The sequence below is a fragment of the Pseudomonas sp. genome (assembly GCF_048265905.1).
Classification (GTDB): domain Bacteria; phylum Pseudomonadota; class Gammaproteobacteria; order Pseudomonadales; family Pseudomonadaceae; genus Aquipseudomonas.
In genome coordinates, this window is sequence record NZ_JBLXAP010000015.1 from 1 (window position 1) to 57671 (window position 57671).

At 54.1% G+C, this 57671-nt stretch carries 51 protein-coding genes and 4 tRNA genes (1 of these 55 running past the window's edge); 16 read left to right on the forward strand and 39 right to left on the reverse strand.

The annotated features are described in order from the left end of the window. The 6 genes from ACN0UH_RS16970 to ACN0UH_RS16995 all read right to left on the reverse strand — a co-directional run. A partial coding sequence (locus ACN0UH_RS16970; RefSeq protein ID WP_417663165.1) for a flagellar hook assembly protein FlgD occupies positions 1–201 on the reverse strand: 201 nt, incomplete at its 3' end. 21 nt (positions 202–222) lie between these two features. Continuing rightward, complete coding sequence (gene flgC, locus ACN0UH_RS16975; protein ID WP_087517571.1) at positions 223–666, reverse strand: flagellar basal body rod protein FlgC; 444 nt, start codon at positions 664–666, stop codon at positions 223–225. A gap of 14 nt (positions 667–680) precedes the next feature. Beyond that, on the reverse strand, positions 681–1088 hold the full coding sequence (gene flgB / locus ACN0UH_RS16980; protein WP_417663166.1) for a flagellar basal body rod protein FlgB: 408 nt from the start codon (positions 1086–1088) through the stop codon (positions 681–683). Between the two features lie 305 nt (positions 1089–1393). Further along, positions 1394–1858 carry a bacteriohemerythrin gene (locus ACN0UH_RS16985; RefSeq protein ID WP_417663167.1) on the reverse strand — a complete coding sequence of 155 codons (465 nt, stop codon included), beginning with the start codon at positions 1856–1858 and terminating at the stop codon, positions 1394–1396. 205 nt (positions 1859–2063) lie between these two features. After that, the gene (gene cheR / locus ACN0UH_RS16990; protein WP_417663168.1) at positions 2064–2897 is read right to left on the reverse strand and encodes a protein-glutamate O-methyltransferase CheR; all 834 of its coding nucleotides are present in this window, start codon (positions 2895–2897) and stop codon (positions 2064–2066) included. A 142-nt stretch (positions 2898–3039) separates the two neighbouring features. Continuing rightward, entirely contained in the window at positions 3040–3975 is a 936-nt protein-coding gene (locus ACN0UH_RS16995; RefSeq protein WP_417663169.1) for a chemotaxis protein CheV, read from the reverse strand. 72 nt (positions 3976–4047) lie between these two features. On the opposite strand from ACN0UH_RS16995, the gene flgA reads away from it, so the two are divergent. The 4 genes from flgA to ACN0UH_RS17015 all read left to right on the forward strand — a co-directional run bounded on the left by flgA (position 4048) and on the right by ACN0UH_RS17015 (position 6782). After that, the gene (gene flgA, locus ACN0UH_RS17000; protein ID WP_417663170.1) at positions 4048–4806 is read left to right on the forward strand and encodes a flagellar basal body P-ring formation chaperone FlgA; all 759 of its coding nucleotides are present in this window, start codon (positions 4048–4050) and stop codon (positions 4804–4806) included. Between the two features lie 257 nt (positions 4807–5063). After that, entirely contained in the window at positions 5064–5405 is a 342-nt protein-coding gene (flgM, locus tag ACN0UH_RS17005) for a flagellar biosynthesis anti-sigma factor FlgM (RefSeq protein ID WP_417663171.1), read from the forward strand. A gap of 72 nt (positions 5406–5477) precedes the next feature. Further along, positions 5478–5945 (forward strand): flagella synthesis protein FlgN, encoded by a 468-nt coding sequence (locus ACN0UH_RS17010; protein ID WP_417663172.1) that lies wholly within the window; start codon positions 5478–5480, stop codon positions 5943–5945. Positions 5946–6032: 87 nt separating this feature from the next. Continuing rightward, the gene (locus ACN0UH_RS17015) at positions 6033–6782 is read left to right on the forward strand and encodes a flagellar brake protein (RefSeq protein WP_417663173.1); all 750 of its coding nucleotides are present in this window, start codon (positions 6033–6035) and stop codon (positions 6780–6782) included. 77 nt (positions 6783–6859) lie between these two features. Here the strand turns inward: ACN0UH_RS17015 and ACN0UH_RS17020 are convergent, their stop codons facing one another. The 4 genes from ACN0UH_RS17020 to ACN0UH_RS17035 all read right to left on the reverse strand — a co-directional run bounded on the left by ACN0UH_RS17020 (position 6860) and on the right by ACN0UH_RS17035 (position 11301). After that, positions 6860–7474, reverse strand: coding sequence for a TIGR04282 family arsenosugar biosynthesis glycosyltransferase (locus ACN0UH_RS17020; protein WP_417663174.1), 615 nt, complete (start codon positions 7472–7474; stop codon positions 6860–6862). Continuing rightward, entirely contained in the window at positions 7471–8163 is a 693-nt protein-coding gene (locus tag ACN0UH_RS17025; RefSeq protein ID WP_417663175.1) for a TIGR04283 family arsenosugar biosynthesis glycosyltransferase, read from the reverse strand. Before ACN0UH_RS17025 ends, ACN0UH_RS17020 begins: the two co-directional genes overlap by 4 nt. Beyond that, positions 8160–9710 (reverse strand): MFS transporter, encoded by a 1551-nt coding sequence (locus ACN0UH_RS17030; protein ID WP_417663176.1) that lies wholly within the window; start codon positions 9708–9710, stop codon positions 8160–8162. Before ACN0UH_RS17030 ends, ACN0UH_RS17025 begins: the two co-directional genes overlap by 4 nt. A gap of 349 nt (positions 9711–10059) precedes the next feature. Beyond that, positions 10060–11301: a glutamine synthetase family protein gene (locus tag ACN0UH_RS17035; protein WP_417663227.1), complete on the reverse strand. Its 1242-nt coding sequence runs from the start codon at positions 11299–11301 to the stop codon at positions 10060–10062. 442 nt (positions 11302–11743) lie between these two features. Between ACN0UH_RS17035 and ACN0UH_RS17040 the strand changes: the two genes are divergently transcribed. Next, positions 11744–12319: a phage infection protein gene (locus tag ACN0UH_RS17040; protein WP_417663177.1), complete on the forward strand. Its 576-nt coding sequence runs from the start codon at positions 11744–11746 to the stop codon at positions 12317–12319. A 71-nt stretch (positions 12320–12390) separates the two neighbouring features. Here ACN0UH_RS17040 and ACN0UH_RS17045 read toward each other — a convergent pair whose 3' ends face one another. Then, positions 12391–13056 carry a YceH family protein gene (locus tag ACN0UH_RS17045; RefSeq protein ID WP_417663178.1) on the reverse strand — a complete coding sequence of 222 codons (666 nt, stop codon included), beginning with the start codon at positions 13054–13056 and terminating at the stop codon, positions 12391–12393. Between the two features lie 315 nt (positions 13057–13371). Here ACN0UH_RS17045 and sstT point away from each other — a divergent pair, with 315 nt between their 5' ends. Further along, a complete protein-coding gene (sstT, locus tag ACN0UH_RS17050) occupies positions 13372–14598 on the forward strand; it encodes a serine/threonine transporter SstT (protein WP_417663179.1) in 1227 nt (408 codons plus the stop codon). 52 nt (positions 14599–14650) lie between these two features. On the opposite strand, the gene ACN0UH_RS17055 is transcribed toward sstT, so the two are convergent. The 3 genes from ACN0UH_RS17055 to ACN0UH_RS17065 all read right to left on the reverse strand — a co-directional run bounded on the left by ACN0UH_RS17055 (position 14651) and on the right by ACN0UH_RS17065 (position 19465). After that, a tRNA-Arg gene (locus ACN0UH_RS17055) sits at positions 14651–14725 on the reverse strand. Between the two features lie 141 nt (positions 14726–14866). After that, on the reverse strand, positions 14867–15922 hold the full coding sequence (locus ACN0UH_RS17060; RefSeq protein ID WP_417663180.1) for a Glu/Leu/Phe/Val dehydrogenase dimerization domain-containing protein: 1056 nt from the start codon (positions 15920–15922) through the stop codon (positions 14867–14869). Positions 15923–15997: 75 nt separating this feature from the next. Then, the gene (locus ACN0UH_RS17065) at positions 15998–19465 is read right to left on the reverse strand and encodes an indolepyruvate ferredoxin oxidoreductase family protein (protein ID WP_417663181.1); all 3468 of its coding nucleotides are present in this window, start codon (positions 19463–19465) and stop codon (positions 15998–16000) included. A 197-nt stretch (positions 19466–19662) separates the two neighbouring features. Between ACN0UH_RS17065 and ACN0UH_RS17070 the strand changes: the two genes are divergently transcribed. Then, the gene (locus tag ACN0UH_RS17070; RefSeq protein WP_087517588.1) at positions 19663–20130 is read left to right on the forward strand and encodes an Lrp/AsnC family transcriptional regulator; all 468 of its coding nucleotides are present in this window, start codon (positions 19663–19665) and stop codon (positions 20128–20130) included. A 7-nt stretch (positions 20131–20137) separates the two neighbouring features. Here ACN0UH_RS17070 and phnN read toward each other — a convergent pair whose 3' ends face one another. Further along, complete coding sequence (phnN, locus tag ACN0UH_RS17075) at positions 20138–20704, reverse strand: phosphonate metabolism protein/1,5-bisphosphokinase (PRPP-forming) PhnN (protein ID WP_417663182.1); 567 nt, start codon at positions 20702–20704, stop codon at positions 20138–20140. A 126-nt stretch (positions 20705–20830) separates the two neighbouring features. Further along, complete coding sequence (gene phnH, locus ACN0UH_RS17080; protein ID WP_417663183.1) at positions 20831–21475, reverse strand: phosphonate C-P lyase system protein PhnH; 645 nt, start codon at positions 21473–21475, stop codon at positions 20831–20833. Positions 21476–21982: 507 nt separating this feature from the next. Between phnH and ACN0UH_RS17085 the strand changes: the two genes are divergently transcribed. Then, positions 21983–22309, forward strand: coding sequence for an Arc family DNA-binding protein (locus ACN0UH_RS17085; protein WP_087517591.1), 327 nt, complete (start codon positions 21983–21985; stop codon positions 22307–22309). 94 nt (positions 22310–22403) lie between these two features. Here ACN0UH_RS17085 and ACN0UH_RS17090 read toward each other — a convergent pair whose 3' ends face one another. The 4 genes from ACN0UH_RS17090 to mgtE all read right to left on the reverse strand — a co-directional run bounded on the left by ACN0UH_RS17090 (position 22404) and on the right by mgtE (position 27303). Further along, a complete protein-coding gene (locus ACN0UH_RS17090; protein ID WP_417663184.1) occupies positions 22404–23540 on the reverse strand; it encodes a sodium ion-translocating decarboxylase subunit beta in 1137 nt (378 codons plus the stop codon). 9 nt (positions 23541–23549) lie between these two features. Continuing rightward, on the reverse strand, positions 23550–25334 hold the full coding sequence (gene oadA, locus ACN0UH_RS17095) for a sodium-extruding oxaloacetate decarboxylase subunit alpha (protein WP_417663185.1): 1785 nt from the start codon (positions 25332–25334) through the stop codon (positions 23550–23552). A 24-nt stretch (positions 25335–25358) separates the two neighbouring features. Continuing rightward, positions 25359–25613, reverse strand: coding sequence for an OadG family protein (locus tag ACN0UH_RS17100; protein WP_417663186.1), 255 nt, complete (start codon positions 25611–25613; stop codon positions 25359–25361). A 247-nt stretch (positions 25614–25860) separates the two neighbouring features. Continuing rightward, positions 25861–27303, reverse strand: a complete 1443-nt coding sequence (gene mgtE / locus ACN0UH_RS17105) for a magnesium transporter (protein ID WP_417663187.1) — start codon at positions 27301–27303, stop codon at positions 25861–25863. Positions 27304–27760: 457 nt separating this feature from the next. Here mgtE and bamE point away from each other — a divergent pair, with 457 nt between their 5' ends. Next, positions 27761–28240, forward strand: a complete 480-nt coding sequence (bamE, locus tag ACN0UH_RS17110; RefSeq protein ID WP_417663188.1) for an outer membrane protein assembly factor BamE domain-containing protein — start codon at positions 27761–27763, stop codon at positions 28238–28240. A gap of 81 nt (positions 28241–28321) precedes the next feature. Here bamE and ACN0UH_RS17115 read toward each other — a convergent pair. The 16 genes from ACN0UH_RS17115 to ACN0UH_RS17190 form a co-directional block, all read right to left on the reverse strand. Beyond that, positions 28322–28398, reverse strand: a tRNA-Arg gene (locus ACN0UH_RS17115). Positions 28399–28469: 71 nt separating this feature from the next. Next, a tRNA-Arg gene (locus ACN0UH_RS17120) sits at positions 28470–28546 on the reverse strand. Positions 28547–28653: 107 nt separating this feature from the next. Beyond that, positions 28654–28744 (reverse strand) — tRNA-Ser (locus ACN0UH_RS17125). A gap of 61 nt (positions 28745–28805) precedes the next feature. Beyond that, complete coding sequence (gene csrA, locus ACN0UH_RS17130; RefSeq protein WP_010490393.1) at positions 28806–28991, reverse strand: carbon storage regulator CsrA; 186 nt, start codon at positions 28989–28991, stop codon at positions 28806–28808. A gap of 186 nt (positions 28992–29177) precedes the next feature. Beyond that, the gene (locus ACN0UH_RS17135; protein WP_417663189.1) at positions 29178–30413 is read right to left on the reverse strand and encodes an aspartate kinase; all 1236 of its coding nucleotides are present in this window, start codon (positions 30411–30413) and stop codon (positions 29178–29180) included. 82 nt (positions 30414–30495) lie between these two features. Beyond that, positions 30496–33120: an alanine--tRNA ligase gene (alaS, locus tag ACN0UH_RS17140; RefSeq protein WP_417663190.1), complete on the reverse strand. Its 2625-nt coding sequence runs from the start codon at positions 33118–33120 to the stop codon at positions 30496–30498. Positions 33121–33346: 226 nt separating this feature from the next. Further along, entirely contained in the window at positions 33347–34351 is a 1005-nt protein-coding gene (gene ltaE, locus ACN0UH_RS17145; protein WP_417663191.1) for a low-specificity L-threonine aldolase, read from the reverse strand. 150 nt (positions 34352–34501) lie between these two features. Continuing rightward, positions 34502–35509, reverse strand: coding sequence for a succinylglutamate desuccinylase (gene astE / locus ACN0UH_RS17150; protein ID WP_417663192.1), 1008 nt, complete (start codon positions 35507–35509; stop codon positions 34502–34504). A 104-nt stretch (positions 35510–35613) separates the two neighbouring features. Then, positions 35614–35901 carry a topoisomerase II gene (locus tag ACN0UH_RS17155; RefSeq protein WP_089359228.1) on the reverse strand — a complete coding sequence of 96 codons (288 nt, stop codon included), beginning with the start codon at positions 35899–35901 and terminating at the stop codon, positions 35614–35616. Between the two features lie 14 nt (positions 35902–35915). Further along, complete coding sequence (gene astB, locus ACN0UH_RS17160) at positions 35916–37265, reverse strand: N-succinylarginine dihydrolase (protein WP_417663193.1); 1350 nt, start codon at positions 37263–37265, stop codon at positions 35916–35918. Next, positions 37262–38725 carry a succinylglutamate-semialdehyde dehydrogenase gene (astD, locus tag ACN0UH_RS17165; protein WP_417663194.1) on the reverse strand — a complete coding sequence of 488 codons (1464 nt, stop codon included), beginning with the start codon at positions 38723–38725 and terminating at the stop codon, positions 37262–37264. The genes astB and astD overlap by 4 nt, the downstream gene beginning before the upstream one ends. A 72-nt stretch (positions 38726–38797) precedes the next feature. After that, entirely contained in the window at positions 38798–39814 is a 1017-nt protein-coding gene (gene astA / locus ACN0UH_RS17170; RefSeq protein ID WP_417663195.1) for an arginine N-succinyltransferase, read from the reverse strand. Between the two features lie 9 nt (positions 39815–39823). Continuing rightward, entirely contained in the window at positions 39824–40843 is a 1020-nt protein-coding gene (aruF, locus tag ACN0UH_RS17175) for an arginine/ornithine succinyltransferase subunit alpha (protein WP_417663196.1), read from the reverse strand. Between the two features lie 188 nt (positions 40844–41031). After that, entirely contained in the window at positions 41032–42252 is a 1221-nt protein-coding gene (locus tag ACN0UH_RS17180; protein WP_417663197.1) for an aspartate aminotransferase family protein, read from the reverse strand. Between the two features lie 237 nt (positions 42253–42489). Further along, complete coding sequence (locus ACN0UH_RS17185; protein ID WP_417663198.1) at positions 42490–43698, reverse strand: patatin-like phospholipase family protein; 1209 nt, start codon at positions 43696–43698, stop codon at positions 42490–42492. Between the two features lie 58 nt (positions 43699–43756). Then, entirely contained in the window at positions 43757–44695 is a 939-nt protein-coding gene (locus ACN0UH_RS17190; RefSeq protein WP_417663199.1) for a lipid A biosynthesis lauroyl acyltransferase, read from the reverse strand. A 313-nt stretch (positions 44696–45008) separates the two neighbouring features. On the opposite strand from ACN0UH_RS17190, the gene minC reads away from it, so the two are divergent. From minC to ACN0UH_RS17210, 4 genes are all read left to right on the forward strand, one after another. Then, complete coding sequence (gene minC, locus ACN0UH_RS17195; protein ID WP_417663200.1) at positions 45009–45755, forward strand: septum site-determining protein MinC; 747 nt, start codon at positions 45009–45011, stop codon at positions 45753–45755. Positions 45756–45856: 101 nt separating this feature from the next. Then, the gene (minD, locus tag ACN0UH_RS17200; protein ID WP_010490370.1) at positions 45857–46672 is read left to right on the forward strand and encodes a septum site-determining protein MinD; all 816 of its coding nucleotides are present in this window, start codon (positions 45857–45859) and stop codon (positions 46670–46672) included. After that, complete coding sequence (gene minE, locus ACN0UH_RS17205; protein ID WP_339514221.1) at positions 46669–46923, forward strand: cell division topological specificity factor MinE; 255 nt, start codon at positions 46669–46671, stop codon at positions 46921–46923. The genes minD and minE overlap by 4 nt, the downstream gene beginning before the upstream one ends. Positions 46924–47013: 90 nt before the next feature. Further along, positions 47014–47691: an RluA family pseudouridine synthase gene (locus ACN0UH_RS17210; protein ID WP_417663228.1), complete on the forward strand. Its 678-nt coding sequence runs from the start codon at positions 47014–47016 to the stop codon at positions 47689–47691. Positions 47692–47900: 209 nt separating this feature from the next. Here ACN0UH_RS17210 and ACN0UH_RS17215 read toward each other — a convergent pair whose 3' ends face one another. Beyond that, the gene (locus ACN0UH_RS17215; protein WP_417663201.1) at positions 47901–49505 is read right to left on the reverse strand and encodes an ATP-binding protein; all 1605 of its coding nucleotides are present in this window, start codon (positions 49503–49505) and stop codon (positions 47901–47903) included. Then, positions 49502–50221, reverse strand: coding sequence for a winged helix-turn-helix domain-containing protein (locus ACN0UH_RS17220; protein ID WP_417663202.1), 720 nt, complete (start codon positions 50219–50221; stop codon positions 49502–49504). Before ACN0UH_RS17220 ends, ACN0UH_RS17215 begins: the two co-directional genes overlap by 4 nt. 841 nt (positions 50222–51062) lie before the next feature. Between ACN0UH_RS17220 and ACN0UH_RS17225 the strand changes: the two genes are divergently transcribed. The 3 genes from ACN0UH_RS17225 (at position 51063) to ACN0UH_RS17235 (ending at position 57417) form a co-directional block, all read left to right on the forward strand. After that, positions 51063–53972, forward strand: a complete 2910-nt coding sequence (locus tag ACN0UH_RS17225; protein WP_417663203.1) for a ribonucleoside-diphosphate reductase subunit alpha — start codon at positions 51063–51065, stop codon at positions 53970–53972. A gap of 372 nt (positions 53973–54344) precedes the next feature. Next, a complete protein-coding gene (locus ACN0UH_RS17230; protein ID WP_417663204.1) occupies positions 54345–55598 on the forward strand; it encodes a ribonucleotide-diphosphate reductase subunit beta in 1254 nt (417 codons plus the stop codon). A gap of 562 nt (positions 55599–56160) precedes the next feature. Next, positions 56161–57417 (forward strand): OprD family porin, encoded by a 1257-nt coding sequence (locus ACN0UH_RS17235; RefSeq protein ID WP_417663205.1) that lies wholly within the window; start codon positions 56161–56163, stop codon positions 57415–57417. A gap of 86 nt (positions 57418–57503) precedes the next feature. Here the strand turns inward: ACN0UH_RS17235 and ACN0UH_RS17240 are convergent, their stop codons facing one another. After that, positions 57504–57671, reverse strand: the end of a protein-coding gene (locus tag ACN0UH_RS17240) for a class I SAM-dependent DNA methyltransferase (protein WP_417663206.1). 576 nt of this gene lie beyond the right edge of the window; 168 of the gene's 744 nt are visible here — the last part of the coding sequence; its start codon lies off the right edge, out of view; it ends in the stop codon at positions 57504–57506.

Genomic DNA, 57671 nt, shown 5'->3' on the forward strand with positions numbered 1-57671 from the left:
TACCTGACTGAACTGTGCCAATTGCGCGATGAACTCGCCGTTACCTTGCGGCTCCAGTGGATTCTGGTTATTCAATTGGGCAACCAACAGGTTCAAGAACTCGTCTTTACCAAGCTCTTTATCTGTACCGGTACTGGACGATTTAATTTGCAGCTGATCAAGGACCGAACTGCCAACGCCACTGGTGCTATCAACGCTCATTTAGCGTTCCTCATTGATGGCTTACTGACCCAGGGTCAGCACCTTCTGCAACATTTGTTTAGCGGTATTCATCATTTCAACGTTGGTCTGGAAAGCCCGGCTGGCAGAGATCATGTCAGCCATTTCTTCAACCACATTGACGTTGGGGTAGTACACATAACCGCTCTCGTCAGCAGCCGGATGGTTAGGCTCGTAACGTGGCATCAGCGAACTTTGATCCTCAACAATGCCGAGCACCTGAACACCGCTGCCAGCTGCATCTTGCTCAGCAAACAAGGAGCCGCCATCAGAACCTTGGGCTTGATTGAACACGGTGGCGAAAACCGGGTGGCGAGCGCGGTAAGTCTGGTCAATGTTGGAAGACACGGACTCGGCGTTGGCGATGTTGCTGGAGATGGTGTTGAGACGCGTGCTTTGCGCGCTCATGCCGGACCCGGCAATATTGAATACACTGGTTAGTGACATGGCATCAGTCTCCGTTAGTCGCCGCGCAGGGCGCTGACCAGCCCTTTGAATTTGCTATTGAGTAAAGTGAAGCTGGCCTGAAAGTCGACGGCGTTTTGCGCGTAATTCGACTGTTCAAGCTGGGTATCGACTGTGTTCTGATCAAGCGAAGGGCTCATCGGAGTGCGATACTTAAGCTCAGCCTCAGCACTGGCCAGACCTTCAGCACTGATGTGATGTGCATTGGTGCGGTTCAGGCTAAAGGTGCCGCCCTGAGTCTTGGCATTTTGCTCGGCAAGCACTGAGGCGAAATCCAGATCACGCGCTTTGTAGTTAGGCGTGTCCGCGTTAGCCATGTTATTGGCCAACACTTCTGCACGCTGAGCGCGAAAGCCCAGTGCTTGTTGGTGAATGCCGAGTGCGCTTGCGAAGCTGATACTCATGGTTTGTACCTTTGCCGTTTGCCGAAGCAGTTTTCCGTGCAAGCAACAAAGCAAACCCTGTGCCAATATATTTATATGTTTAAATACAATGACTTACGACAAAACCTATTGAATCAAAAGGCTAAAGCGGCAATGGATTTCCGCTTGCGGCAATGCCTCTGCCTATTTATCCGCCCCGCACTTGCCGCTCAAACTGGAGGCAGATAAATGCCTGGCGCTCTCACACCATCATGAAAGGCCAAACAATTATCTGTGGTTAGACGTTGAGCGCAATTGGCTCACAAGAAGATGCTGCGCTGCTGACATTAGCCAAAAAACTTGCGCATTGAACGCGCCAACCAGCCCGCAGGTTGCGTGTCCTGAGTAATTCGGTTCATGTTGTCGATAACCACCTTGGCATAAGCTGCGTCGTCATTGCGGATGTGGTTGAACAGCCAGCGTGACAACAACCCAATCAGCTCAGCGGTTATATCCTCGCCTGCCTTGAAGCGCATGTTGTACTCATTAACCTTGCCAATAAACACCTCATGCACACGCTTGTGCGGACGGGTAAAACTGTAGCCGGACTCTTCCAGCAACGACTCTTCAAAGGCAAAGTGCGAGAGTGTGTAATCGACCAGATCATTAAGTACGGCACCGACTTCGCTGCGGCTATGCCCCTGCTTTTGCGCCAAGATCAGCAAGTTGATCATGTCGACAATCCGTCGATGCTGATTGTCGATAACCTCAATTCCGGTGTTGAGGTCACTCTGCCAAACAAGTAATTCCATTAACCCAGTCCTTAAGCGTTCACTCGAGTAGGTTCGAGCGCCGGGCAACTTTATCGGCAGTAGGTGCGCTAGGGACTGACTTGAGTCAAGCCAGTTACCATTATTCAGGCACCACATGACCCGGGCACCAAGGAACAGGCCGCCTCCAGAATCCTATGCAAACAACAGGCATTGTGCCTGTCGCTTGCAGTGATCCGCCTAAGGCTTATTTGACTTTATAAATGATGCCCGGGCTGCACTGCACCATTTGGTACAGCTCCGGCAGTGCATTGAGCGCCTCGGAAGCACCCAAGAACAAATATCCGCCCGGCTTCAGGGTCGCGTGGATACGCGTGAGAATGTCTTTCTTCACTTCGGCCGAAAAATAGATCAGCACATTGCGACAGAACACGACATCAAACTTTCCCAGGCTGGCATAGCTTTCAAGCAGGTTTAATGGGCGAAATTCGACGCGGCTTTTGATCGGCGCCTTGACCACCCAGCGTCCTGGCGCCTTCGGCTCAAAGTAGCGCTGCAAGCGTTCCTGTGAAAGACCACGGCCGATAGCCAGACTGTCGTACTCACCTGATTTGCAGTTTGCCAGCATCGTCGGCGACAAGTCTGTGGCGACGATTTGCGCACCACCGCGCAACTGCCCGATATTGCTCTTCTCGAACTCATCAATTGTCATCGACAGCGAATAAGGCTCTTGCCCCGACGAACAAGCTGCCGACCAGATACGCAAACGCTGCCCCGCGTTGGCCTTGAGCAATTCAGGCAACACACGCTTTTTCATCACTTCAAAGGGATAGGTATCACGAAACCACAGGGTTTCGTTGGTGGTCATGGCATCGACCACTTGTTCACGCAAACCACTGCGCGGCATGGCTTGCATACGCTGCACCAACTCACCGAGTGTCTTGATACTGTTCTGTTCCATCAACTTATTAAGCCGACTGGAAACCAGATACTGCTTATTAGTGCCTAGCAATATCCCGCAGGCTTTTTCGAGGAAGCTCCGGAACTGTTCGAAATCCAAATTTCCTGACGTCACTCGCATTGCCCCGCAAAATAATAGTGTCGGCCTATGAGACACCCGCCCAATACAAACATTCTAGGCAGCATCTGATGCACCATCACAACTTAAAGACACAGCTAAACCCCTTAGTTATCCAGCCATTTGTCGCATTGGATGCCGCAGCTTACTCGCCGCGATCAACCGCATTGATTCGCTCAACCACTCTTGAGGCTAAATCATCGGGACGGAATTTGGCGAGAAAATCATCCGCACCTACCTTTTTGACCATCGCCTGGTTGAATACACCCGAGAGCGAGGTATGTAACAACAGGTGCAATCCCTCCATCCGCGCATCGCTGCGAATGGCCGTGGTCAATGTATAGCCATCCATTTCTGGCATTTCAATGTCTGAAATGATCATCAGCAACTCATCGGCCGGGCGGCGTCCTTCATCTGCCATCTTGCGCAAATAATCCAGCGCTTCACGCCCGTCATTCAGGGTCGTCACTTCCACACCAATGGTTTGCAAGCAACGTAATACCTGCTTACGCGCCACTGATGAGTCATCAACAATCAGCACATGCTGCTTAACCGCCTTACCATGAGTAGCCGCATCCACCACACCCTCAGATATCGCTTCAGAGGTGGGAGACACTTCAGCCAGAACCTTTTCTACATCGATGATCTCAACCATCTGCTGATCAAGATAGGTCACCGCCGTCAGATAATGATCACGCCCCGTACCCTTTGGCGGCGGCAGGATCTCTTCCCAGTTCATGTTAACAATGCGCTCAACTGCGCTCACCAAAAAACCCTGAGTCTTGGTGTTGTACTCAGTGATGATCACAAAGCTATTTTGCAAATCAGCCAGTGGCTTGCAGCCCGTCGCGAGGGACAAATCAATAATCGGAATGGTCCCGCCGCGGATATTGGCGACCCCACGCACCACAGAACTGGATTTGGGCATTACGGTCAGGCGCGGGCACTGCAGGACCTCTTTGACCTTGAATACGTTAATCCCATACAACTGTTTGCCATCAAGACGAAACAACAGCAGCTCTAAACGGTTTTGTCCGACCAACTGAGTGCGTTGATTCACCGAGTCCATGACACCAACCATGCCCATACTCCTTATTTAAGCGCCCGTAAAACTGAAGTTAGCAGGCGGCACGGGCCTTGCACGCTAATATATATGACCGTAGAAACGACGTTTTATCGACATATGTGGGCAAAAAGCCATCAACTGATTCTGGCTTTATTAATACCTGCAGCCGCCTGCTTCAGCTCAACTGCTGTGGCAACTTCAACCCTGCCTGACCAGCTTATCGGCGCCGCCCACACTTTTCTTGAGGTTACTGTGGTCGACTATTTACAACGAAGCGATATCAGCGGCCGGCATGAGATTGAAATCAACCGCCTTGACCCACGGTTACGACTGCCGCTGTGCGACAGAGATTTGACGACCACTCTAGAAAGTCCAGCAGAACCCATTGGCCGCGTCACGTTAAAGGTTCGCTGCGACGGCTCTTCACCCTGGACTATTTTTGTCCCGGCGCAGGTTCGTCTTTATCGTGAAGTGGTGACGGCAACACGCCCACTCAAGCGTGCCAGCGTAATTAGCGAATTCGACGTAACATTGGCGGAGCGTGATGTCGGGCAGCTTAATCACGGATATCTGACCTCAGTTCAGCAGGCAATCGGCAAAAAGCTGACGCGCCCTGTTCGCCCTGACCAAGAGTTAACCCCGGTCTATGTCGAGCTAGCTGAAGTTATTCGACGTGGCGACCAGGTAGTAATCAGCGCAAAAACCGGCACGATTAATGTGAGAATGCCGGGCGAAGCCCTGTCCGACGGGGCTTTAGGCAGACAAATTAATGTTCGCAACCAGCGCTCACAGCGTATTATCAAGGCGCGGGTAACCGGTCCTGGACAAGTCGAAGTGGCAATGTAGGCATGAATCTTGATTGTGGTCTTGATTGTGTTAGCGAAGACGTTTTCTTAGACTGCGGCATACAGATTAAAAGGTTCAGAACTTATTGCAGCGTTTATGGCTCAAAGAAATGCTCTGAAATAGATCGCCAGCGACGGTTTGGCTGAACATTTTCAGTACTGACTCAGCAATGTAATATTTTTCAGAAAGTCGCTAAAGTTTTATCGCGCACGGCCGACAGACAGGTAAGCGTCCAAACAAATCAGAGGTTTACGATCATGGTCATCGACTTCAATCGACCAGGCAACGCACCTACCCCGGCTAACTCCGGGCGGACCAGCGGTGCCCAGTCAGGTGTTCGCAGCACAGGAGCGGATGAAAAAGCATCCAACCCGGCAAGCGTAACCAATACCCCTGCCGAGTCGAGCAAGAGCGGTGAGTCCGTGCACCTCAGCCAAGAAGCTCAGCAACTGCAGAGCATTGGCGACAAACTTAATGAGCTGCCAACCGTGGATAAAGAACGCGTTGCCCAGATCAAGCAGGCCATTGCTGACGGCACCTATAAAGTGGATGCCCAGCGTACAGCCAGCAAGCTGCTCAATTTCGAGTCCCAGCGCTGAATCTAACGCCTGTTTCATCAGGCTTTAGCTGCCGCACTGGAATGTTGGACGCCTAACTTCCAAGAGCCTACGATGCACGACTCAACCATGCTTCAGCTGTTCAAAGACGATATCGGCATCAGCGAGCAATTGCTTGAACTGATCGACAGCGAGCATCAGGCGTTGGGCGAGCGTGACCTCGACAGCCTGCAGCATATTCTTAATGCCAAGCAACCCCTTCTCAGCCAGCTCGCACAGCACGCCCAGAGCCGCGCGCAACTCCTGCAAGGCTTGCAGCTAAGCGCTGACCTTGAAGGCTTGCAAGCACTTGCCGCGCGCAGCCCACTGGGCACCGAATTGCTCGCCAAAAGCGATTCTCTGGCCCAGTTGCTAGAACTCTGCCAAACCGGCAATCTGCGTAATGGCCGCTTGATTCGCTCGAGCCAGACGTCTACCCGCAGTATGCTCAGCATTCTCAGCGGCAATGAAACACCAAGCCTCTACGACAGCAGCGGCAGCGCATCGCGCGGCGTTAACCAGCGACCTCTGAGCCAAGCTTAATTTCTCCGCACTTTGCGTACCCATAATGTCATTTTGACAGTATGCTAGCGCCATAATAATTAGTTTGGATTTGGAGTAGACAGTACCGTGTCCAACCCATTTGCCGAGGAAGACGGCCCTCAACCTCCTAAAGTGCTGAAAGCACCCATGGAAATCGCAGCCACCCTGCGTCAACTCGAACAGAACCATGATCCGTTGGTCATTAGTTTCCATGAAAGAAACCAACGCTTTCAAAGCTTCTTGATTGAGGTTGATCCAGATAAAGGCCGGCTGATTTTTGACGAATTAGTGCCGAATGATGGTGAGCGCTTCCTGAAAAATGCTGAGCCATTCAGCGTTGAGTCATCCCGTGATGGCGTGCGCGTCGCCTGGAAGTGTGAAGACTCTGCACAAATTAGCGAACACAAGGGTTTGCGCTGCTATTTCTGCGCGACGCCTTCAGAGGTTATCTATCACCAGCGTCGCAGCGCCTTCCGCGCGGAACTCAAGCGCAGTGAACTGGTAGCAATCACGCTCATGGGTGAGCAGTTAGAACAGCCGTTAAGCGGCCACATGCTGGATATCTCGGCAACCGGTTGCAAAATCCGCATTGCGGGCGATGTGAGTCAGCGCCTCAAGCCGGGCATGGTCTATGAAGAGTTGGTGGCTCAATTGCCCTTTGGCGCAATGACTGCACCGATAGAGCTCCGCCATGTGCACTATAACGACAAGCTCGATATCAGCATGCTCGGCGTGCGGTTCTATCAAATGAGTGGGTTGGTGCAACGTCAGGTCGAGCGCTTCGTCTATCAATTGCAGCGTGAAGCCAAACGTCTCGAAAGCGACACCTTCCTCTAACGACTATGCGCACCGTTAACGACTATGCGCACAGCGCGCCTGGGAGAGTCGCTTTCAGAGCAGCGCGCAGAGACGCCTTAACCAACCTGAATACCTAAACCCGCCAAGCGCGGCAGGTCTTCAGGACGGTCAACATCCCAAAGCTCTGGCAACAACGCATAACGCCACTCCATCTCGGCTAAACGCGCTTGCGTGAGACGCAGTACTTCGCCAGTTCCCCAAGGTATGTTGCTGAACAAGCGTGAATCGTTCTGCCGCAACCCCAGCAGCACATAGCCTCCGTCCTCGGCTGGCCCCAGCACTGCTGGCGTATCAACCAAGGCGGCTCGCGCTTGCATCAGGTAATCGGCACTCAGTGCCGGGCAATCATTGCCAATCAACATAACCGCATCGCTTTCAACCAAGCCCAATGCAGTGATACAACGCATGCGCTCACCAAGATCGCCCGCTGGCTGCTCTACGACCGTCCAGCCATGCTGCTCCGCCAGCGCTTGCAGCGCAGTATCGGGACCATCATCGAGCCACAAAAAGCGCTGGGAAAAACCATCACCTAAACTGCTCAATGCGCGCTCGACCAAGCGTCGCTGCAAATCGCAGGCACCTTCAGGCCCAAGCGCCGGGATTAATCTGGTTTTGACCTGACCGGGGCGCGGCGCACGCGCCAACATATGTAAAGAAACAGCTAAGTTCATGACCGTGGCCCTCGGTGATACTGGCGCGCCAATGACTCAGGACTCGCGCCAAAATAATACCCAAGCCGTATGCGCCACATTAATACGACTGTGCGCAAGATGCCATTCTGCTCCCAACGTCGGCTAGATGTCAGTAAAGCCGGTCGCAAACATCTTGGCCGAACAAGTACCTTGAGCCGACGGCAAAGCTCAACGTCCTCCATCAGCGGAATACTGGCGTAACCGTTCAGCGACTCAAAGGTTTTGCGCGCAACAAAAATCCCTTGATCACCTGTAGCAATCGCACTCACTCGCGAGCGAAGGTTAATCATCGAGCCAATTAACCGCAGCAGCATGCCCTTCCCTGACAAACGCACATCAAAGCGCCCCCAAAGGGGCTGCTCCAGCAAAGTATCAAGCAAGCTTTGGATTGATCCTGGGTCAATCCGCGTATCAGCATGGACAAACCACAGGTAATCGCCATGCGCAGCCGCAGCACCTGTGTTCATCTGCAGCGCTCGCCCTGGCTTGCTCGACAGCAGTTGATCGACCAATGGAGCGGCAATTGCGCAAGTCGCATCTTCACTGCCGCCGTCTACCAAGATTATCTCAGCACCTGCCGTGCGCAGCGCAGCTAAGTCACGCAACAGCAAAGGCAAGGTTTGGGCCTCGTTACGAGCCGGAATGATGACGCTAAGCAGCGGCCTCACGCATTACCATCCTTGGACGAGTCAGGCTGTTCAGGATCCTGGCTCGAAGATTCTTGTGTATCACTATCGACCGAAGCGACAACAGTTTCCTCAGTCGAAACCGGCTCCGCTCCATCGGTGTACGCAGCGGTATCCACATCGGCATCCGCTGCCACAGCCGCTGCCGCGACGGCTGAAGCTGTAACCACCGCAGCTGCAATGGTCGCCAGCTCAACCTCCGCAGCACTTGCGCTTGCGTCGGCCTCAGCCTGGGCTGCGCGCAACTCTTCCTCACAGTCAGCATCATGCTCATCGCACATTTGCTCTTGCACATACTGTTCTTCGTTACGCGGATCAAGCGCGGCAACCAGCGGTGAGCTGGCCATACCTTCAGGCATGGCAATGTGATGCAGCGGCGCCTCATCAACCTGATGCACGTGCGTGACCTTGGCTGTACGCACAAAACCAACCAGCACCAAACCACTTAACGCCGTAAACGCATAGAGCATATTGGCGCCGAGAAAGCGCATTAAAAAACCGACCAACATCGGCCCAACCGCCGCTCCCACACCAAATACCACCAACAACATCACCGTCAACGATACCCGGCGCTCGCTCTCAACGTGGTCATTGGCAAAAGCCACGGCCAGAGGATAAAGACTGAACAACATGATGCTTACCGCAAAACCGCACGCAAATAGCAGCTCGACGGGCGCGTCCTGCAACACGGCAAGCGGCAGTGCAGTCACACTCAACAACCCCGCACAGCCTCGAATCAGTTTGACCCGGTCGGCGCGGTCAGATAGCCAACCTAGCGGTACCTGCGCCAGCAAGCCAGCGAGAATGCAACAGCCCATGAACAGACCAACCTGCTCGGTGCTCAAGCCCATACGTGAACCGTACAAAGGACCCAAGCCATAGAAGGAACCGATCAGCAGGCCTGCAACACCGATGGTCAGCAACGACAACGGAACACGTTTGAGGAAAAAACGCATTTCCAACGGTGCAGGATGCAATGGTGCCGGGTGCAACTTGCGAGTCAGTGCAACAGGCACCAGACATAAAGCAAAACACAGGGCCACCATCATCAACAGCTCGAGACTAAGCTCAGGATGCACGACCAGAACAAGCTGACCCAAAATCAAGCCGAGATAAGAAGCGCCCATGTAACCCGCGAACACCTTGCCGCGCTGACTTGGTCCTGCCTGCTCGTTCAACCAGCTCTCGATCACCATGTATTGGCACATCATGCATAAGCCGACGACCAGTCGCAGCACCAACCAAACAGGCAGCAAAGCAGTCATGCCGTGGCCAAGCACCGCAGCCGTGACGATACCGGCACAGGCAACATAGGCTCGAATATGGCCAACCCTGGCAATCAGCCGGTGCCCCAGCTTGCCGCCGAGTACCAAGCCCAGATAGTTCGCGGTCATCAACGCACCCACCCAAAGACCATCAGCGGTCTCAGCAAGGCGCAAGCCTAGATAAGTACTCAGCAAACCCGAACCGAGGAGCATCAACAACGTGGCAAAATACAACGAACTAAATGACTTGAAGATCATCGTCATGAGCAGTGCAACTCTCCTGGAACACCTCGGCGACCCTGATGATCGACGTAATAATCCAAAATAAAATGTCGCCGCTCTTTATTAGGCGACGATCAGGCTAGACCAATGCATACCACCGCATGCAGACGAGACTGCAATGCGTAGCTTCACACGAACTGTTGAGACGCACCAATTAGATGCCAAGTAACGTTAAGTGCCATCGCCTGGCGACGGCCTTACGTTTAGAGAACTCAATGCAACAAATGTTGCACGAGAGGATGAGTCATTATTGTTAAAACTCCAGCATAGGCTGGAGTTTTAAGCACTGCCAATACAACTAGCAGCGCCCAATGCCCTAGTGTATTACGCCTCAGGCATGGGCCGCCAGAACGCGTCGCTCCCAAGGTGTAATTTCATCAAAGAAGCTGGTCAGCTCCATCGACTTGGTGGCGATATAACCTTCAACAAACTCTGCACCAAACAACTCAACAGCCGCCGAGCTGGTACGCAGCTTTTCAATTGCTGCATGCATGGTGCACGGCAAGGTCAACTCTTGCGGCACATCAAAGTCACCTTGAATAGGCTCGCTCGGCTGCAGCTCATGTTCAATCCCGTACAACCCCGCCGCCAAACTGGCAGCCAGAGCCAGGTATGGGTTGGCATCGGCACCCGGCAAACGGTTCTCAACGCGACGCGCAACTGGCGAGCTCGCTGGAATACGCAAACCTGCGGCACGATTATCTTCTGACCAGCACGCATTGTTCGGCGAAGCGTAAGGGTGGCAGAGGCGCTGATAGGAATTGACATGCGGCGCGAACAACAAGGTGAAGTCAGCCAACAATGCTTGCTGACCACCGATAAAGTTGTAGAACGCAGGAGTCGCCTGATCATCTGCTGCGGTAAAAATGTTCTTGCCACTGCCCTGCTCAATCACGCTCTGATGAATGTGCATCGAGCTGCCTGGTGTATGTGCCAGCGGTTTAGCCATGCACACCACAGTCAAACCATGTTTGAGCGCAACTTCTTTGAGCATGTGCTTGAACATAAAGGTCTGATCCGCCAGCAACAGTGGATCACCGTGTAATAGATTAATTTCAAACTGGCTGACGCCCATTTCATGCATAAAGGTGTCGCGCGGCAAGCCCAGCGCTTCCATGCATTTATAGACCTCACTGAAAAACGGTCGCAGGCCGTTGTTTGAGCTCACGCTGAACGCTGAGCAACCATCCTCACGACGCCCATCCAAACCGAGCGGAGGCTTGAATGTCTGCATGGGATCTGTGTTCGGTGCGAAGACGAAAAACTCAAGCTCAGTTGCAACGATTGGCTGCCAGCCCTTCGCGGCATAGCGAGCGATCACTTGCTTGAGCAGGCCCCGCGTCGAAAGACCTGAGCTTTGCCCGTCGAATTCATCCGCATCACATATAGCCAGCGCGCGCGGCGACTCACTCCAAGGCAAGCGGTGTATCTGCGTAGGCTCGGCAATCAGCGCAAGGTCGCTGTCATCGCTGCCGTAAAACTTCGCGTCAGGGTAGCCGCCCATCATGCACTGCAGCAGCACTCCACGCGCCAACTGCAGGCGACGCCCCTCAAGAAAGCCAGCAGCGGTCATCACCTTGCCACGCGGCACGCCATTGAGGTCAGGGGTCACACATTCAATTTCATCAACCCCGTGAAGTAACTCTTGCAGCTCTGGACGGCTCGTACTGCTCATCTTGCATTCCTTGTTATTGGCATTGCCCGTCTGCGACGGCTAGGCGCACAAAATAAGCATCACATGTTCGAAATATCAAGCACTGGAATGCAGCAAACCGTGCATATATTTAGATAGCTTGCTATTACATCTATTAAATTGATTTTATAGATTCAGACTAAATGCCTCATAGGCAGCATCTAAAATAGCCAAAAAAATACTTAATATCCTTATATATCAATAAATTAATACAACTATTAAGCACGTCGATATTTACCATTCACCGAGTCAACTTTTTAATCGATTTTTTGCGGGTAACATTGAATCCATACCCACTTACCGCCCCCGCAAGGAGCCACACATGAAAAAGCAAATTCTCGCCAGCCTGATCCTGGTTACTTTATCCGCTAGCGCTTTCGCCCTTCCTGAAACCGCTCAACAGTCAATCAACATCACCCCGATCGCTGCTGATGGTGCCGACCGTACTGGTGTTAACCGCGTTGCCGAAGATGGTTTCGACCGCACCAACGTTAACCGCGTCGCCGAAGACGGTTTCGACCGCACCAACGTTAACCGCGTCGCCGAAGACGGTTTCGACCGCACCAACGTTAACCGCGTTGCCGAAGATGGCTTTGATCGCACCAACGTTAACCGTGTTGCCGAAGATGGTTTCGACCGCACCAACGTTAACCGCGTCGCCGAAGATGGCTTCGACCGCACTAACGTTAACCGCGTCGCCGAAGATGGTTTCGACCGTACCAACGTTAACCGTGTTGCCGAAGATGGCTTCGACCGCACCAACGTTAACCGCGTCGCCGAAGATGGTTTCGACCGCACCAACGTTAACCGCGTTGCCGAAGACGGCTTTGATCGCACCAACGTTAACCGTGTTGCCGAAGATGGTTCCGACCGCACTGCAATCGGCCGCATCAGCTAACACCACCGCTACACGCTCCAAAACAAAAGGCGCCTATCAAGGCGCCTTTGTATTTTTACCAGTCGAAATATTTAACCTTCCAAACTCTCCAGTCGCTGCTCTAACTCGGCAATTTTTAATTCGAGCGCCTGTAGCCGTCCTTCATATTGGTCTTTCGCCACACTTCTGCTTTCTTGCCCGGCTGCACTCGCCTCTATCGATGCTTGCAAGTGCGTAGCATCACCCAGCAGATGCATATACCTGTCTTCGCGCTGCCCAGCCTGCTTGGGCACATGACATACCAGCTGACGGCCGATTAACCGCTCAAGGTTGTACTGCACCTGTTCGACATCATCAAAAGCGTGCAAACGCATGCTGCGCGTCAGCAGTTCATTGATCGTTTGCGGACCTCGAAGCAGCAACAGCCCTGTCAACGCAAGCTGCGGCGCAACCAACTCAAGGGTTTTGTCTGCACGCTGCTCCCAACGATCCGCCCGGCTGCCCATTACCAAACGCGCCAGTTGTTGCGCCTCCAAGCTGCGCAACGCTTGGCCTACCTCGCCCTGAGTCATATTCATCAGCGGTTCGCGATTGGTTTTCTGGTTACAGGCCAGGACCAATGCGTTCTGGGTCAACGGATAGACTTCGGGGGTTGTCGCTTGCTTCTCAATCAGACATCCCAGCACACGCAGCTCATTGGCGGATAATTGCAGGCCCGCTTGCTCACTGCCTTCAGTCTCAAGCACTTGATCATTCATAGTTACGAATCTCAAACCGGTGATAGCCCAGCCTAACCCGAGGCGGAGCAGGCGACCATAAGGTTCTGTACAAAGCTGACCCTTCATCTGCCAAGGCGGATTAGACGGACACCCTTTTTGCGTCGTTGTGCTAGAGTCCGCCGCTGATTTTTAAGCCTAGACTGCTGATTAACCCAAGCAGTGCCTGGTGAATCGCTGGACGCTGCCGTTCCAAACCTACTGAAACACAACAAAAGCCTCTGAAAGGCCCGTTTCAAGCTATCCGCAAGAGGTTTAGGAGCGCAGCTCACTCGCAGACAATACGAGACGCATGCTATGACTGATGTCCAACAAAACCCTTTGCTACGCCTGCTTAACCGCACCAGTTTGGTTAGCCAAATCATTATTGGCCTGATTGCCGGTATCGCGCTGGCCTTCTTCCTGCCTAGCCTCGCCTTGAAAGCTGCACTACTTGGCAATGTATTTGTTTCGGCCCTGAAAGCCGTCGCGCCAGTGTTGGTATTTATATTGGTCGCGGCATCCATTGCCAATCACCAGCACGGCCAGCAGACGCACATCCGCCCCATTCTGTTGCTTTATCTATTGGGCACTTTTACTGCAGCCATTATTGCTGTGATCGCCAGCTTTGCCTTTCCATCAAGCCTAACGCTGGTGAGTAACAGCGCTGAACTGTCGCCGCCGGGCGGTATCAGTGAAGTACTCACCACACTGCTGATGAATATCGTCGACAACCCGGTCAACGCACTGCTCAACGGCAACTTCATTGGTATTTTGGCGTGGGCAATCGGCCTGGGCTTTGCGTTCCGCCACGCCGCACCTGGTAGCAAGCAAATACTCAGCGACCTCTCGAGCGCGGTAACCGCGATCGTCAAAATGGTGATCCGCCTCGCACCGCTGGGTATCTTCGGCCTAGTCGCAGCAACGCTGGCTGAAACCGGCATGAGCGCCCTGCTCGACTACTTGCACCTGCTGCTGGTATTGGTCGGCTGCATGCTGTTCGTTGCCTTGGTGGTCAACCCGGTCATCGTCTTCTACAAGATTCGCCGCAACCCATACCCGCTGGTCTTCACCTGCCTGCGCGAAAGCGGTATTACTGCGTTTTTCACCCGCAGTTCGGCGGCCAATATTCCTGTAAACCTGCAGCTTTGCCAGCGTCTGGGCCTGCATGAGGAGACTTACTCAGTCTCAATCCCTCTGGGCGCAACCATCAACATGGCGGGCGCAGCCATCACCATTACGGTGCTAACCCTGGCTGCTGTCCATACGCTAGGTATTACGATTGACCTGCCAACAGCTATCCTACTGAGCCTGCTGGCCTCAATCAGTGCCTGTGGCGCCTCTGGGGTTGCCGGTGGTTCGCTGCTGCTGATTCCGTTGGCATGTAGCCTGTTTGGGATTCCGAATGATGTGGCCATGCAAGTTGTGGCTGTTGGCTTCATTATCGGGATTGTGCAGGACTCTGCCGAAACCGCACTTAACTCTTCGACCGATGCACTGTTCACTGCAGCAGCCTGCCTCGGCCACGCGCGCAAAGCTGGCTAAACAGTCGCCGGTGAAATGAAAAAGGCTTACGCAGTGCGTAAGCCTTTTTATTTGGCGTCCCCTACTGGAGTCGAACCAGTATCTAGCCCTTAGGAGGGGCTTGTTCTATCCATTAAACTAAGGAGACAGAGCGGATAAGCAACCCGCAGCATTCGTGCAAGGTTACTCGTAACCGGCCGGCATGTTACCCAGCCTCGATAGATTTGTCATGCATGAGCAGCGTCAGCATGAGCAAATCATCCGCACCAAACCAACCGAGCGGCTCAGTCTACTGACCACCAAAACGCTCTTCAGCCAGTTGATCAGCAACGGCTGTGGTGGTTTTGCCTTCACTTTCGGCACGCTTGAATATCTGCTCAAGCGTCGTACCAATGCCTTCGATATGTGACTTCAGCTCAAGCGCGCTGCCGCCGCTACGTTCAAAATAGATATCAATAATTCCGCCAGCATTAATCGCGTAATCCGGTGCATACAACACACCTTTACCGAGTAACTCTTGCGCTAGCTGTGCATCAGCCAATTGATTATTCGCCGCACCCGCAACTATCGGTGCACGCAATACATCCAAAACTTGCAAATTGATGATGCCGCCCATGGCACAGGGTGCAAAAACATCAACATCCAATCCATAGATGTCACTCTGCGTTACCGCTTTAACGCCCAACTGCTCGACTGCCCGGCGCACATTGGCTTCAACAATATCGCACACCCACACCTGCGCCCCGGCGTCACGCAGATGCTTGGCCAAGCTGAAACCAACTTGACCAACACCCTGAATAGCCACGCGCAAACCATTTAGATCATCCCGCCCCAAGCGGTGCTTGACTGCGACCTTGATCCCGACAAACACACCGTAGGCCGTCGCCGGTGATGGATCACCGCTACGCTGGCCGCCATCAAGGGTTTCGCGCACACCTGCGCCAGCAACATGACGCGTACGTTCGGCCATAATCTGCATTTCTGCAACCCCGGTGCCCGAGTCAGCTGCGGTGATATAACGGCCGCCTAGACTCTCGACAAACTCGCCCATGGCCTGAAACAGCGCAGTGCTTTTACCTGTGTGTGGGTCACCAATGATCACCGCCTTACCACCACCCAGCGGCAAATTCGCCAGCGCTGATTTATAGGTCATGCCGCGTGACAGCCTGAGCACATCACGCAACGCGGCTTGATCATCGACGTAAGGCCACATCCGACATCCGCCTAGCGCCGGCCCCAAGTTACGGTTATGGATCGCAATTATCGCCCGCAAGCCGCTCGCTTTATCATGACCAAACACCACCTGTTGATGGTGATCGAACTCAACATGTGAGAACACTGACATTAACAATCCTCAACTTATAGTTATTGATGGCGAGGGCTAACCGAGCCCTCGCCAGATAGGTGTGACCAGCCCGCGCTAGGCGGCTGGCTCGTAGAGTTTGACTGCGGATATTTCGCGGACCAGCATGCGAGCCTGCAACTCGCTGGCGAGTATTTTGGCCTGCGCAGTCGCGTGCTCCTTGATATGGCCATAGCCACGAATCTGCTCAGGCACCTCCGCCAGAGCCACCGCTGCGTCGTAGTTACCTGCGTGCAGGTTAGTGATGATAAAGGCCACAGTCTGCTGATATTGCTCCAGCAGCTGATGCTCCATTTTGCGTTCGACGCTGTAACCGAATGGGTCCAGAGGCGTGCCACGCAGAAACTTGAATTTAGCCAACACAGCGAATGCCTTGAGCATCCACGGACCAAATTTTCGTTTACGCGGCTCACCGGTTGCTGACGAGCGATCGCTCAACCAAGATGGCGCCAGATAAAACTGCAGTCTGTAATCACCTTCAAACTGCGCTTGCAGTTGCTTGATGAACTCACCATCGCTATACAGCCGCGCCACTTCATATTCGTCTTTGTATGCCAAGAGCTTGAAGTAATAGCGCGCAACCGCTTTGCTTAGGCGCTGCTCGGCATGGCTATCAATTTTCTCTACCTGCTCGACCAGTTTACGATAGCGCTGCGCATACGCAGCGCTTTGGTACTGGGTCAGATAGCCAACCCGAAACTCAACAATCTCCTTCAGGGTTTCACTGCGAGGGGCTTGGCTGATGACTGGTTTGGCCAAGCGCTCAACCGCAGCGATATCATGCGCAGCGCGGCGTCCCCAGAGAAATGCCTGCTGGTTAAGTTCGACCGCAACGCCATTTAGCTCAATGGCCTTGTTGATGGCCTCTGCTGAAACCGGCACAAAACCTTTTTGATAGGCATAACCGAGCATGAATAAATTGGTCGCAATGCTGTCGCCCAACAAGCGAGTTGCCAGGCGAGTTGCATCAACAAAATGCGTTTTATCCGCGCCCACCGCCTCGACCAGCGCTTCGCGCATCTGCGCCCCTGGCACTTGCGCATCAGGATTACGGGTGAATTCAGCCGTTGCCGCTTCATGGCTGTTGATCACGGCATGGGCGATCTGATCATTAAGCTTGGCCAATGCATCTTCGCTGGCTGAAACCACCAGGTCGCAACCCAGCAACAAATCGGCCTCACCAGCCGCAATGCGCACGGCGAAGATATCGTCCTGCTTGGCCGCGACACGAATATGGGTCACTACCGGACCAAACTTCTGCGCCAGCCCCGCCTGATCAAGCACGCTGCAACCTTTACCCTCGATATGCGCAGCCATGCCCAGCAGCGCACCAACGGTTGTTACACCACTGCCGCCAACACCCGGCAGAAGAATATTCCATGGTCGCTGCAAGTCCGGCTGCCGTGGTTCAGGTAATGCTATAAACAGCGCGTTCACACCCACTGCTTCAGGTTTGCGCAAGCTACCGCCATGCACAGTTACAAAGCTTGGGCAGAAACCTTCAACACAGCTGAAATCCTTGTTGCAGGCGTTCTGATCAATCTCACGCTTGCGCCCCAACTCTGTTTCCAGCGGCAACACAGCCAGGCAGTTGGATTTAACACTGCAATCGCCACAGCCCTCACAGACTGCGGGGTTGATAAAGGCACGCTTTTGCGGGTCGACCAGCTTGCCGCGCTTGCGCCGGCGACGTTTTTCAGTGGCACAGGTTTGGTCGTAGATAATCACCGAAACGCCTTTGAATTCACGCAACTCACGCTGAACCGCGTCCAGATCAAGGCGATGGTGAAAGCTGACGATCGGTGCAAAACCATCACGGCTCGGGTATTTATCCGGCTCATCACTGACCAGCGCAATGCGTTTGACGCCTTCGGCAAACACTTGCTGACTGAGTTGGTCGACACGTAACTCACCATCAATCGGCTGGCCGCCGGTCATGGCCACTGCATCGTTGTAGAGGATTTTATAGGTAATGTTGACCCCGGCAGCCACAGCCGCTCGCAGTGCCAACTGACCTGAGTGAAAGTAAGTGCCGTCACCCAGGTTCTGGAAAATATGCGGCGTGTCGGTAAAAGGCGCCTGACCGATCCAGGTTGCACCCTCACCGCCCATCTGAGTGAAGGTATCGGTGTTGCGATCCATCCACTGAGTCATGTAATGGCAACCAATGCCGCCTTGAGCGCGACTGCCTTCCGGCAATTTGGTCGAAGTGTTATGTGGGCAGCCTGAACAAAAATGCGGCGTGCGCACTGTGGTGTGCTTTGGCGCAGCCAGCGAGGCTTCCTTGGCGGCCAAGAATGCCAGGCGAGCCTGAATCTGCTCACTGCTGTAAATCGGTTCAAGACGCTTGGCGATTGCTCGCGCAATCATCGCTGGAGTCAGTTCACTGAGGTTTGGCAGCAGCGATTTACCGCTCTCATCGAATTCGCCAACCACCCGCGGACGCTTGCCCACCGGCCAGTTATAAAGCTGACCGGTCAGTTGATCTTCAATGATGCCGCGCTTTTCTTCGACCACCAGAATTTCATCAAGGCCTTCAGCAAACTGATGCACCGAAACAGGTTCCAGCGGCCAGCTCATCCCAACCTTGAATACGCGCAACCCAACCTGTGCACATAAATCCTCGTCTAGCCCTAAATCCTCAAGCGCTTGGCGAACGTCCAGATAAGATTTTCCCGTGGTGATAATGCCCAAACGCGGGTTGGGTGAGTCGAGTTTCACCTGATTCAGGTTATTGGCCAAGGCAAACGCCCGCGCCGCGTAGATCTTGTAGATATTCAGGCGTTTTTCCTGCACCAGCGGTGGGTCTGGCCAGCGGATATGCACACCGTCTTCCGGCAATTCGAAATCGGTTGGATACTTGACCTCTATGCGCAGCGGATCGACATCAACCACCGCAGATGAGTCAACGTTTTCGGCGATGGTTTTCAGTGCAACCCAGCAACCGCTGTAGCGCGAAAGCTCCCAGCCGATGATTCCATAGTCGAGAATTTCCTGAACATTGGACGGGTTCAATACCGGGATAGAGGCCGCGATAAACGCGTGTTCGCTTTGGTTAGCGATACTCGATGACTTACAGCCGTGATCATCACCTGCCAGCAATAACACGCCGCCATGCTTTGATACGCCTGCGGAATTACCGTGTTTGAATACGTCACCACAGCGATCAACACCGGGACCCTTGCCGTACCACATGGCAAATACGCCGTCGTAGCGCGCACCGGGAAACAGACTGGTTTGCTGACTGCCCCACACCGAGGTAGCTGCCAACTCTTCGTTGACCCCTGGCTGGAAGTGGATGTGATTGTCTTTGAGAAACTGCTTGGCTTCCCACAGGCTTTTATCCAGGTTGCCCAGTGGCGAACCGCGGTAGCCGGAGATAAAGCAGGCGGTATTCAGACCTTGGGCTACGTCGCGCTGCTTTTGCAGCATGGGTAAACGAGTCAAAGCTTGAGTACCAGTCAGGTAAAGATGACCAGTTGCAAGGCGATACTTGTCATCCAGGCGGATTTCGGCCAGAGACATGTGGGCGCTCCTTTTATTATTTTGGCGACCTAGGTGGCATCGGTTATTACCACCTTCATTCATCAGCGCAGGATCACCGCGCTGACATCTGCCTAAGAATATGACTCGTCGGTACTGATTTTTTATTTCTAAATTGGCAGAAAAACGTCAATACTGAGCATGAGCTATCCAATAAAAACAACCAAACTGGATTATTCATGCAAGAAAAATTGAGCCCCATCGATCGCAAGATTTTGCGCTTGCTGCAACACAATGCCGACCTGTCAGCTGCTGAGATCGCAGAAAGGGTTGAGTTGTCACAATCACCCTGCTGGCGGCGGATTCACCGCATGCAGGAAGAAGGCTTGATTGAGCGCAAAGTTGCCCTGCTCAGCCATAAACAATTGGGCTTCAGTACAACAGTGTTTGTCGACATCAAATTGTCAGCGCACGGACGCAACAATCTGGAAGAGTTTGAGAAAGCTATCGTTGGCTACCCGCAAGTACTGGAGTGCCACACCATGGCTGGAGGCTCGGACTATTTGCTTAAAGTCGTGGCCAAGGACATCGCGAGTTACGAGCGCTTCTTACGCGATCATTTGCTACAGCGCCCACATGTACAGGAAGCGCATTCACACATCGCCATGAGCGAGGTCAAGCGCACCACAGAATTGCCCTTGGATTAGCCAACAACTAGGCGCAGGCGCGTTTAGGTCCAATCAGCCTGATCAGGCTGGCAACTGTTTGCTCGAAGTTATCGGAGTTGTCCAGCACAACCAACTGCTCATCACCTGCTGCGGCCTCGTTGGTGAATCGCGCATTGCGTGCTAATCGCTGTTCGATCTCAGACTCACTTTCGCGCCCACGCTTTAGTAGACGCTCACGTAATACAGCGTCATCAACCTTAAGCAATATGGCAAGCATGTCTGGATAACGCACGCGCGCCTCAGGCAAATACGCACGTGAGCCGTTGACTAACACGTTATCGCCAGCGGCCAGCCACGTATTTATTTGTCTGGGAATACCGTATGCCAAGCCATTCGCCTGCCAACTCATAGCGAATGCGCCGACCCATTTCTGCTCATCAAAAGCGGTAGGCGACAGCGATACAGCATCCTCACCAACAGCCTCAGCAGAGCGCGTGATAACTCTGCGTGCAACGCGACATCCCATCTCCGCCAGTTGTTCACGCGCAGCATTCAATAAGCTGTCCTTGCCAGACCCCGAAGGACCAATGAGATAGATCAACCTACCCGCCATCAATACACCTTAATGCTCAAACACGGACTAACAGAGTGAGAATCATAGGCCTTGTCACGCCCAACAAACACCCCTGCGGCGACCGCCTGGACGATTTTTTCACCACGCCGTGCGCATGCTTATGACTCAAGCGCCTAATTCTGTATCGGCCTCGTTAGCGAACACATGAGTACTACGCGGTAAAGCCAGTAACTGTCGACCCGCCGAAAAATATATATCCAGACCCTGGGGAAAACGATTGCGGGCGCTACGTTGTTCCCAGAATGCTTCAGGTAACGGAAGCCGCACACGCCTGACGTCAACCACACCATTGCACTTGACTTGCTTGATACCGGGGCCGCGCCAACGCAGCTCTGGCCCAGCAGATAAATTACCGAGCTGAACGATCAAGGTGCATGCATCACCCGGACAGCCGTCGATTCCATTGTCGAAATCAGCCAGATTATTCAGCTCAGCAACTCCCAGCAATGCAAATCGCGCGGTCTGGCGCAGTTCAACAAACGTACAACCGCAATGCACGGCTAAAGCCGTGCGTAAACCTGACGTGTCCAGACTTGGTCCCAGCCACACCTTCGAGTCCACACCCAACAAGGCCACGCACAAAGCAAATGTCGCCTCATCAAGCGGCGGCTGAACAGTCATCCACTCAGCCCGCTGAATCTGCCCCGGCGAAGCCATCGCCTGCTGTGCAAGTGAGAAGCTGGCCCGGACCTTCAGCACTGGCGAGTCGAGCTCGCGTTTCAGGCACATAACATCGAGTGCTGCACTCATCAGCCTGCCTCCTCTGCATCACATATTCAACACTAGCCAGTTTGACTTGAAGCGCCATACACCGCTGGTCAGTAGCTATCTGCTTTTAGCTGACATGCGCTCGCCAAAAGCCAAAATGATGTCAAAATAGAACTATGCTTCAAAGCAATCACTAAGACTCAAGAACCTAGCTTTCGAACAAAAGTAGCACTCAAAGGTGTCAATGAAGTGACCCTTGGCCGCCAACAAACAATCCACTTTGGTCTTTATTCACAGGCTAAAAACATGGGAGTTGGCTTTTTATGCCGAGCAAAGCTCAAATAAACCATGCTCGGCTGGCAATCGGTTTTAGATTCAATGAAAATACGCCGTATAATTGGCGTCAAAAAGTCACCTAAATTTCCACTGCATCTTAATGATATGGATTGCATTTCTAGCTGAACGGCTAGGCAGAAATATGGTCATAACCGGTGACAATTATGCAGCTCAACGCACGCATCGATCCTCTGACTAACCGGTTTCCAAAGTATGCGACCTATGAAACAAGCTACCTACTCCAGCCGCACAGCTGACAAATTTGTTGTTCGTTTACCTGACGGTATGCGCGAGCGTATTGCTGATGTAGCGCGGAATCACCACCGCAGCATGAACTCGGAAATTATTGCCCGCCTAGAGCAAAGCATGCTTCAGGAAGGCAGTCTGGACGACGAACTCAATGTACGCCTAGACAGCCCTGAGCTGTCGCTTCATGAGCGCGAACTGCTTCAGCGTTTTCGTCAACTCACGCGCAGGCAACAAAATGCTCTTGTGGCACTCATTGCCCACGACGCCGAAATGGCGGCAGAAGAAGCCTAAGCAACACAATTAAAAAACCGGCCTTAGCCGGTTTTTTATTGCCTCAAATAAACTGAACCAGTGCCGCACTAGCAGCGACACTTGCAACGTAAAACTAGCCAACGAAACTGAGCAATACTCCAGCCGCAACGGCTGAACCAATCACTCCCGCAACATTTGGCCCCATGGCGTGCATCAGCAGGAAGTTCTGCGGGTTAGCTTCCAGGCCAACCTTATTTGACACTCGCGCCGCCATCGGCACTGCTGAAACTCCAGCCGAACCAATTAATGGATTAATCTTGTTGCTGCTGAACAGGTTCATTGCTTTAGCCATCAGCACGCCAGCAGCCGTACCGCCGCAAAAAGCCACCATCCCCAATGATAAGATGCCCAGCGTCTTTAGCTGCAGGAAAGACTCGGCTGAAAGCTTGGAACCCACGGTCAATCCCAAGCAAATCGTAACTATGTTGATCAGCGCATTGCGCGAGGTATCAGCCAATCGCTCAACCACGCCGGCTTCGCGCAACAAGTTACCGAAGGCAAACATGCCCACCAGCGGTGCCGCATCTGGCAACAACATGCCAACCAGCAGACACAAGATCAACGGGAAGATAATCTTTTCAGCCTGGCCCACTGGCCGCAGCTGCTTCATTACGATCGAGCGCTCTTCTTTAGTGGTCAGCGCGCGCATGATCGGTGGTTGGATCAACGGCACCAGCGCCATGTAGGAATACGCAGCGACGGCAATCGGCCCCAGTAAATCTGGCGCCAGCTTAGCCGTTACGAAAATAGACGTTGGACCATCCGCCCCACCGATAATCGCAATAGAAGCCGCTTCGCGCAGGGTGAACTCAAGCCCAGGAATCCCCAACGATGCTAAAGCCAGCGCACCAATCAGCGTGGCAAAAATACCGAACTGCGCAGCTGCGCCGAGAAACAGTGTTTTGGGATTCGCCAACATCGGACCAAAATCAGTCATGGCCCCAACACCCATAAAGATCAGTAATGGGAACACGCTAGTAGGCAGGCCCACTTCGTAGAACAGGTGCAGAATGCCATTGCCTTCAGCCATACCCGCAACGGGAATATTGGCTAGCAAGCCGCCAAACCCAATCGGTATCAACAGCAATGGCTCAAAGCCTTTCTTGATAGCCAGATAAATCAACACCAAGCAAATCACGATCATCAGTGCCTGGCCAGGCTCCAGATGATACAAACCGGTGCTCTGCCATAACTTCAGGAGCTTTTCCATAAGTCTCCCCTAGCCGATAGTCAGCAGACTATCGCCCACTGCCACAGCATCACCGACCTTAGTATTGACCGCACCGATGGTGCCCGCCCTGAATGCACGCACTTCGGTTTCCATCTTCATGGCTTCAAGGATGATCACCAACTGCCCTTCCTCAACCACATCACCTGGCTTAACCAGCACCTTAAAGATGTTACCTGCCAGCGGTGCAACTTGAGGCTCGCCACCCGCTACCGGCGCAACGGCCGCAGGGGCAGATGCGCCACTACCGAGCGACTTAAGACCGGTGATATCACCGCCCTCGTTAACTTCAACGACGTAGTCCTGACCTTTGACCGAAACGGTGTACACCGCAGGTTTTCCTGGCTCAGCCTGAACAGCTTCCTGACCACTCGGCGCAGGCTCGAAGGCCGCTGAATTACCGCGATTCTGCAGAAACTTGAGACCAATCTGCGGGAACAGTGCATAAGTCAGAACATCATCGACCGCATCAGCCGCCAGGGTAAAACCCTGTTCTTTGGCAATAGCTGCAAGCTCTGCGCTGAGCTTGTCCATTTCATCGTCGATCAGATCGGCAGGGCGACAGGTAATGGCCTGCGCGCCGTCGAGAACACGCTCTTGCAACTGTTTATTGAATGGCGCAGGCGCTGAACCGTATTCCCCTTTGAGAATACCAGCCGCTTCTTTAGTGATGGACTTATAACGCTCACCAGTCAGGACGTTGATCACCGCCTGAGTACCGACGATTTGTGAGGTAGGCGTAACCAACGGAATAAGCCCGAGGTCCTCACGCACCCGCGGGATCTCTGCCAGCACTTGGTCAAACTTGTCCTGGGCGCCCTGCTCCTTGAGCTGGCCTTCCATGTTCGTGAGCATGCCACCCGGCACTTGAGCGACAAGGATTCGCGAATCTATGCCCTTCAGGCTGCCTTCAAACTTTGCGTACTTTTTCCGCACTTCACGGAAGTACGCAGCAATCTCTTCGAGCAATAGCAAATCGAGCCCGGTATCGCGCTCAGTCCCTTGGAACATCGCCACAACAGACTCAGTCGGCGAGTGACCGTAAGTCATCGACAACGATGAAATAGCGGTGTCGACGTTATCGATTCCTGCCTCAACCGCTTTCAGAATCGCCACACTGGACAAGCCAGCAGTCGCGTGACATTGCATGTGAATCGGAATAGACAGGCTGGCTTTCATCCTCGTCACCAACTCAAACGCGGTATAAGGCGTCAGGATGCCAGCCATATCTTTAATAGCGATGGAGTCGGCACCCATGTCCTCGATCTGCTTGGACAGATCCAGCCACATATCCAGTGTATGCACCGGGCTAGTGGTATAGGAAATCGTGCCCTGCGCGTGCTTACCTTGCTGCTTAACGGCCTTGAGCGCTGTAGCCAGGTTACGCGGATCGTTCATCGCGTCAAATACGCGGAACACATCAACACCATTGACCGCCGCGCGCTCTACGAATTTCTCAACCACATCGTCCGCATAGTGGCGATAACCCAGCAGATTCTGGCCTCGCAGAAGCATCTGCTGACGCGTATTGGGCATTGCTTGCTTCAACTGGCGGATGCGTTCCCAGGGATCTTCACCGAGATAACGAATACATGAGTCAAAGGTTGCACCGCCCCACGACTCAACCGACCAGAAGCCAACCTTATCCAGCTTCGGGGCGATTGGCAGCATGTCCTCAAGGCGCACGCGCGTTGCCAGAATCGATTGATGCGCATCACGCAGCACCACATCGGTAATACCTAGCGCACGCTGATTAGCAGTGTTGGTAACTGTCATTACTAAATCCCTGTCTACTGTAGATCAACCGCGGCGTGCGCGATGCTGATGAATAGCGGCTTGAATAGCTTCCAACACATCGGCCGCAGGTGCCTGCGCAGTGTCAATCACTGCTGTAGATGCACGAACTGGGGTCGGCACTGCCGCTGGTGCAAACCGCTCAAGCAAACGTGACATGATGCGAATTGACAGCACCAGAAGCGTCAGGAAAACAAACACCGATCCCATGCCAAACAGCATGAGTTCGACACCTTCGAGCACAAGATTAGTTGAAGCCATGACCCGTCCTTTTAGCGTCAATTGCTACTATCTGGCCAGCTGTAATGCCAAGCAAAGTTGCCGAACCTTAGCTTGAAACAAGCGTTTGAGCAAACCCCTTAATATTGGTGAATATGCCCTCACAAGGGCACCAACTCTAGGCCGAACCAACGTCAGGGCTACAGATAGCAAAGCAAGAAGGTGAACAGCTAGACAGTGCCTGCATCGGGAGCCAGACAACTCCCGGATGCAAGAACTGGAATTAGCCCTAGATAAGGAACAATGAAGCCAGCCCGAGGAAGATAAAGAAACCGCCGCTATCGGTCACGGCAGTAATCATTACGCTAGCCCCCAACGCAGGGTCACGCCCCATGCGCACCAACGTCATCGGAATCAGCACACCCATCAATGCTGCAAGCAACAAATTGAGGGTCATCGCTGCGGTCATCACTATGCCCAGCGAGTAACTGTCATAGAGAATCCAGGCCACAGCGCCAATCACGCCTCCCCAAACCACTCCGTTGATCAGTGACACCGCCAGCTCTTTGCGCAGCAAGCGCGAGGTATTACCGGTACTCACCTGATCCAGCGCCATCGCACGCACGATCATGGTGATCGTTTGGTTACCGGAGTTACCACCAATACCCGCAACAATCGGCATCAGCGCCGCCAGCGCCACCAGCTTCTCGATCGATCCCTCAAACAGACCAATCACGCGTGACGCCATGAAGGCGGTGATCAGATTGATCGCCAACCATGCCCAACGGTTACGCAGTGATTTCCAGACCGAGGCGAAGATATCCTCTTCTTCGCGCAGACCCGCCATATTGAGGACTTCGCTTTCGCTTTCCTCACGGATCAGGTCGACCATTTCATCGATAGTCAAACGACCAATCAGCTTGCCGCCTTTATCCACCACCGGCGTTGAAATAAGGTCATAGCGCTCGAATGCCTGGGCGGCGTCGTAGGCATCTTCGTCCGGATGAAAACTCACCGGATCGGTGGCCATGACTTCACGGACTATTTTTTCTGGGTCATTAACCAACAAACGCTTAACTGGCAAAACACCTTTAAGCACGCCGTCGTGATCGACGACGAATAATTTATCGGTGTGCCCCGGCAGCTCTTTCAAGCGGCGCAGATAACGCAACACGACTTCAAGGGAGACATCCTCGCGGATGGTCACCATTTCGAAGTCCATCAACGCACCAACTTGATCCTCTTCATACGACAACGCTGAGCGGACGCGCTCACGCTGTTGCGCATCAAGGGTTTCCATCAGCTCGTGAACAATGTCACGCGGCAACTCAGAGGCCAGATCAGCCAGCTCGTCAGCGTCCATCTCCATGGCGGCTGCAAGGATCTCGTGATCCTCCATGTCAGCCAGCAAGGTCTCACGAACCGCATCGGACACTTCAAGCAGGATATCGCCGTCACGCTCTGCCTTGACCAACTGCCAAATCGTCAGACGGTCTTCAAGCGGCAGGGCTTCGAGGATGTGCGCAACGTCAGCCGAGTGCAGCTCATCGAGCTTGCGCTGGAGTTCGGCGAGGTTTTGCCGGTGCACCAGGTTTTCAACCAGGTCCCGGTGATGGCCTTCCTGACGATGCGCCAGGTCTTCAACGAGCTTTTGCTTATGCAACAGCTCAACCACCTGAGCCAGGCGATCCTGCAGGCTTTCTTGTGGCTTTTTAGCTTCTACTTCAGTCATGTGGCGCACTCCATCCCCAGCGACGGTGCACGCCAAAGGGGATCAATCAGTCAGTCCGTGATTGCACAATCGAGATTCGATGTAACTACTGGGTAAGTCCATGGTGGTATTCCACTAGCCTCGGCGAGGCTGACGCAAACGATGATAACACTGCTAAGACGCATTGCACGTTACAAAAGTTTCCAAGAACAAATGGTTACACGGAAAACCTCAGCGCTGGAATAGCTCGCCAATGCTGCCGGAATCACGCAACACAGCTTCATGCAAACCAACACTAACGACACCTGACACAACTTCGCACGACAACGCTGTCCATTAGCTAGGCTGCTGAACGAAGCATGGATCAACGTTAATAGATCTTGCCCAGCAATGCGACGCACGTCCAAAGATGCAAGACACTTAAACGGTAAACAGCCAAGCGACTCACGAGCATTGCGACCGTCAAGGAGGACGATCCATGCATAAGTTTGCGCCCTTTGCGCTTTGCACGCTATTAACCCTGCCATCGAGCCTATATGCGGCGAATGTTTTTCGCTGTGAAGACAGCCAAGGCAACCTGACATTCACCGGCCACGGCTGCCCCACTGAGCATAGACAACAGCTTGAGAACCCGCGAAACCTGACTCCAAGTAGCGGCAAGCCCACGCCAATGGCAACGCCCAAACCCCGTACCCGCAAACAAACCAATGCGCCTGCAACGGTTGTCGGGGAACGCCAGGACGGCTGTGGCAATCGCGTCACAGGCAAGCTAAGGCGCACTGCGATTATAAAAAAACAGATACTGGCGGGAATGACCAAAGCCGATGTCGAGAGCGCGCTAGGCAGCCCCTACCGGGTCGATCGCAGCAATGGTCGTCTCACCTACTTCTATCAAGACCTGCAAGGCAACAAGAGCAAAGTCAGCTTTGATCAAGCAGGCTGCGTCAAAGGCAAATAAATGCACGACCCATGATTAATATTTTTTACCCGCAACGAAAAAAGGCCTGCATCGCTGCAGACCTTTTTTTGTACCGCTATATGGTGCACTCAGGAGGATTCGAACCTCCGACCGCTCGGTTCGTAGCCGAGTACTCTATCCAGCTGAGCTATGAGTGCATTTGTGCTTTTTTAAACCAGTTCACCTCTGGTTAAACTAGAAGCCTTACCGAAGCAAGACAACTTGAATATGGTGCACTCAGGAGGATTCGAACCTCCGACCGCTCGGTTCGTAGCCGAGTACTCTATCCAGCTGAGCTATGAGTGCACTAAAGCGTGCGCATTATAGGGAACTTAAAACTAAATTCAACCGTTAAATTTAATAATTTCAATAACTTATCAAACTAACGAGGACCAACCCTATACTGCAAAATATGGCGGAGAAGGGGGGATTCGAACCCCCGACACCCTTTTGAGATGTACTCCCTTAGCAGGGGAGCGCCTTCGGCCACTCGGCCACCTCTCCGCAACACGGGGCGCATGATAACCATGTTTTCCCCGTTTGCAAAGCCAAAATTTCAATTAAATTAATGGCTTGGTTCTTCGTCTTTCTCTTTTTGGATTCGCTGGTAAATTTCTTCACGGTGCACGGCTACCTCTTTCGGGGCGTTAACCCCAATGCGCACCTGATTACCTTTGACGCCAAGCACGGTGACAGTGACTTCATCACCCACCATTAGGGTCTCTCCGACCCTACGAGTCAGAATCAGCATTCCTTTCACCTCATGGAAATTGAACGGGACAACAGTCTGCAAATATAAAATGGTGTCGGCGCTACGAATTACAAGTAAAGCCTTCACCCAAGTATTGACCAGTAAAGCAGAAAAAAAATTTCCCGCCCTCGCGATCAAAAAAGACAAAAGGCGCGGGTTTGAGTCGCGCCTTCTGAATATCCTGATCTAGTCGCCCTGACGAGTCGGGGCATCTAGATCGAAAGCTGTATGCAACGCGCGCACTGCCAACTCCAGATACTTCTCTTCGATAACCACCGAGACCTTGATCTCAGAAGTCGAAATCATCTGAATATTAATATTCTCCTTAGCCAATGCTTCAAACATTTGACTGGCGACGCCCGCGTGCGAGCGCATGCCAACACCAACAATCGAGACTTTAGCGATTTTGGTATCACCGACTACCTCACGAGCACCGAGCTCACGCGCGGTGTTTTCCAACACCTGCTGAGCATTCAGGTAATCATTGCGGTGCACAGTGAAGGTAAAATCGGTGGTGTTATCGTGCGCGATGTTCTGCACGATCATGTCCACTTCAATGTTGGCTGAGCTAATCGGCCCAAGAATCTTGAAAGCAACGCCCGGAACATCCGGAACTCCACGGATAGTCAGCTTGGCTTCGTCGCGATTGAAAGCGATGCCGGAGATGATCGGCTGTTCCATGGTTTCCTCTTCATCAATAGTAATGAGGGTACCTGGCCCCTCTTGGAAGCTGTGCAACACGCGCAGCGGAACGTTGTACTTGCCCGCAAACTCAACGGCGCGAATTTGCAGCACCTTCGAGCCCAAGCTGGCCATTTCAAGCATTTCTTCAAAAGTAATCTTGTCCAGGCGCTGAGCCTGCGAGACAACCCTTGGGTCAGTGGTGTAGACACCATCAACATCGGTGTAAATCTGGCATTCATCGGCTTTTAATGCCGCAGCAAGCGCAACACCAGTGGTGTCCGAGCCACCGCGCCCCAGCGTGGTGATGTTGCCGTGCTCATCGACCCCCTGGAAACCTGCAACCACAACCACACGCCCTTCCTTAAGGTCGGTACGCAGCTTGTGATCATCGATCTGTAAAATTCGCGCCTTATTATGCGCGCTATCAGTCAAAATTCGTACCTGATTACCGGTGTACGAAATAGCTGGAACACCACGCTTAATCAGGGCCATAGCCAACAGGGCGATAGTCACCTGCTCACCCGTTGAAACCATGACATCCAGCTCACGCGGAACTGGTTGGTCGCCAATCTGCTTGGCCAACTCAATCAGACGATTGGTTTCGCCACTCATGGCAGAAACCACGACGACGATATCATCACCGCGTTCACGGAATTTCTTAACCTTTTCGGCAACCTGCTCGATACGCTCGACAGTGCCGACTGAGGTGCCTCCAAACTTCTGTACGATCAAAGCCATTTCAATGTCGCCTAAGCCCTCGAAGGGCACCCATTAAACCTGTAACCGCCCGCCAGCATTGGACGAGCACAAATCGCAGCTGTTACAGACCCTGCTCGACAAAGGTGGCCGCAAGTGCCAGCGCAGCGTCCACAGCACCAACATCCACACCGCCACCTTGCGCCATATCCGGACGTCCACCGCCCTTACCACCTACGGCTGTTGCCGCTTGTTTCATCAGGTCACCGGCCTTGAGTTTGGCGGTCAGATCCTGAGTTACACCCGCGACCAGTACGACCTTGTCGTCGAGCACCCCGCCGAGCAGGATCACTGCACTGCCGAGTTTATTCTTGAGTTGGTCAACCATCGCTAGCAAAGCCTTGCCATCAAGGCCGTCAACTCGGGCGCCAAGCACCTTGACGCCTTTGATCTCAACTGCCGAACCAGCCAAGTCGTTACCGGCCGCACTGGCGGCCTTGGCCTTGAGCTGCTCAAGCTCTTTTTCCAGCTGACGATTGCGCTCGATCACGCCAGATAATTTATCCAACAGGTTTTCACGACTGCCTTTAACCAGTGCAGCAGCTTCCTTTAATTGCTCTTCGGCACCATTTAAATAGGCAAGTGCCTGCGCACCGGTAACCGCTTCAATTCGACGAACACCAGCAGCCACACCGGCTTCGCTGATGATTTTGAACAAGCCAATATCACCGGTACGTGAAACGTGAGTACCGCCACACAGCTCAACCGAGAAGCCACCACCCATGGTCAATACACGCACATCGTCGCCGTACTTCTCGCCAAACAAGGCCATAGCGCCTTTGGCTTTGGCAGTTTCGATATCGGTTTCGTCGGTCTCGACTTCGCTATTCTTACGCACTTCGGCGTTGACGATGTCTTCCAGCGCTTTGAGCTGCTCTGGTTTGATCGCCTCAAAGTGACTGAAGTCGAAACGCAGACGCTGGCTATCAACCAATGAGCCTTTCTGGGTAACGTGATCACCCAATACCTGGCGCAGCGCGGCGTGCAGCAAGTGTGTAGCCGAGTGGTTCAAAGCAGTCGCCTGACGTACCTCCGCAGCCACTTCAGCCTTGACCGATGCGCCAACAGCCAAGCTGCCTTGAGTGATGATGCCGTGGTGCAGGAATGCGCCACCCGCCTTGGTGGTATCACGCACATCAAAGCGCACACCGGCACCTTCCAGATAACCGCTATCACCGACCTGCCCGCCAGACTCTGCATAGAAAGGCGTTTGATCGAGAACAACCACGCCCTCCTCGCCCGAAGCCAGCGTGTCGACAGACTGACCATCTTTGAACAAAGCGATAATCTTGCCGCTACCCGAAGTGCCCTCGTAACCGAGGAAACGCGTGTCGCTGTCGATCTTTACCAGGTTGTTGTAATCCATGCCGAAGGAGCTAGCCGAACGCGCACGTTCACGCTGAGCCTGCATTTCGCGCTCAAAGCCCTCTTCGTCAATGGTCAGCTCACGCTCACGAGCGATGTCAGCCGTGAGATCAACCGGGAAACCAAAGGTGTCATACAGCTTGAATACCACATCACCCGGAATCACATTGCCTTTAAGCTCGAGCAAGTCTTGCTCGAGAATCTTGAGGCCCTGCTCCAGGGTTTTGGCGAATTGCTCTTCTTCGGTTTTCAGTACCCGTTCGATATGCGCCTGTTGCTGTTTAAGCTCAGGAAAGGCCTCGCCCATCTCAGCCACCAGCGCCGCAACGATCTTATAGAAGAAGCTGCCTTTGGCGCCCAGCTTGTTGCCGTGGCGGCATGCGCGACGCACGATGCGACGCAGCACATAGCCACGGCCTTCATTCGACGGGGTAATACCGTCAGCAATCAGGAAGCAGCACGAACGGATGTGATCAGCCACAACCTTTAGCGAAGCCTGGCCTTCATTGGCACAACCAATGGCTTTGGCCGAAGCATTCAACAGGCTCTGGAACAGGTCAATATCGTAGTTCGAGTTGACGTGCTGAAGCACAGCGCTAATGCGCTCAAGACCCATACCGGTATCAACACTTGGCGCTGGCAGTGGGTGCATTACACCGTCTGCAGTGCGGTTGAACTGCATGAATACGTTATTCCAGATTTCAATATAGCGATCGCCATCTTCTTCAGGCGAACCCGGAGGACCACCCCAGATGTGTTCGCCATGATCGAAGAAAATCTCGGTGCAAGGGCCGCAAGGACCGGTATCACCCATCGCCCAGAAGTTATCCGAAGCATATGGCGCACCTTTATTGTCGCCAATGCGGATCATCCGCTCAGTTGGCACACCCACTTGCTGAGTCCAGATATCAAAAGCTTCGTCATCGCTGGCGTAAACCGTGACCCAAAGTTTTTCCTTTGGCAGATTCAGCCACTTATCGGACGTCAGAAACTCCCACGCGTAATGAATCGCATCACGCTTGAAGTAGTCGCCGAAGCTGAAATTGCCGAGCATCTCGAAGAAGGTGTGATGACGTGCGGTGTAGCCGACGTTTTCCAAATCATTGTGCTTACCGCCCGCCCGCACACATTTCTGACTGGTGGTAGCACGGGTGTAGGCGCGTTTTTCCAGGCCAAGAAAGCAATCTTTGAACTGATTCATACCCGCGTTGGTAAACAGCAGGGTCGGGTCGTTACCCGGAATCAGTGAGCTTGAGGCAACGCGAGTGTGCCCCTTCTCTTCGAAGAAGCGGAGGAAGGCTTCACGGATTTCTGCGCTTTTCATAGGCTTTTCCACGGAATTAGGCGATATTTCGTAGCATTCAAAGCATAGAAGGCGGCGACTAATATCAGCCAAAACAGCTCAACTACGCTCATGACATAAGGTAAACACACGCTCCAGAGCAGGTTACAGGCGCAAATTCAGCGCACGCGAACAAATGCCGGAGCGACGGCAAAGGGCCGCATTATATAGGGCCTGAGCAATCGGTACAGTGTTTGTGCGATAAAGGTCAAGATTGTTTGAAATCAGCAAAGCCTTTAAGCACCCGCTTGATGTCATCAGCACTGACATCCAGATGCGTCACCATACGCAAACGCGCAGCGGCCGTGAGTTTAACGCCACGCTCGGCAAAAAAGCTCTTCAGCGCACCCGCCTGCTCACCAACCTGCGCGTAAACCATGTTAGTTTGCACCGGTTCAACGCTATAACCCAACGCCCGCAAGCCTTCGCCGAGCGCCTGAGCATTGGCATGATCCTGCGCCAGACGCTCAACTTGGTGCTCCAGCGCATACAAACCTGCCGCCGCGAGCAACCCGGCTTGGCGCATCCCGCCACCCACCATTTTACGCAGGCGCCGAGCCTTGCCAATAAACGCTTCGGAACCACAGAGAACCGAGCCGACAGGCGCGCCAAGGCCTTTAGATAAGCACACAGATACAGAATCGAAGTGACGGGTTATTTCCCGCGGCTCAACACCCAGCTTGACTGCCGCGTTGTACAGGCGCGCACCATCAAGATGCAGGCTGAGACCATGCTGGTGAGTAAATTCACGCGCAGCGGCCAGATACTCCAAGGGCAAGACTTTACCTTGCATGGTGTTTTCCAGAGCCAGCAAACGGGTGCGGGCAAAATGGAAATCATCCATTTTAATCGCCGCGGCGACCTTGGTCAGATCCAGCGAGCCATCCGCTTCACCTTCAATCGGTTGTGGCTGAATTGAGCCCAACACGGCTGCGCCACCGCCTTCATACTTATAAGTGTGAGCTTGTTGGCCGACGATATATTCATCGCCCCGCTGACAGTGCGCCATCAGCCCAAGCAGATTGCTCATGGTTCCGGTCGGGACAAACAGACCGGAATCAAAGCCAAGCTTATCTGCCAAATAGACTTCAAGGCGGGTGACGGTTGGGTCTTCACCGTACACATCATCACCCAATTCCGCCGCCTGCATTGCTTCGCGCATGCCAGAGGTTGGTAATGTAACTGTATCGCTGCGCAGATCGATAATTGGCATGGTCAGGGTTTCCTTGAAGTCGCCAGAAATGACTAAAGCACTGATGCTAAAGGCTGTCAGCGTGACTCACAAGGTACAGCTACGGGTAAAAAGGCCTGATCAAACGCAGTGTAGAGCGGGTTGCAGAACCGGGTTCAGATGCAACCCAAACTAGGCGAGCTCAGCGCCATCGCTGGGCACTATCAGTATTCCGGCACGTAAACCATTTTTTACCGCAGGGTTTGGGAAGATGATCCGCTCGCCCTGTTCAATCACCCAGCACACATCGCCAGCGTCTTCAGCCAGCACGTAACCCACTGGCAACTCGCTGAAATTCTCGATATCAGCTGGCAGGTGAAACCTGAATGCATCGCTATGCTTGATGACTTCACGGGCGACAGTGAATATTTGCAAACCGTCGAGCCCTGCAGTTTCCTGCTCGGGTTCTTGGCCTTCGATAATCTGCTGCATGCGCGCTTCCAACAGGTCAAGATTGACTAGTTGGTTATCGCCAAAGGCCCGCGCCTTGCCCAGTTCCAAGGTGAAAGCTTCTGCATTCAAGGTTTCGTAAGTAAAAGCGCTAAAAGTGATTGAGCGCTTACGCTGCAGGAGCACCGCATCAATACCGCCAGCGTTTAGACGCTCCAGCTCTCGACGCGAATGCGCGCGCCCCTCAACCCAGGGGTACATTGCAAACTGCTCGATTTTTGAACCACGGATTGCCGTGTGCAAATCGTAATGCAAGCGTGAGCGCTCAGGATCACGGAAAAACGCTGTAGCCAGATGTTCAAGCTCACTGGCGCGAATGGCCTCAAAGCCTTCGGCCTGTTCGTGGCGACCATTGAACAAACGGTTAAGGTCCTGCTCAATGTAACGCTCGCCCTGGCGAATAGCCTGCGGATTGCCGAATAGGATCAATATCCGCACACGCGGCTTGATTTCACTGCGGGCAATTTGATGAAGTAGGCGATCGAGCAACTCGATAGGCGCCGTTTCATTGCCGTGAATACCGGCAGACAACAGCAGATCAAGGCCATTGTCCTTGCCCGCTGGCGGGGTAATTTCCAGCGCGCCCTCGGCCAACCAACGCAAACGCGTGCCTTCGGTAGTTACCTGGATCTTCGTTGCAGGCTCACGCCCCGCCAACGTCAGTTCAAGCAGTTTTCCTAAGGCAAGCATATAAAACTCCGATTATCTGCCCAGAGAAACCGGGCCAAGGCCAAGTCTTCTAGAGGTTCAGCCAGACAGAACCGGCTACACCGGCTCTGTCACAACTGACTGGCTTAGTGGTTGCAGTCTGGGCCGTGCACATGACCCTCGCCATCATCAAGATCAGCGCTTTCCATTTCCAGCTCAAGGCTAACCAGGTTGGTTGCCAACGGGCGCAGCAGCAAATTGGCGTACTCGGTGTCACCTTCAGCGACATCTACACCGATCATCAACTGGTTGTTACCGACTTGTTGAATCCACACTTCTTTACCCTGCCAGACAACAGCAAAGCGCGTGCAGGAAGTTTCCAGCTGGGTGCCGTCTGTGTCTTCAAGAATCAGTTGCAGGGCATCATTGGACATGGTCAAAGCTCTCTTTAAGCGAGTTGGAATGAATAAACCGAGCCTAGTTTAAGGATCTGCGTCAAATCATCCAATGCCGTGCGGCATTCAATTAGCAATTGCGGGTCAGCCAGATCATTTTCGCTCAAGCGATCACGGTAGTGTTTATCGACCCAAACATTGAGTGTGTCATACAAACTCGGGGTCATGATCACACCCTGATTAACCGCTTGCAGCTCACTGTCTTTAAGCGCTACGCGCAAACGCAGGCATGCAGGACCACCGCCGTTTTGCATGCTTTGCTTAAGATCAAAGACCTTAACTTCACGAATAGGCCCGTTGCCGCTAGTCAGTTGCTGCAGGTAATTCCAGACGTTGGAATTATTGCGGCACTCTTCGGGAACGATCAGCAACATGCCGCCATCGGCACGACTCAGCAATTGGCTGTTGAACAGGTAGGATTTGACTGCATCATCAACCGTGACCGCATCGCGAGGCACGCACACCGGTTTGAAGTTCGCACCACGGCGCGCCAGCTTGTCAGCAAGCTCAGCCAGTACTGTGTCTGCGTCGAGGAAGGCATCCTGGTGATAGAACAGCACCTCACCATTACCGACGGCAATCACATCGTTATGGAACACGCCCTGATCGATCACTGCGGGCGTTTGCTGTGCGTAAACCACGCCGTCATCACTCAGACCATGCAAGCGCGCAATCGCCTGCGAGGCTTCAAGGGTTTGCCGAGCCGGGTAGTTTTGCGGCGCCGGGAAACGGCTGTCGAATGCGCTGCGCCCGAACACAAAGAATTCAACGCCTGCGTCACCGTAATCTTTGCAAAAACGCGTGTGGTTAGCTGCGCCTTCATCACCAAACTGGGCAACCGCTGGCAATGCCGGGTGATGGGCAAAGTGCTGCTGATCAACAAACATACCCGCCAGAATACGGCTGGTTGTCGGGTGTTCGATCGAGCGGTGAAACTTGCAATTAAGGTTGGCCGCCGTGAAATGCACACGCCCATCAGCGGTATCCGCACTCGGGCTTACCGTGCAGGCATTGGCGGTCCACATGCTCGATGCCGAGCAGCTTGCCACCAACAATGGCATGGCCTCTTTAGCCGCGCGACTGATCACCTCTGCGTCAGAGCCGGTAAAGCCGATAGCGCGCAACACATTGACGTCCGGCCGCTCTTGCGGAGCCAGTACGCCCTGCTTGAAGCCCATGTCCATCAGCGCCTTCATTTTGGTCAGGCCCTGCTTGGCAGCCTCTTTCGGGCTGGAGCCAGCTTGACTGTTACTTTGTGATGCGACGTTGCCATATGACAGGCCGCCATAGTTGTGCGTCGGCCCAACCAAACCATCAAAGTTCACTTCAAACGCATTGCTCACAGGCTTACTCCCGGGGTCAGAGTGGCAGGCAGGCTCAGGGTTTCAGTCTCCAGCGAAGCAACCGGGTAGGCGCAGTAATCGGCAGCGTAATAGGCGCTTGCACGATGGTTGCCCGAAGCTCCCACACCGCCAAAAGGTGCAGTGCTTGCAGCGCCGGTCAGCTGCTTGTTCCAGTTGACGATACCCGCGCGGCTTTCAAGCCAGAACTGCTCATAACGGGCTTTAGAGTCAGACAACAACCCCGCAGCCAAACCGAACGCAGTGTTGTTGGCCTCACGAATTGCATCGGCAAACTGGTCGTAGCGAATCACCTGCAACAGTGGGCCAAAGAACTCTTCATCGGCACGCTCAGCCACAGCGGTCACATCGATAATGCCTGGTGTTAGTAACGCTGCAGTCGCCGACGGCTGAGTCATTTCCAGCAATGCAGTGGCGCCATTAGCCAATAACTGCTGCTGCGCCGTCATCAAGTGCTGCGCTGCCGCCAAGGAAATCACCGACCCCATAAAGGGTGCTGGCTGGGCATCAAAGGCAGCAACTTTGATATCCGCTGCAACACTGACCAGACGCGCGAGCAAGGCATCGCCCCACTCGCCTTGCGGCACCAGCAAGCGCCGTGCACATGTGCAGCGTTGACCCGCTGAGATAAACGTCGACTGGATAATGGTGTAAACAGCTGCATCCACATCAGCCACCTGATCAACCACCAGCGGGTTATTGCCGCCCATCTCCAGAGCCAAAATCTTGTCTGGGCGACCCGCAAACTGACTGTGCAATAGGTTGCCGGTGCGGCTAGAACCAGTGAAGAACAAACCGTCAATGGCGTTATTCGCAGCCAGCGCCACGCCAGTTTCACGCGCACCTTGCACCAGGTTGAGCACGCCTTCGGGCAAGCCCGCTTCGATCCAGCACTTAACCGTGATCTCAGCAACTTTTGGTGTCAGCTCGCTGGGTTTGAACACCACCGCATTACCGGCCAGCAAGGCCGGCACGATATGTCCATTGGGCAGGTGACCGGGAAAATTGTAGGGGCCAAATACCGCCACGACACCATGCGGCTTGTGGCGTAACACAGCAGTTGCATCCGCCAATGGACCGCTCTTTTCGCCGGTGCGCTCACGGTAGCTCTGTACCGAAATCGTCACTTTATTGACCATACTGCTGGCTTCTGTTGCCGACTCCCACAACGGCTTGCCGGTTTCTTCACCGATAGCTCGAGCCAACTCATCGGCATGTTGTTTGAGGGTAGCGGCAAAGGCTTCAAGCACTTCAATACGTCGCTCAAGGCCGAGCAACGCCCAAGCAGGGAATGCAGCGCGAGCGGCTTCAACCGCAGCATTGACCTGTTCTGCGCTGGCTTCACGACCTTCCCAGAGTACATCCTGAGTCACCGGGTTTAGCGATTGAAACGCCGCGCCCCGCCCGTAGTGCCAACGCCCTGCAATGTAATGAGTGCTCATCTTGTTTTACCACTCCCAGCAATTCTCGCGATCCGGCGAAACACCGAATGCCTGATTCGTATTAGCCCCGACTTAACCGCGCGCCGACAAACTGACTGCTCGCACCTGATCGCCCGCCGACAACTGCAAACGCTTGGCGGTCAAAGCATCAACCACCAAAGTGCCAGCCGCCAAACGAGCTGGTGCCGCCGTGATTCGGCAGTTCTCGCGCTTACGGTTATGTATGACGAAGGGGCTTGCATCGTCGCCCGGTGTGCCAATCGCCAGCACCAGTGTCTGACTGTCACGCACGGCACGGATTTTCTGCGTTTCGGCTTCAACCGCGGGGCCAGCATCAAAGATGTCAACATAGCCCTGATAACTGAAGCCTTCACCTTTGAGCATCGTCAGCGCAGGCTCGGTATCGGGGTGCACACGGGCGATGCTGTTACGCGCATCCTCGGAAAGAAAGCAGGTGTACAGCGGAAACTTAGGCATCAACTCAGCGATAAAAGACTTGTTACCAACACCGGTGAGGTAATCCGCCTGACTGAACTCCATCTTGAAGAAATGGCGCCCCAAGCTCTCCCAAAATGGCGAGCGGCCATGCTCATCCGACATGCCGCGCATTTCAGCCATGACCTTGTCGCCAAATAGTTCAGGGAATTCGGCGATAAACATAAAGCGCGCTTTCGACAGCATGCGACCGTTGAGACCTGTACGGTGGTCGGCACGCAAAAACAGCGAGCACAGCTCAGAGTTACCGGTCAGGTCATTGGCCAAAAACAGCGTCGGGATCTGCCGGTGAATATTCAATTCCTGCGAGGCACTAACCGTCAGGCCGACTCGGTAGTTGTACCAAGGCTCACGCAGACCAACCGCGCCCGCAACGGCGGAAATACCAACCACTTCGCCGTCATCGGTTTCAAGCACGAACAAATAATCAGCATCGGCCCGCTCGGCTTCGCCACGGAAGGTTTTTTCAGCCCAGCCAACTCGATGCGACAAGCGCTCTTCGTTGGCTGGTAACGTGGTCAAGCCTGCGCCGGTACTGCGCGCCAGGTCGATAAGGGCCGCGAGATCGGCACTGCGTACTGGACGAACGATCATGCTGACTCCTTAAATCGCGACCAAACGGACGCTGACGCCTTCACCGACACCCAAGGCCTCGGCGGTTTGCATATCCAGAGTGACCGGACGACCCGGCACCCAATCCAACTCAACAACGATGGCGCGAAAATCCTGCAGTTGGCCGTTACTGACCAGATACATGCGCCCGCCACCTTGCACGTGCTCTCCCAAAAGCACTGGCACCATTCGGCTCTGGGCGATGGTACGAATACCCGAGGTGCGCGCATGTAGTGTTGGGCCACCGTCGAAAATATCGATGTAGTGATCGGTCTCAAAACCTTCGCGCATGAGAATGTCGAAGGTAATTTGCGCACGTGGATGCACCTGCCCCATGGCTTCTTGGGCGGAGTCAGGTAACAGCGGCACGTATATTGGGTAATGCGGCATCAATTCGGCGAGGAAGGTGCGGCTCTTCAAACCACACAGGCGTTCAGCCTCGGCGTAGTTCATGTCGAAGAAATTACGCCCAACCGCATCCCAGAATGGCGAATCACCCGACTCATCACTGTGGCCGACAATCTCAACCACAACCGCATCGGCAAAACGCTCAGGATGCGTGGCGACAAACAGTAAACGGGCGCGGGAATTAAGCTCGGCAAATACAGTACTGACCAACGGCCGCTCGACATAAAAGCTGGTCAACAGGCTGTTGCCGGTCAAGTCGTGACACAACGAGAGCACGTGGGTTTTGTTGTGAATCTTCAGCTCGCGCGAGTTATGCACAAAGGTTTCGTTGCGAAAGCTGTAGAACGGCTCGGAATAACCGGTCGACGCCATGATCCCCGAGCAACCCACCAAGCGGCCGGTTTCGGTGTCTTCAAGCACAAAAAAATAGCTTTCTTCGCCGTTAAAGCTGACTTCAGCTGCAAACGAGGCTTCAGACGCCTCGATTTTGTCACTGAGGCGGCCAATGTCGTCCGGCAGTGAAGTCACACCAACCGGGCTGTCCGCGGCCAGACGCTGTACTTCCGCAAGGTCAGCCATTTGCGCGGGGCGCATCACCAGCATGGTGTCACTCCTTTCAAGAAAAGCCCCAGAACACTCGCGCAGAGTGGGCTGGAGAAAACCGCCGCCAATGGCTGCAGCACACAAGATATTCGTCCCTGAGACGTCTCAGGCGATCCATTTGGCCTGAGCAACAGAACAGCAGACAACACACCCGCCAACCGCAATAACGGTTGGCGGGCGAGGACAAATCACGCCTGAGTCAGTTTGGCGACTGCACGTTCAAAGCGCGCCAGGCCTTCATCGATATCAGCATCTTCAACCACCAGGCTCGGCGCGAAGCGCACCACATCCGGGCCTGCTTGCAGAACCATTACATTTTCAACGGCAGCCGCCTCAAGAATGGTTTTAGCTTTGCCCTTCCACGCGTCGCTCAGTACGCAACCGATCAACAAGCCCATACCGCGAACTTCAGTGAATACGCCGTACTGCTGGCCGATCTGCTCAAGCTGGTTTTTGAAACGCTCGTGCTTACCGTGTACACCAGCCAACACCTCTGGAGTATTGATGGTGTCGAGAACCGCTTCCGCCACCGCACAGGCCAGCGGGTTGCCGCCGTATGTCGTGCCGTGAGTGCCGACAGCCAAATGTTTGGCCAGCTCATTGGTGGTGAGCATAGCCCCGATTGGGAAGCCGCCGCCCAACCCCTTGGCGCTGGACAAGATGTCAGGGGTAACGCCGTAGTGTTGGTAGGTAAACAGCGAACCGCTACGGCCCATACCGCTTTGCACTTCATCGAAAATCAGCAGCGCATTGTGCTTGTCGCACAGCTCGCGGGCGCCTTGTAGGTAAGCCAGATCAGCCGGAACTACGCCGCCTTCGCCTTGAATCGGCTCAAGCACGACCGCGCAGGTTTTGTCCGAAACAGCAGCTTTCAACGCATCAAGGTCGTTGTACGGGATATGGCTGATGCCTTTGATCTTCGGACCAAAACCATCGGAATACTTCGGCTGCCCGCCCACACTGACGGTAAACAGCGTGCGGCCATGAAAGCTGTTAACTGCCGCGATAATCTCGAATTTGTCTTCACCAAACTTATCGAAAGCAACGCGACGGGCCAGCTTGAAAGCGGCCTCGTTGGCTTCAGCGCCGGAGTTACAGAAGAACACCCGCTCGGCAAAGGTTGCATCAATCAGCTTTTTAGCCAGGCGCAGCGCAGGCTCATTGGTGAACACGTTCGACACGTGCCACAGCGTATTGGCCTGCTCTGTCAGCGCCTTGACCAGCGCTGGATGTGCATGACCAAGCACGTTAACCGCAATGCCGCCGGAGAAGTCGATCAGCTCACGACCACTCTGATCCCAGACTCGCGACCCTTCACCGCGCACAGGAATAAAAGCAGCGGGCGCATAGTTCGGAACCATAACCTGATCGAAATCGGCGCGTTGCACCGGGTCGTGCTGAACAGACATCTGAACTCTCCTGACAAGGAAATACCTACTTTTAGCAGCAGGTGATGGGAAGGATTGTAGGGATTGCAATGCGGATGGCATTGCCGTCATGCGACAACTTCTTATAGCGCCATCCCTCGAATAACCGATGCTTATGGAAATGCGACACAAAGCATCGGTATGGCGCAGTTTAAACTGCTGCCCCCAGCACATGCGCCTTGCGCTGAGATTTTTTTCACTGAACCGACCGGTTACGTTTTAAATCAGTACCTGCTCAACCGGAAGCGGATTATGCGTAGAAGTACCGCCCAGCGACAAAAATGCGCAAAGTTTAGCTTTCTGCGCCATGGCATCCTGATAGCCAAGTTCGATCAGTTCACTGCAATAACCGGGTTCAAACAATAAATAGCTGAGCACCCCTGCACCGCTATCGCGGGTTGCCCCGGGGCCGCGTAAAAACAGACGCACCGAGGCAGGCATTTCGCTGCGATGGCGCGCCGCGATCTCATCCAGCGGCTGACTAGGCGCAATAACTAACACCTCAACCGGTTTCAGATGGCTCACCTGCTGCTGTTCCGGCGTGAGCATGCCGCTCAGGTGGTTAATCCTTTCCAGCAGTTCAATATCACCCTCAAGGCTGTCAATAAAGGTGCTATTGAGTAGGTGCCCGCTAATCTGCGCCAGTGTTGGCGGCTTTGCGGCGCCGTTATGCCTCGGCATATGGATCGCACGCTCTTGTTGAAAGTGATCACTCACCCCCACCACAAGTACTCGATTCGCGCCTAAGTGCAGGGCAGGACTGATCGGCGCAGACTGACGCACAGCACCATCACCAAAATACTCGTTATTGATTTTGACCGGAGCAAACAGCAGTGGAATCGCCGAACTTGCCAGCAAGTGATCAAGGCCAAGACGAGTCGGAATCCCGATGCGTCGATGCCTGAACCACGAGTCAATGGTGGCCCGACCTTGGTAGAAGGTGACCGCCTGCCCTGAATCATAGCCAAAGGCGGTAATTGCAACTGCATTCAACTTACGGCTGCGCACCGCTGCGGATATCCCAGTGAAGTCCAGTTCGTTGACCAGCAACTCTTTCAAGGGAGAACTATTAAGCAGCGCCACCGGAACACGTCCGCCAATCCCCAGCACGCTGTTGCCAATGAATCGGCTGGCCTGCGCCAGCACGCCAGACCAATCACTGCGATACACATCAGCTGTACTGAAACTCTGCCAGACACAGCTCAGACGCTGCACCGCTTGAGCAAAATGCATCGCCCCACAAGCCAGGCTGACTGCATTGATAGCGCCCGCCGAAGTGCCGACGATGACCGGGAAAGGATTGCTTTGTGGGTCCGGCAACAAATCAGCAATCGCCGACAACACCCCAACCTGATAGGCCGCCCGCGCCCCACCGCCCGAGAGAATTAACCCGGTAACGGCTTCGTTCTTGCTGGGCATCATGGTCATCCGTACACCTTAAATAATTCCGTCAGTATAGAGAATCGACCGCTGCGGCCAGTCCGCGTTACTTGCGCTTGCGCTTTTTATAAAGCTTGGGCTCACCCACTGGACGTGTTTTGAAGCGCCGGTGCGCCCACAGATATTGCTCAGGGCAAGCGCTAACCGCTTGCTCAACCCACTGATTGATACGCAAGCAATCAGCTTCTTCATTTTCACCGGGGAAATCACTCAACGGCGGATGAATCACCAGCCGGTAACCATTGCCATCAGCCAGACGTTCCTGAGTAAAGGGCAACACCCGGGCACGACCTAAACGGGCGAACTTGGTCGTCGCCGTTACGGTTGCGGCCTGCACTCCAAACAACGGGACAAAAACACTTTGCTTGCGCCCGTAATCCTGATCAGGCGCGTACCAGATGGCGCGCCCAGCGCGTAGCACCTTGAGCATCGCCCGCACGTCTTCACGCTCAATCGCTGTGGCATCAAGATTGTGCCGCTCACGCCCGCGCCGCTGTATGTAGTCAAACACCGGGTTATCGTGCTCACGGTACATGCCATCAATCGTATGCTGCTGCCCCAACAGCGCCGCGCCGATCTCAAGGGTGGTGAAATGCAGCGCCATCAAAATCACCCCCTGACCTTCAGCCTGGGCTTGTTGCAAGTGTTCAATACCCTCGACTTTAGCCAACTTCGCCAAGCGCGGCTTTGGCCACCACCAGCTCATGGCCATTTCAAAAAAGGCAATTCCGGTTGATGCGAAGTTTTCACGGATCAGACGCTCACGCTCAACATTACTCATCTGCGGATAACACAGCTGCAAATTACGCGTGATGATCTCGCAGCGCTCTTTAGCGAAGACCTGCATCACCGCGCCGAGCATGCGCCCCAAGCAGAGCAGCACCTTGTATGGCAACTGCACGATCAGCCACAACAAACCAAGCCCAAGCCACAGCGGCCAGAACCTTGGATGCAAAAACTCGCGGCGAAATACGGGACGATCCATGAACAATTCCAATCAAAAGCACAATTGGCCGGCATTCTATCAGGACTTTCCTCTCTGCCTGTTGTCTATGCCGGTGTGCGAGAATTGACCCGCAGCTTTTACAACCCGCTCATGCAGTCTGCTTAGCCAAAGTGGCTATATATAAAAGTGGCTATATATAGATGCACGGTGATCAATACTAGCGCGATGAAAAGCACCCGGCCGCTTGCGGCCCAGCGACGTTCTCGCTATAAACCCCACAGCTTCTGTCATTGCGCGTGAGCAGTTACCTTGCTCACGCTCAGCTCAACCGAAAAGGCGTTCCAGGCACACCATGAGTCAAGCTGACCTACTCGACCAAGTTCCAGTTTTCCAACTAAAAGGCAGCATGCTGGCCATCACCGTGATGGAGCTGTCGCGCAACGACAGCGCGCTGCTTGATCAACAACTGGCCGCCAAAGTCGCCCAAGCACCTAATTTCTTCAGCAACACGCCACTGGTGCTGGCGGTGGACAAGCTACCCACCACTGAATCCAAGCTCGACCTCAACGAGCTAATAGCCGTTTGTCGCAAGCATGGTTTGCGCACCCTGGCCGTGCGCGCCAGCAGCGAAGAGCATATTGCCGCGGCCAACGCACTGGATTTGCCAGTGCTACCACCATCTGGCGCGCGTGAGCGGCCGCTCGACCCAGCCCCCGCGCCCGTCGAGAAAAAACCTGAAAAACCGCAAAAACCTGCCGAGCCAGAGCACAAACCGACTAAAGTTGTGACCAGTCCTGTACGTGGCGGGCAGCAAGTCTACGCTCAAGGCTCAGATTTATTGGTTTTGGCACCGGTCAGCGCCGGGGCGGAACTTCTCGCCGATGGCAACATCCATGTTTACGCACCTATGCGCGGGCGCGCCCTTGCAGGAATCAAGGGCAACCTCAAAGCGCGTATTTTTTGCCAGCAGCTGGGCGCAGAACTGCTCTCGATTGCCGGCCATTACAAGGTGTCCGAAGATCTTCGGCGCGATCCGTTGTGGGGTAAAGGGGTTCACGTCAGCTTGTCTGGGGATGAGTTGAACATCACCCGTCTTTAACGGATACTGCCGCCAATTTCTAGGACACATATAAGGGCATCTGGACGCCTCTCAAGGCAGAACGATTCCCGCTTTTATTTCACATTTTGGGGTGAATCACCTTGGCCAAGATCCTCGTAGTTACTTCCGGCAAGGGTGGCGTAGGCAAAACGACCACTAGCGCCGCCATCGGTACCGGTCTCGCTCTGCGCGGGCACAAAACCGTCATCGTCGATTTTGACGTTGGCCTGCGTAACCTTGACCTGATCATGGGCTGCGAACGCCGCGTGGTGTACGACTTCGTTAACGTCGTAAACGGCGAAGCGACACTGACTCAGGCGCTGATCAAAGACAAGCGCCTGGAAAATCTTTACGTGTTGGCCGCCAGCCAGACTCGTGATAAAGACGCTCTCACACTTGAGGGCGTAGAAAAAGTCATCAAAGAGCTGTCTGAAAACTTCGAATACGTGGTCTGCGACTCGCCTGCCGGTATCGAAAAGGGCGCTCACCTGGCCATGTACTTTGCTGATGAAGCGATTGTCGTGACCAACCCGGAAGTGTCCTCGGTACGTGACTCCGACCGTATGCTCGGCCTGCTTTCGAGCAAGTCGCGCCGCGCCGAGAATGGCGACGAGCCGATCAAGGAGCACTTGCTGCTGACTCGTTACAATCCAGAGCGCGTGGTCAAGGGTGAAATGCTTGGCGTTGAAGACGTCGAAGAAATCCTTGCGATCCGCCTGATTGGCGTTATTCCAGAATCACAAGCGGTACTCAAAGCCTCCAACCAGGGCGTTCCGGTGATCCTTGATGACCAGAGCGACGCAGGCCAGGCCTACAGCGACGCAGTTGATCGCCTGCTCGGCAAAACCGTTGAGCATCGTTTCCTCGATGTTCAGAAGAAAGGATTCTTGCAACGTTTATTTGGAGGTCGTGAATGAATATCTTTGACTTCTTTCGTGAGCGCAAAAAAGGAACAACTGCTTCTATCGCGAAAGAGCGCCTGCAAATCATCGTCGCCCACGAACGTGGCCAGCGCAGCCAGCCGGATTACCTTCCGGCCCTGCAACAAGAACTGGTTGATGTGATTCGCAAGTACGTCAACATCGATTCGGAACACGTTCAGGTCGCATTGGAAAATCAGGGCAGTTGCTCGATTCTTGAGCTGAACATTACCCTGCCCGAGCGTTAATAACCTCGGCCACAGGCAACACCCCAACAAAATGGCGGCCTTAGAGCCGCCATTTTGTTTTCTACCCAATCAGTGCATCGCCACAACAGGCTGGTAAGATTAGCCTTCGCTCAAGCCCAGACTAGAAGTCCCATGCCTCTCAGCCAGATTGAAATTCTCCACCAGGACGCCGCACTGCTGGTGATCAACAAGCCAACCCTGCTGCTCTCGGTGCCCGGTCGCGCCGAAGACAACAAGGATTGCCTGGTTACTCGCCTGCAAGAAAACGGTTACCCCGAAGCCCGCATCGTCCACCGGCTCGATTGGGAAACATCAGGGATCATAGTGCTTGCACGCGACGCAGACAGCCACCGTGAACTGTCGCGGCAATTCCATGATCGTGAAACCGAGAAAGCCTACAGCGCACTGTGCTGGGGCCAACCTGAACTCGACAGTGGCAGCATCGATTTACCGCTGCGCTACGACCCGCCAACCAAACCACGCCATGTAGTTGATCATGAGCAAGGCAAGCATGCGCTGACCTTCTGGCAAGTGACTGAGCGCTGCGGGGATTACTGCCGGGTAGAACTCACACCCATTACCGGGCGCTCGCACCAGTTGCGCGTCCACATGCTATCGATTGGTCATCCGCTGCTCGGAGATGGCCTCTATGCCCATGAACAAGCGCTCTCCGCCTATCCGCGCCTGTGCCTGCACGCCAACATGCTCACGTTGACCCACCCGCAGACCGGCGAGCGCATGCGCTTTGAGTGTCCTGCCCCGTTTTAAGGCTTGAAACCCGCCCGTAGGGTGAGACAACGCGAAGCTTGTCCACCAAGCTCTAACGCCGTCAGCCAAGCATTCGCGCCAACGGACGGTGGGTAAAAAAGGCGTTACCCACCCTACAAAGCAACCCGTAGACTGTGACAACGCGAAGCTTGTTCACCAAGACCGCGCTTCATCGGTCAACGGATGCGGGGTAAAAAGCGTTACCTGCCCTACGCCTGACGGCGCGGCCAGACCAAACTGAAATGCGCACCACCCAGCGCCTCACTGCGGCTGAGTTGCGAGCGTCCACCGTGCCAATAGATGATTCGCCGCACAATCGACAGCCCCAAGCCATGCCCTCCAGAGGCACGCGTACGACTGTCATCCAGACGCAGGAACGGCGTGAATATCCGTTCCCACTCTTCTTCGGGAACGCCGGGCCCGTCATCCTCAACATCCAACTGACAACGTTGAGCGTCTATTTGATAACGAATGCGTACCCGCGACTCGGCATGGCGCAAGGCATTACTCACTAGATTTTGCAGCGCACGGTGCAAGTAACGCGGCTCTGCCTCAACGAACACGCCCTGCTCACCTTGCGCATTAAATGAAGGACCGCACTCGATATGCACCTCAGCACGCAGCGGCGACAACTCATCTGCCACTTGCTCAATTAGCCGCTGCAAATCGACGGGCTGGAAGTTGATCGCCGGAGAGCCCCGCTCCAGTCGGGCGTAGGTGAGCATTTCATCGACGAGCTCATCGAGGTCATGGATATCGCTGTCCATGCCCTCAAGGTAACGCTGGCGGTCTTGTTCGGCAGTAGCGTTTTCCACCATCTCCAGACCAAAGCGCAGGCGCGCCAAAGGGGTGCGCAATTCATGTGACACGGCGCGAACCATTTCGCGCTGAATCCCTAATGAGCGTTGCAAGTGCTCAGCCATGTCATTGAACGCTGATGCCAAGCGCCCGATCGAGTCTGCCCCGTGGGCCTCTACCCGCACATTGAGCTTGCCACTGGCAATCAAGCTGGCCGCGCCTTCCATGCCGCGCAAACGTCGCTCCAGTGGTCGCACCAAAAAATACACAGTGACACCGATCAAACTCAGGCCAAGCATGGCGATCAATACCAACAGCTGCGGCGGGTATGGGTTCATTTGATACAGCGGACCGATTTCCAGCACCCACGGCGTATCGACAATCCCGGAAAACACATGAATGGTGTCTCCACCTTTGCCCAAGGCCATCACCGTGTCGCTTTCATCAATACGCCGGCGTTGATCAACATCCAGGTTAGCGTCTTCAATACGCACCAGTCGCAAATCAAACCCAAACTGCTTGCTCTGTTTGATATCGGCCAGACGTTTGGGTTGTTCTTCAACCGGAAATCGCACCAATTCATCAATCAGCAAAAAGATCGTCGCACGCGCCAGCTGTTCGCTGATCTGGCGCACCTCGCCGACCAACAACAGCTGCTGCGATTTGCTGATTAATGTGACGACTTGTACGGCATGCGGGCCAAGCAGCTTGACCACCACCTGGCCACGTAGCACTCGACTGCGCGCAGTGCTGTCGAGCGCAGAGTCAGCCACAGAGACGATTTGCAGCGGAATGCCCAATAGCCGCGACCAGGTCGCAATAGCCCGGCGCCGCTCGATATCAACCATCGGCTGCAGGTTGTCGGCCATTAGATTGAATGTACCGCGCGCCAGATCCTCACGGTATTGACCGCTGCGTACTTCGTTGACCAAGTGCAAAGTCCCTACACCCAGCAGCCCGACCAGTACCAAGACAGCCAGCATAACGCCGTAGATACGCAGGAATATTGAGTTCATCCGCGCTCGACAGCCGCCTCCGCGACAAACAAGTAACCTTTGCTGCGCACGGTTTTGATCAAACGTGGATGCTCTGGATCATCACCGATTTTTGGGCGAATGCGCGAAATACGCACATCAATCGAGCGGTCTTGACCGTCGTACTCAATACCGCGCAAGGCCGTGAAAATCTCCTCACGAGAAAGAATCCGCCCTGCGTTAGCGGTCAGCAACCAGAGCAAATCAAACTCAGCGCCGGTCAGCTCAATATGCTCGTTGGCCAGCCAGGCTTCGCGCAACGCGTTATCCACCACCAACGGCCCAAACTGCAGGCGCCGTGGCTGACCTGATGTGGAAGCCGGAGGCTCAGAGCGCCTGAGCAAAGCGCGGATACGCGCCAACAACAAGCGCGGCCGCACCGGCTTGCAGACGTAATCATCGGCACCGGTTTCAAGGCCGAGTACATGGTCGGTATCGTCAGTGCGCGCAGTCAGCATCAGGATCGGCCCCTGATAATCAGCACGCACCTTACTGCAGATATCTAAACCACTTTCCCCCGGCAGCATCAGATCAAGAATAACCACATCAGGCTGCTCACGGATAATCCGCTCAGCCGCTTGCGCACCGTCGGCTTCAATTTCGGCCAGCAAACCGTTACTCCGCAGGTAATCGCGGGTCAACTCTGCCAAACGCTGATCATCCTCGACAATCAGCACGCGCGGCGATTCTTGCTCCACAGCTTTCTCCTTAAGCACAACCCAAAGTCCACAATCCGCACCCATAATGCAGTTCAATACTGCATAGTGCCCCTTCGCAACGACGCATGCCAGACCATTAAACCGTACAATTTATACGAGCATTAATGACGCACAGTTCACAGCCGTTATCACGGCGCGTAAAGTGCGCCGCCGCGCCTGCATAAAACGCTCCAACTCTTGCAATAAAAAATCTACATATTGTGTTTATGCGATTGACTAAAAACTTGGCGTCAGAGACTAAAAAAAACATTTCTTACAACGACGAACGGTGTAAGCGGAGAAATCCCAGCAATCTCGGGGCTTTGCGAAAACTACCCCACGTTAACCCACAGCTTTATCCACAGGCTGATGCAATATGTCGGCTTGCCATCCCCCCAACACCGCACTATCTTGTATCTCACGCGCGAAAAACACCTACATATGGGGTTTTGACACAACAAACAACCAAGCATACTTGCACCTAAAATATCCAGTCCTTGAACTGAAAAAATGCAATTTAATGCTGTTAAACCTGTTTTAGAGCAGCACACACCGGTCACACTGTGAATAACGCCAGCAGAGCGTTCCCAGCGTGACCACACTGCAAAGTCAAAACAGGCCGACCACTACATCTAGTATCGCCAGCCACAAGCTGGCACAAGATTTAAAGAGCCAGGAAGGCGTTTATGAACCACGCCTTCCCTGCCCTGTTTTTGCAAGCCCCATGCGCGCAGTGATTCTGCTCAGCGCATGGTGTTGTTGAAATGGAATGAACGACAGATCACTTGCAGTAATCAGCTGCAAATGCCTGTCTACATAAATACAGAACACGGAGACATCCATGCATACCGACACCAATCGCGAGAATCCGCAGGCCCAAGCGCCGCAGGCTTCTGACGCCACCCAAGACCTGGCAGCAACCGCTCCAGGTCAGTTGCGTGTGATCAAGCGTAACGGCACTGTTGTGCCGTATACCGATGACAAGATCACCGTTGCCATCACCAAGGCGTTTCTCGCAGTTGAAGGTGGCACTGCTGCCGCCTCGTCACGTATCCATGAAACAGTTGCGCGCCTGACTGAACAAGTCAGCACCACCTTCAAGCGCCGCATGCCTTCGGGCGGCACCATTCACATTGAAGAAATTCAAGATCAAGTTGAACTGGCGCTGATGCGTGCCGGTGAGCAAAAAGTTGCGCGCGACTACGTGATCTACCGCGAATCGCGCTCACAAGAGCGTAAACGTGAAGTCAGCAGCGACATTGCCGAGCCGCACCCAAGCATCCGCGTTACCCACGCTGATGGCAGCGTTGCGCCGCTGGACATGGGTCGCCTGAACACCATCATCACCGAGGCATGTGAAGGCCTGGCTGAAGTTGATGGCGCGCTGATCCAGAAAGAAACCCTGAAAAACCTCTACGACGGTGTTGCCCAGAGCGACGTCAATACTGCGCTGGTTATGACCGCGCGGACCTTGGTAGAGCGCGAGCCAAACTACACCTACGTGACCGCTCGCCTGCTGATGGACAACATTCGTGCAGAAGGCCTGACCTTCCTTGAAGTCGCCACCAGCGCCACTCACCACGAAATGGCTGACCTGTACGCCAAGGCACTGCCTGCATACATCGCCAAAGGCATTCAGTTCGACCTGCTCGACCCTAAGTTGCAAGACTTCGATCTTGAGAAGCTGGGCAAGGCGATCAACCACGAGCGCGATGGCCAGTTCACCTACCTCGGTCTGCAGACCCTGTACGACCGCTACTTCATCCACAAGGACGGTATTCGTTTCGAACTGCCGCAGGTGTTCTTCATGCGCGTGGCCATGGGCCTGGCGATGGAAGAGCAGCAAAAAGAAGACCGCGCCATCGAGTTCTACAACTTGCTGTCGTCGTTCGACTACATGAGTTCGACCCCAACCCTGTTCAACGCCGGTACCCTGCGCCCGCAACTGTCGTCGTGCTACCTGACTACCGTGCCGGATGACTTGTCAGGCATCTATCACGCGATCCACGACAACGCCATGCTGTCGAAATTTGCTGGCGGCCTTGGCAACGACTGGACACCGGTTCGCTCGCTGGGCGCTTACATCAAAGGCACCAACGGCAAATCGCAGGGCGTTGTACCTTTCCTTAAAGTGGTCAACGACACCGCCGTTGCCGTAAACCAGGGTGGCAAGCGTAAAGGTGCTGTGTGCGCCTATCTTGAAACCTGGCACATGGACATCGAAGAGTTCATCGAACTGCGTAAGAACACTGGTGATGACCGTCGCCGCACGCACGACATGAACACCGCTAACTGGATTCCAGACCTGTTCATGAAGCGCGTCTTCGACGACGGCAAATGGACCCTGTTCTCGCCAAGCGAAGTACCGGATCTGCACGACCTGACCGGTAAGGCCTTTGAAGAGCGCTACGAGTACTACGAAGCGCTGATCGAATACGGCAAGATCAAGCTGCACAAAACCATTCAGGCCAAAGACCTGTGGCGCAAAATGCTGTCCATGCTGTTTGAGACCGGCCACCCATGGCTGACATTCAAAGACCCATGCAACCTGCGCAGCCCGCAGCAGCATGTTGGCGTGGTCCACAGCTCGAACCTGTGCACCGAGATCACCTTGAACACCAACAAGGACGAGATCGCGGTCTGTAACCTCGGCTCGATCAACCTGCCGAACCACATCGTCGACGGCAAGCTCGACACCGCCAAGTTGCAAAAGACCGTCAACACCGCTGTGCGTATGCTCGATAACGTTATCGACATCAACTACTACTCGGTGCCGCAGGCGCGTAACTCCAACTTCAAGCACCGTCCAGTTGGCCTGGGCATCATGGGCTTCCAGGACGCGCTGTACCTGCAGCACATTCCTTACGGCTCTGACGCGGCAGTTGAGTTCGCTGACAAGTCGATGGAAGCGGTCAGCTACTACGCGATTCAAGCCTCGTGCGACCTCGCTGATGAGCGCGGCAGCTACGAGACTTTCCAAGGTTCGTTGTGGTCGCAAGGCATTCTGCCGCTCGACTCGCAGCAGATCCTCATCGAACAGCGCGGCCAGAAGTACATTGATGTAGACCTGAATGAAACCCTCGACTGGGCACCGGTTCGCGCCCGTGTACAGAAAGGCATTCGTAACTCCAACATCATGGCCATCGCACCGACCGCAACCATCGCCAACATCACTGGCGTATCGCAGTCGATCGAGCCGACTTACCAAAACCTTTACGTGAAATCGAACCTCTCCGGCGAGTTCACCGTGATCAACCCATACTTGGTTCGCGACCTTAAAGCACGCGGCCTGTGGGACTCGGTCATGATCAACGACCTGAAGTACTACGACGGTTCCGTACAGCAGATCGAGCGTATCCCGCAAGAACTGAAAGAGCTTTACGCCACTGCGTTTGAAGTTGAAACCAAATGGATCGTTGATGCGGCCAGCCGCCGCCAGAAGTGGATCGACCAGGCGCAGTCGCTGAACCTGTACATCGCTGGCGCATCGGGCAAAAAACTCGACGTGACCTACCGCATGGCTTGGTATCGTGGCCTGAAAACCACTTACTACCTCCGTGCCTTGGCCGCGACCAGCACCGAGAAATCGACAGTCAACACCGGCAAGCTCAACGCAGTATCGAGCGGCGGTAATGACGGTCTGAGCGCAGCGCCAAGCAAGGCCGCGCCGGAAGTCGAAATGTCGGCCGGTCCAGCGCCAGTGCCTAAAGCCTGCGCCATAGACGAACCCGACTGCGAAGCCTGCCAGTAATACGATTAGCGGTCCGCAGAGTGGACCGCGCGTTGTTGCCTATCAGCCCTGCCCCCATCACGTACATGCGTACGCTCAGGGGTTCAGAACTGATAGGCGCCTAGCGCTGCCTCACTCTGCGAAACGCTTTAGATTGTGTAAGTAGCTGGTGAGATGAAAAGCATCGACACCAGTAAAAGCACTTTGATTTGGGTCTACTTTTAGACGCAGTTGAGTGATTCAAATCAAGGTGCTTTGAGATACCAAAGAGCACGATGCCCGTCGCTGTATTACGCGGCAACAGCCACCCAAAAGCGCACAGCGCTTTGAGCACAGATTTAGGGACTTGCACAGCAGGCCCACGAAATTAACGTATTAAGGAGCCAACCTACCATGTTGAGCTGGGACGAATTCGAAAAGGAAGACGGCGCAGAAACTGTAGCCGCTACCGGTAACAACGCTGCCGCGATGGCAGACATGAACATCGACAAACTTGACCAAGTTGGTGGAGCAGCGGCTGAAGAAGCCCGTGCGGTTTCGGCTGAAGACACCGCGGCGATCGCCCGTGCCAAAGCGGCACTGGACGAACTCGACGTTGCCGAAGGCTTGGCTGAGTTGGAAGGCACTGCAGCCCGTGTGGCGGTTGATGAGAAGCGCATGATCAACTGCCGCGCTGACCTCAACCAACTCGTACCCTTCAAGTACGACTGGGCTTGGCAGAAGTATCTGGATGGTTGCGCCAACCACTGGATGCCGCAAGAAGTAAACATGAATGCCGACATCGCACTGTGGAAAAGCACCGACGGCCTGACAGACGACGAGCGCCGCATTGTCATGCGTAACCTCGGCTTCTTCTCCACTGCCGACTCACTGGTTGCCAACAACCTGGTGCTGGCCGTGTACCGTTTGATCACCAACCCGGAATGCCGCCAGTACATCCTGCGCCAGGCATTCGAAGAGGCGATCCACACCCACGCCTACCAATACTGCATTGAATCGCTGGCCATGGATGAAGGCGCAATCTTCAACATGTACCACGAGATTCCTTCGGTCGCGAAGAAAGCCTCCTGGGGTCTGAAGTACACCCGTTCGATCTCCGATCCGAAGTTCGAGACCGGCACCGTTGAGACCGACAAAGAACTGCTGCGTAACCTGGTCGCCTACTACTGCGTTCTGGAAGGTATCTTCTTCTATTGCGGCTTCACCCAGATTCTGTCGATGGGCCGTCGCAACAAGATGACCGGTGTTGCCGAACAGTTCCAATACATCCTGCGTGATGAGTCGATGCACCTGAACTTCGGTATCGACGTGATCAATCAGATCAAAATCGAAAACCCACACCTGTGGGATGCGCAGATGAAAGAGGAAGCCACGCAGATGATTCTGCAGGGCACCCAGCTTGAGATCGAATACGCTCGTGACACCATGCCACGCGGTGTACTGGGCATGAACGCAGCGATGATGGAGGACTACCTCAAGTTCATCGCCAACCGTCGCCTGACCCAGATCGGCCTGAAAGAAGAGTATCCAGGCACCACCAACCCATTCCCATGGATGAGCGAAATCATGGACTTGAAGAAAGAGAAAAACTTCTTCGAGACCCGCGTGATCGAGTATCAAACTGGCGGTGCGTTGAGCTGGGATTGATACAAGACCTAGCAACACCAAAGCCCTGCAAATAGCAGGGCTTTTTTATGCATTCGGAAAGTACGCAGCCAGCACCCTGCTCCGACTGAGTACGCTTAGTTGCGTTGCCTGCGCTTGCAGTTCATCAGTGCCTAACAGGGTGTTCGACAATCGTGAATATCGAGCCTCGGACCTCTGCGTTAGAGTCCTAGCACTGGGTGTTTCAAACAATTACAAAATCCGGCAAGGAGGCCCTTCATGATCATATCTGCATCATTTGGCAAAAAACTTTATCCGCTTTGTGCTGAAAGTCATGACGGGGGGAAACACCCCTCGGCCAACTACCACTCTTTGTACCCCACCTCACTACGAGCTCGCTGTAAATAAGCGGCTAGCTCTGCAGGCGAGAGCTATGCGGGCGGCGTCCAACCACCGCAATCAGCATAAACCTGAAACTGGAAGCGTAATCACCATGGCTGCAGTTAATGCGCCAGAGGTTGTGCTGCCTGAAATTCGCCTCGCCGCACTGTCATCCATCGGCTAGGCGAATACGCGAAACCTTTGAAACGTGGAGAACAATAAGATGAAAAAAAGCAGTCTCAGTCATGCCGTAACTGCCAGTCTCTTTGGCTTGTCATTAAGCCCTATCGCGAATGCCGAGTTTATCAAGGACACCACCGCCACCCTTGAAGCACGCAACTACTATTTCAACCGTGACTTCCGCCAGGAAGGCGCCAGCCAGAGCAAACGCGAAGAGTGGGCTCAGGGCTTTATCATGCGTGTGGACTCCGGTTATACCGAAGGCGCGGTGGGTGTCGGCGTGGACGCCATCGGCATGTTTGGCTTCAAGCTGGACAGCGGCGGCGGTACTGCAGGAACCAACCTGCTGGTACCTGACCGCTCGGGCGGCTCGCAAGACAACTCATCTGACTTGGCGTTAGCCGCCAAGGCTAAGTTCTCAAATACAGCCGTGCGTGTTGGCAGCATGCAGTTCAAGAACATGGCGATTAGCTCAAGTGATGGCCGCCTGTTGCCCCAAGTGTTCAGAGGGGGGCAATTAGTCTCAACGGAATTCGAAAGACTCTTACTCGATGGTGGTTATCTGAGCCAGGTCAACCATCGAGACTCGGGCGACTTTGAAGACCTAAGAGTGAATACCGGGGGCAAGCGGGGCATCAATGTGGCTGGCGACAACTCCAGCGATGCCTTCAGGTTCCTCGGTGGTAACTACAGAGTCACCGAAGACCTGACCGCCTCGTACTACTACGCCAACCTGGAAGACCTCTACAAGCAGAACTCCTTTAATCTGGTGCAGGTCTTGCCGCTAGGCGAAGGCCAGAGCCTAAAAGCAGACTTGCGTTATGCACGCTCCACCGATGATGGCCGCAGCAACGTCGACAATAACGCGCTGGGCGCTATGTTCACCTATAGCCTCGCTGGCCATAGCGTCGGTCTTGGTTACCAAAAGATGAGTGGTGATACCGGCGCCGCCTATATCGGCGGCACGGATCCATTTTTGGTCAACTATGTACAGATCAGTGATTTCGCCAACAAGGACGAGTCTTCTTGGCAGGCGCGTTACGACTATGACTTCAAGGGCATAGGCATTCCCGGCTTGAAATTCATGACCCGATACCTGAGCGGCGATAATGTCGATCTCGGCGCAACAGCGGGTGATGGTAAAGAATGGGAGCGTGACATCGAATTAAAATATGTATTTCAGCAAGGTCCCATGAAGAACTTTTCCGTGCGCTGGCGTAACGCGATGGTACGCTCCAACTTCACCAACGATATTGACGAAAACCGTCTAATCCTCAGCTATACCCTTCCCTTGCTTTGATCCAGGCGCAGTGCGTGCAAGAGCACTGCCTGACGTTCTCAGCCATCGAAAATGGTGGCTGAGAACACGCGATTGATGCAGCTCGATCAAATTTTTACGCAGGCGAAGATCGCGTTGCCGGATGCTGTGCCCCAAGGCGCGATTGTCTGGTAATCATGCTCCAGCACATGCACCTCGAAATATGGCTGCAACAAGGCCTTTAGCTCGGCGAAACTGATCGCCACCATCGGGTGTTCGTCGCGCCAGACTTGAGT

What these genes read in the sequence shown, in the direction of transcription:
- flgC (WP_087517571.1), bottom strand. Translation starts at nt 666, where the DNA reads ATGTCACTAACCAGTGTATTCAATATTGCCGGGTCCGGCATGAGCGCG.
- flgB (WP_417663166.1), bottom strand. Translation starts at nt 1,088, where the DNA reads ATGAGTATCAGCTTCGCAAGCGCACTCGGCATTCACCAACAAGCACTG.
- ACN0UH_RS16985 (WP_417663167.1), bottom strand. Translation starts at nt 1,858, where the DNA reads ATGGAATTACTTGTTTGGCAGAGTGACCTCAACACCGGAATTGAGGTT.
- cheR (WP_417663168.1), bottom strand. Translation starts at nt 2,897, where the DNA reads ATGCGAGTGACGTCAGGAAATTTGGATTTCGAACAGTTCCGGAGCTTC.
- ACN0UH_RS16995 (WP_417663169.1), bottom strand. Translation starts at nt 3,975, where the DNA reads ATGGTTGGTGTCATGGACTCGGTGAATCAACGCACTCAGTTGGTCGGA.
- flgA (WP_417663170.1), top strand. Translation starts at nt 4,048, where the DNA reads ATGACCGTAGAAACGACGTTTTATCGACATATGTGGGCAAAAAGCCAT.
- flgM (WP_417663171.1), top strand. Translation starts at nt 5,064, where the DNA reads ATGGTCATCGACTTCAATCGACCAGGCAACGCACCTACCCCGGCTAAC.
- ACN0UH_RS17010 (WP_417663172.1), top strand. Translation starts at nt 5,478, where the DNA reads ATGCACGACTCAACCATGCTTCAGCTGTTCAAAGACGATATCGGCATC.
- ACN0UH_RS17020 (WP_417663174.1), bottom strand. Translation starts at nt 7,474, where the DNA reads ATGAACTTAGCTGTTTCTTTACATATGTTGGCGCGTGCGCCGCGCCCC.
- ACN0UH_RS17030 (WP_417663176.1), bottom strand. Translation starts at nt 9,710, where the DNA reads ATGACGATGATCTTCAAGTCATTTAGTTCGTTGTATTTTGCCACGTTG.
- ACN0UH_RS17035 (WP_417663227.1), bottom strand. Translation starts at nt 11,301, where the DNA reads ATGACCGCTGCTGGCTTTCTTGAGGGGCGTCGCCTGCAGTTGGCGCGT.
- ACN0UH_RS17040 (WP_417663177.1), top strand. Translation starts at nt 11,744, where the DNA reads ATGAAAAAGCAAATTCTCGCCAGCCTGATCCTGGTTACTTTATCCGCT.
- ACN0UH_RS17045 (WP_417663178.1), bottom strand. Translation starts at nt 13,056, where the DNA reads ATGAATGATCAAGTGCTTGAGACTGAAGGCAGTGAGCAAGCGGGCCTG.
- sstT (WP_417663179.1), top strand. Translation starts at nt 13,372, where the DNA reads ATGACTGATGTCCAACAAAACCCTTTGCTACGCCTGCTTAACCGCACC.
- ACN0UH_RS17060 (WP_417663180.1), bottom strand. Translation starts at nt 15,922, where the DNA reads ATGTCAGTGTTCTCACATGTTGAGTTCGATCACCATCAACAGGTGGTG.
- ACN0UH_RS17065 (WP_417663181.1), bottom strand. Translation starts at nt 19,465, where the DNA reads ATGTCTCTGGCCGAAATCCGCCTGGATGACAAGTATCGCCTTGCAACT.
- ACN0UH_RS17070 (WP_087517588.1), top strand. Translation starts at nt 19,663, where the DNA reads ATGCAAGAAAAATTGAGCCCCATCGATCGCAAGATTTTGCGCTTGCTG.
- phnN (WP_417663182.1), bottom strand. Translation starts at nt 20,704, where the DNA reads ATGGCGGGTAGGTTGATCTATCTCATTGGTCCTTCGGGGTCTGGCAAG.
- phnH (WP_417663183.1), bottom strand. Translation starts at nt 21,475, where the DNA reads ATGAGTGCAGCACTCGATGTTATGTGCCTGAAACGCGAGCTCGACTCG.
- ACN0UH_RS17085 (WP_087517591.1), top strand. Translation starts at nt 21,983, where the DNA reads ATGCGACCTATGAAACAAGCTACCTACTCCAGCCGCACAGCTGACAAA.
- ACN0UH_RS17090 (WP_417663184.1), bottom strand. Translation starts at nt 23,540, where the DNA reads ATGGAAAAGCTCCTGAAGTTATGGCAGAGCACCGGTTTGTATCATCTG.
- oadA (WP_417663185.1), bottom strand. Translation starts at nt 25,334, where the DNA reads ATGACAGTTACCAACACTGCTAATCAGCGTGCGCTAGGTATTACCGAT.
- ACN0UH_RS17100 (WP_417663186.1), bottom strand. Translation starts at nt 25,613, where the DNA reads ATGGCTTCAACTAATCTTGTGCTCGAAGGTGTCGAACTCATGCTGTTT.
- mgtE (WP_417663187.1), bottom strand. Translation starts at nt 27,303, where the DNA reads ATGACTGAAGTAGAAGCTAAAAAGCCACAAGAAAGCCTGCAGGATCGC.
- bamE (WP_417663188.1), top strand. Translation starts at nt 27,761, where the DNA reads ATGCATAAGTTTGCGCCCTTTGCGCTTTGCACGCTATTAACCCTGCCA.
- csrA (WP_010490393.1), bottom strand. Translation starts at nt 28,991, where the DNA reads ATGCTGATTCTGACTCGTAGGGTCGGAGAGACCCTAATGGTGGGTGAT.
- ACN0UH_RS17135 (WP_417663189.1), bottom strand. Translation starts at nt 30,413, where the DNA reads ATGGCTTTGATCGTACAGAAGTTTGGAGGCACCTCAGTCGGCACTGTC.
- alaS (WP_417663190.1), bottom strand. Translation starts at nt 33,120, where the DNA reads ATGAAAAGCGCAGAAATCCGTGAAGCCTTCCTCCGCTTCTTCGAAGAG.
- ltaE (WP_417663191.1), bottom strand. Translation starts at nt 34,351, where the DNA reads ATGCCAATTATCGATCTGCGCAGCGATACAGTTACATTACCAACCTCT.
- astE (WP_417663192.1), bottom strand. Translation starts at nt 35,509, where the DNA reads ATGCTTGCCTTAGGAAAACTGCTTGAACTGACGTTGGCGGGGCGTGAG.
- ACN0UH_RS17155 (WP_089359228.1), bottom strand. Translation starts at nt 35,901, where the DNA reads ATGTCCAATGATGCCCTGCAACTGATTCTTGAAGACACAGACGGCACC.
- astD (WP_417663194.1), bottom strand. Translation starts at nt 38,725, where the DNA reads ATGAGCACTCATTACATTGCAGGGCGTTGGCACTACGGGCGGGGCGCG.
- astA (WP_417663195.1), bottom strand. Translation starts at nt 39,814, where the DNA reads ATGATCGTTCGTCCAGTACGCAGTGCCGATCTCGCGGCCCTTATCGAC.
- aruF (WP_417663196.1), bottom strand. Translation starts at nt 40,843, where the DNA reads ATGCTGGTGATGCGCCCCGCGCAAATGGCTGACCTTGCGGAAGTACAG.
- ACN0UH_RS17180 (WP_417663197.1), bottom strand. Translation starts at nt 42,252, where the DNA reads ATGTCTGTTCAGCACGACCCGGTGCAACGCGCCGATTTCGATCAGGTT.
- ACN0UH_RS17185 (WP_417663198.1), bottom strand. Translation starts at nt 43,698, where the DNA reads ATGACCATGATGCCCAGCAAGAACGAAGCCGTTACCGGGTTAATTCTC.
- ACN0UH_RS17190 (WP_417663199.1), bottom strand. Translation starts at nt 44,695, where the DNA reads ATGGATCGTCCCGTATTTCGCCGCGAGTTTTTGCATCCAAGGTTCTGG.
- minC (WP_417663200.1), top strand. Translation starts at nt 45,009, where the DNA reads ATGAGTCAAGCTGACCTACTCGACCAAGTTCCAGTTTTCCAACTAAAA.
- minE (WP_339514221.1), top strand. Translation starts at nt 46,669, where the DNA reads ATGAATATCTTTGACTTCTTTCGTGAGCGCAAAAAAGGAACAACTGCT.
- ACN0UH_RS17215 (WP_417663201.1), bottom strand. Translation starts at nt 49,505, where the DNA reads ATGAACTCAATATTCCTGCGTATCTACGGCGTTATGCTGGCTGTCTTG.
- ACN0UH_RS17225 (WP_417663203.1), top strand. Translation starts at nt 51,063, where the DNA reads ATGCATACCGACACCAATCGCGAGAATCCGCAGGCCCAAGCGCCGCAG.
- ACN0UH_RS17230 (WP_417663204.1), top strand. Translation starts at nt 54,345, where the DNA reads ATGTTGAGCTGGGACGAATTCGAAAAGGAAGACGGCGCAGAAACTGTA.
- ACN0UH_RS17235 (WP_417663205.1), top strand. Translation starts at nt 56,161, where the DNA reads ATGAAAAAAAGCAGTCTCAGTCATGCCGTAACTGCCAGTCTCTTTGGC.